55 protein-coding genes, 1 tRNA gene and 1 pseudogene are annotated in these 52724 nt (G+C 68.7%); 21 read left to right on the top strand and 36 right to left on the bottom strand.

What is annotated here, in order from left to right; genetic code table 11:
- Both Q0D75_RS13300 and Q0D75_RS13295 read right to left on the bottom strand, forming a co-directional pair.
- Window positions 1–376, bottom strand: a 376-nt coding sequence (locus tag Q0D75_RS13300) for an NUDIX domain-containing protein (RefSeq protein ID WP_291054185.1), incomplete at its 3' end; no start/stop codon positions are given.
- A gap of 26 nt (window positions 377–402) precedes the next feature.
- The gene (locus Q0D75_RS13295; protein ID WP_291054183.1) at window positions 403–1176 is read right to left on the bottom strand and encodes an SDR family oxidoreductase; all 774 of its coding nucleotides are present in this window, start codon (window positions 1174–1176) and stop codon (window positions 403–405) included.
- 134 nt (window positions 1177–1310) lie between these two features.
- Here Q0D75_RS13295 and Q0D75_RS13290 point away from each other — a divergent pair, with 134 nt between their 5' ends.
- The 4 genes from Q0D75_RS13290 (at window position 1311) to Q0D75_RS13275 (ending at window position 4004) form a co-directional block, all read left to right on the top strand.
- On the top strand, window positions 1311–1829 hold the full coding sequence (locus tag Q0D75_RS13290) for an NfeD family protein (RefSeq protein ID WP_291054181.1): 519 nt from the start codon (window positions 1311–1313) through the stop codon (window positions 1827–1829).
- A complete protein-coding gene (locus Q0D75_RS13285) occupies window positions 1826–2770 on the top strand; it encodes an SPFH domain-containing protein (protein ID WP_291054179.1) in 945 nt (314 codons plus the stop codon). The genes Q0D75_RS13290 and Q0D75_RS13285 overlap by 4 nt, the downstream gene beginning before the upstream one ends.
- A 40-nt stretch (window positions 2771–2810) precedes the next feature.
- Window positions 2811–3542, top strand: a complete 732-nt coding sequence (locus Q0D75_RS13280) for a glycerophosphodiester phosphodiesterase family protein (RefSeq protein ID WP_291054177.1) — start codon at window positions 2811–2813, stop codon at window positions 3540–3542.
- Between the two features lie 96 nt (window positions 3543–3638).
- The gene (locus tag Q0D75_RS13275; RefSeq protein ID WP_291054175.1) at window positions 3639–4004 is read left to right on the top strand and encodes an RNA polymerase-binding protein RbpA; all 366 of its coding nucleotides are present in this window, start codon (window positions 3639–3641) and stop codon (window positions 4002–4004) included.
- A gap of 39 nt (window positions 4005–4043) precedes the next feature.
- On the opposite strand, the gene lnt is transcribed toward Q0D75_RS13275, so the two are convergent.
- The 10 genes from lnt to Q0D75_RS13225 form a co-directional block, all read right to left on the bottom strand.
- Window positions 4044–5681: an apolipoprotein N-acyltransferase gene (gene lnt, locus Q0D75_RS13270; RefSeq protein WP_291054173.1), complete on the bottom strand. Its 1638-nt coding sequence runs from the start codon at window positions 5679–5681 to the stop codon at window positions 4044–4046.
- Between the two features lie 4 nt (window positions 5682–5685).
- Window positions 5686–8190, bottom strand: a complete 2505-nt coding sequence (locus Q0D75_RS13265; protein WP_291054171.1) for a DEAD/DEAH box helicase — start codon at window positions 8188–8190, stop codon at window positions 5686–5688.
- Window positions 8190–8942 (bottom strand): twin-arginine translocase subunit TatC, encoded by a 753-nt coding sequence (gene tatC, locus Q0D75_RS13260; protein ID WP_291054189.1) that lies wholly within the window; start codon window positions 8940–8942, stop codon window positions 8190–8192. The genes Q0D75_RS13265 and tatC overlap by 1 nt, the downstream gene beginning before the upstream one ends.
- Window positions 8943–8989: 47 nt before the next feature.
- On the bottom strand, window positions 8990–9301 hold the full coding sequence (gene tatA, locus Q0D75_RS13255) for a Sec-independent protein translocase subunit TatA (RefSeq protein ID WP_291054169.1): 312 nt from the start codon (window positions 9299–9301) through the stop codon (window positions 8990–8992).
- A 4-nt stretch (window positions 9302–9305) separates the two neighbouring features.
- On the bottom strand, window positions 9306–9644 hold the full coding sequence (locus Q0D75_RS13250; protein WP_291054167.1) for a hypothetical protein: 339 nt from the start codon (window positions 9642–9644) through the stop codon (window positions 9306–9308).
- 9 nt (window positions 9645–9653) lie between these two features.
- On the bottom strand, window positions 9654–10712 hold the full coding sequence (locus Q0D75_RS13245; protein ID WP_291054165.1) for a WYL domain-containing protein: 1059 nt from the start codon (window positions 10710–10712) through the stop codon (window positions 9654–9656).
- Window positions 10712–11743, bottom strand: coding sequence for a WYL domain-containing protein (locus tag Q0D75_RS13240; protein WP_291054163.1), 1032 nt, complete (start codon window positions 11741–11743; stop codon window positions 10712–10714). The genes Q0D75_RS13245 and Q0D75_RS13240 overlap by 1 nt, the downstream gene beginning before the upstream one ends.
- A gap of 45 nt (window positions 11744–11788) precedes the next feature.
- Complete coding sequence (locus tag Q0D75_RS13235) at window positions 11789–12703, bottom strand: hypothetical protein (RefSeq protein WP_291054161.1); 915 nt, start codon at window positions 12701–12703, stop codon at window positions 11789–11791.
- 93 nt (window positions 12704–12796) lie between these two features.
- Complete coding sequence (locus Q0D75_RS13230) at window positions 12797–13834, bottom strand: tRNA (adenine-N1)-methyltransferase (protein ID WP_291054159.1); 1038 nt, start codon at window positions 13832–13834, stop codon at window positions 12797–12799.
- Window positions 13831–14541, bottom strand: coding sequence for an HAD family phosphatase (locus Q0D75_RS13225; protein WP_291054157.1), 711 nt, complete (start codon window positions 14539–14541; stop codon window positions 13831–13833). Before Q0D75_RS13225 ends, Q0D75_RS13230 begins: the two co-directional genes overlap by 4 nt.
- Window positions 14542–14649: 108 nt before the next feature.
- Here Q0D75_RS13225 and Q0D75_RS13220 point away from each other — a divergent pair, with 108 nt between their 5' ends.
- Window positions 14650–15594: a PAC2 family protein gene (locus tag Q0D75_RS13220; protein WP_291054155.1), complete on the top strand. Its 945-nt coding sequence runs from the start codon at window positions 14650–14652 to the stop codon at window positions 15592–15594.
- Here Q0D75_RS13220 and mshC read toward each other — a convergent pair.
- The 3 genes from mshC to Q0D75_RS13205 form a co-directional block, all read right to left on the bottom strand.
- Window positions 15591–16901, bottom strand: coding sequence for a cysteine--1-D-myo-inosityl 2-amino-2-deoxy-alpha-D-glucopyranoside ligase (gene mshC, locus Q0D75_RS13215; protein ID WP_291054153.1), 1311 nt, complete (start codon window positions 16899–16901; stop codon window positions 15591–15593). The two genes, Q0D75_RS13220 and mshC, sit on opposite strands and share 4 nt — an antisense overlap.
- Window positions 16902–16959: 58 nt before the next feature.
- Window positions 16960–17787, bottom strand: a complete 828-nt coding sequence (locus Q0D75_RS13210; RefSeq protein WP_291054151.1) for an undecaprenyl-diphosphate phosphatase — start codon at window positions 17785–17787, stop codon at window positions 16960–16962.
- Between the two features lie 72 nt (window positions 17788–17859).
- A complete protein-coding gene (locus tag Q0D75_RS13205; RefSeq protein WP_291054149.1) occupies window positions 17860–19173 on the bottom strand; it encodes a M20/M25/M40 family metallo-hydrolase in 1314 nt (437 codons plus the stop codon).
- 105 nt (window positions 19174–19278) lie between these two features.
- On the opposite strand from Q0D75_RS13205, the gene Q0D75_RS13200 reads away from it, so the two are divergent.
- The 4 genes from Q0D75_RS13200 to Q0D75_RS13185 all read left to right on the top strand — a co-directional run bounded on the left by Q0D75_RS13200 (window position 19279) and on the right by Q0D75_RS13185 (window position 21385).
- Window positions 19279–19363 (top strand) — tRNA-Leu (locus Q0D75_RS13200).
- Window positions 19364–19511: 148 nt separating this feature from the next.
- Window positions 19512–20012, top strand: coding sequence for a DUF1269 domain-containing protein (locus tag Q0D75_RS13195; protein ID WP_291054147.1), 501 nt, complete (start codon window positions 19512–19514; stop codon window positions 20010–20012).
- A gap of 29 nt (window positions 20013–20041) precedes the next feature.
- Window positions 20042–20644 (top strand): molybdopterin-dependent oxidoreductase, encoded by a 603-nt coding sequence (locus Q0D75_RS13190; RefSeq protein WP_291054145.1) that lies wholly within the window; start codon window positions 20042–20044, stop codon window positions 20642–20644.
- A 6-nt stretch (window positions 20645–20650) separates the two neighbouring features.
- On the top strand, window positions 20651–21385 hold the full coding sequence (locus Q0D75_RS13185) for an FAD-binding oxidoreductase (protein WP_291054142.1): 735 nt from the start codon (window positions 20651–20653) through the stop codon (window positions 21383–21385).
- 8 nt (window positions 21386–21393) lie between these two features.
- Here Q0D75_RS13185 and Q0D75_RS13180 read toward each other — a convergent pair whose 3' ends face one another.
- The 4 genes from Q0D75_RS13180 to Q0D75_RS13165 all read right to left on the bottom strand — a co-directional run bounded on the left by Q0D75_RS13180 (window position 21394) and on the right by Q0D75_RS13165 (window position 25556).
- Complete coding sequence (locus tag Q0D75_RS13180; RefSeq protein ID WP_291054140.1) at window positions 21394–21681, bottom strand: hypothetical protein; 288 nt, start codon at window positions 21679–21681, stop codon at window positions 21394–21396.
- A gap of 3 nt (window positions 21682–21684) precedes the next feature.
- Window positions 21685–22041: a VOC family protein gene (locus Q0D75_RS13175; protein WP_291054138.1), complete on the bottom strand. Its 357-nt coding sequence runs from the start codon at window positions 22039–22041 to the stop codon at window positions 21685–21687.
- Window positions 22042–22045: 4 nt separating this feature from the next.
- Window positions 22046–23521 carry a peptide MFS transporter gene (locus tag Q0D75_RS13170; protein ID WP_291054136.1) on the bottom strand — a complete coding sequence of 492 codons (1476 nt, stop codon included), beginning with the start codon at window positions 23519–23521 and terminating at the stop codon, window positions 22046–22048.
- Between the two features lie 208 nt (window positions 23522–23729).
- A complete protein-coding gene (locus Q0D75_RS13165; protein WP_291054134.1) occupies window positions 23730–25556 on the bottom strand; it encodes a DEAD/DEAH box helicase in 1827 nt (608 codons plus the stop codon).
- A 127-nt stretch (window positions 25557–25683) separates the two neighbouring features.
- Here Q0D75_RS13165 and Q0D75_RS13160 point away from each other — a divergent pair, with 127 nt between their 5' ends.
- Window positions 25684–26478 (top strand): SGNH/GDSL hydrolase family protein, encoded by a 795-nt coding sequence (locus Q0D75_RS13160; protein ID WP_291054131.1) that lies wholly within the window; start codon window positions 25684–25686, stop codon window positions 26476–26478.
- 44 nt (window positions 26479–26522) lie between these two features.
- On the opposite strand, the gene Q0D75_RS13155 is transcribed toward Q0D75_RS13160, so the two are convergent.
- The 3 genes from Q0D75_RS13155 to Q0D75_RS13145 all read right to left on the bottom strand — a co-directional run bounded on the left by Q0D75_RS13155 (window position 26523) and on the right by Q0D75_RS13145 (window position 30502).
- Window positions 26523–27782 carry a D-alanyl-D-alanine carboxypeptidase gene (locus tag Q0D75_RS13155; RefSeq protein ID WP_291054129.1) on the bottom strand — a complete coding sequence of 420 codons (1260 nt, stop codon included), beginning with the start codon at window positions 27780–27782 and terminating at the stop codon, window positions 26523–26525.
- A 46-nt stretch (window positions 27783–27828) separates the two neighbouring features.
- A complete protein-coding gene (locus Q0D75_RS13150) occupies window positions 27829–29388 on the bottom strand; it encodes an APC family permease (protein WP_291054127.1) in 1560 nt (519 codons plus the stop codon).
- A gap of 157 nt (window positions 29389–29545) precedes the next feature.
- The gene (locus Q0D75_RS13145; RefSeq protein WP_291054125.1) at window positions 29546–30502 is read right to left on the bottom strand and encodes a manganese catalase family protein; all 957 of its coding nucleotides are present in this window, start codon (window positions 30500–30502) and stop codon (window positions 29546–29548) included.
- 98 nt (window positions 30503–30600) lie between these two features.
- On the opposite strand from Q0D75_RS13145, the pseudogene Q0D75_RS13140 reads away from it, so the two are divergent.
- Window positions 30601–30945, top strand: a pseudogene (locus tag Q0D75_RS13140) (cyclase).
- On the opposite strand, the gene Q0D75_RS13135 reads toward Q0D75_RS13140, so the two are convergent.
- Window positions 30927–31757 (bottom strand): RNA methyltransferase, encoded by an 831-nt coding sequence (locus tag Q0D75_RS13135; protein ID WP_291054188.1) that lies wholly within the window; start codon window positions 31755–31757, stop codon window positions 30927–30929. The pseudogene Q0D75_RS13140 and the gene Q0D75_RS13135 overlap by 19 nt on opposite strands.
- Window positions 31758–31880: 123 nt before the next feature.
- On the opposite strand from Q0D75_RS13135, the gene Q0D75_RS13130 reads away from it, so the two are divergent.
- Window positions 31881–32756: an NAD-dependent protein deacetylase gene (locus Q0D75_RS13130; RefSeq protein ID WP_291054123.1), complete on the top strand. Its 876-nt coding sequence runs from the start codon at window positions 31881–31883 to the stop codon at window positions 32754–32756.
- A 48-nt stretch (window positions 32757–32804) separates the two neighbouring features.
- Window positions 32805–33434 (top strand): histidine phosphatase family protein, encoded by a 630-nt coding sequence (locus Q0D75_RS13125; RefSeq protein WP_291054121.1) that lies wholly within the window; start codon window positions 32805–32807, stop codon window positions 33432–33434.
- On the opposite strand, the gene Q0D75_RS13120 is transcribed toward Q0D75_RS13125, so the two are convergent.
- A complete protein-coding gene (locus tag Q0D75_RS13120) occupies window positions 33373–34488 on the bottom strand; it encodes a glycosyltransferase family 1 protein (protein WP_291054119.1) in 1116 nt (371 codons plus the stop codon). The genes Q0D75_RS13125 and Q0D75_RS13120 overlap by 62 nt on opposite strands.
- The gene (locus Q0D75_RS13115; protein WP_291054117.1) at window positions 34485–35420 is read right to left on the bottom strand and encodes an alpha/beta fold hydrolase; all 936 of its coding nucleotides are present in this window, start codon (window positions 35418–35420) and stop codon (window positions 34485–34487) included. Before Q0D75_RS13115 ends, Q0D75_RS13120 begins: the two co-directional genes overlap by 4 nt.
- A 141-nt stretch (window positions 35421–35561) precedes the next feature.
- Here Q0D75_RS13115 and treS point away from each other — a divergent pair, with 141 nt between their 5' ends.
- Together treS and Q0D75_RS13105 are read left to right on the top strand one after the other, a co-directional pair.
- Window positions 35562–37286: a maltose alpha-D-glucosyltransferase gene (treS, locus tag Q0D75_RS13110; protein ID WP_291054115.1), complete on the top strand. Its 1725-nt coding sequence runs from the start codon at window positions 35562–35564 to the stop codon at window positions 37284–37286.
- 252 nt (window positions 37287–37538) lie between these two features.
- Window positions 37539–38285 carry an exonuclease domain-containing protein gene (locus tag Q0D75_RS13105; RefSeq protein ID WP_291054187.1) on the top strand — a complete coding sequence of 249 codons (747 nt, stop codon included), beginning with the start codon at window positions 37539–37541 and terminating at the stop codon, window positions 38283–38285.
- 36 nt (window positions 38286–38321) lie between these two features.
- Here the strand turns inward: Q0D75_RS13105 and Q0D75_RS13100 are convergent, their stop codons facing one another.
- From Q0D75_RS13100 to glgA, 4 genes are all read right to left on the bottom strand, one after another.
- A complete protein-coding gene (locus tag Q0D75_RS13100) occupies window positions 38322–39077 on the bottom strand; it encodes a HEAT repeat domain-containing protein (protein WP_291054113.1) in 756 nt (251 codons plus the stop codon).
- A gap of 115 nt (window positions 39078–39192) precedes the next feature.
- Window positions 39193–39453, bottom strand: coding sequence for a type B 50S ribosomal protein L31 (locus tag Q0D75_RS13095; protein ID WP_291054111.1), 261 nt, complete (start codon window positions 39451–39453; stop codon window positions 39193–39195).
- 114 nt (window positions 39454–39567) lie between these two features.
- Complete coding sequence (locus Q0D75_RS13090; protein ID WP_291054109.1) at window positions 39568–40350, bottom strand: ABC transporter ATP-binding protein; 783 nt, start codon at window positions 40348–40350, stop codon at window positions 39568–39570.
- A gap of 28 nt (window positions 40351–40378) precedes the next feature.
- Complete coding sequence (gene glgA / locus Q0D75_RS13085) at window positions 40379–41563, bottom strand: glycogen synthase (protein ID WP_291054107.1); 1185 nt, start codon at window positions 41561–41563, stop codon at window positions 40379–40381.
- A gap of 48 nt (window positions 41564–41611) precedes the next feature.
- On the opposite strand from glgA, the gene glgC reads away from it, so the two are divergent.
- The 3 genes from glgC (at window position 41612) to Q0D75_RS13070 (ending at window position 45061) form a co-directional block, all read left to right on the top strand.
- The gene (gene glgC, locus Q0D75_RS13080; RefSeq protein ID WP_291054105.1) at window positions 41612–42856 is read left to right on the top strand and encodes a glucose-1-phosphate adenylyltransferase; all 1245 of its coding nucleotides are present in this window, start codon (window positions 41612–41614) and stop codon (window positions 42854–42856) included.
- A 64-nt stretch (window positions 42857–42920) separates the two neighbouring features.
- Window positions 42921–43565, top strand: coding sequence for a phosphoserine phosphatase SerB (gene serB, locus Q0D75_RS13075; protein WP_291054103.1), 645 nt, complete (start codon window positions 42921–42923; stop codon window positions 43563–43565).
- Between the two features lie 98 nt (window positions 43566–43663).
- Window positions 43664–45061 carry an HNH endonuclease signature motif containing protein gene (locus Q0D75_RS13070; protein WP_291054101.1) on the top strand — a complete coding sequence of 466 codons (1398 nt, stop codon included), beginning with the start codon at window positions 43664–43666 and terminating at the stop codon, window positions 45059–45061.
- A 338-nt stretch (window positions 45062–45399) separates the two neighbouring features.
- On the opposite strand, the gene fabG is transcribed toward Q0D75_RS13070, so the two are convergent.
- On the bottom strand, window positions 45400–46119 hold the full coding sequence (gene fabG / locus Q0D75_RS13065; protein ID WP_291054099.1) for a 3-oxoacyl-ACP reductase FabG: 720 nt from the start codon (window positions 46117–46119) through the stop codon (window positions 45400–45402).
- Window positions 46120–46234: 115 nt separating this feature from the next.
- Here fabG and Q0D75_RS13060 point away from each other — a divergent pair, with 115 nt between their 5' ends.
- Genes Q0D75_RS13060 through Q0D75_RS13050 form a run of 3 tightly spaced genes read left to right on the top strand, consistent with a single transcriptional unit; the run spans window position 46235 to window position 47624 of the window.
- Window positions 46235–46564, top strand: coding sequence for a DUF3099 domain-containing protein (locus Q0D75_RS13060; protein WP_291054097.1), 330 nt, complete (start codon window positions 46235–46237; stop codon window positions 46562–46564).
- Window positions 46561–46785 (top strand): hypothetical protein, encoded by a 225-nt coding sequence (locus Q0D75_RS13055; RefSeq protein ID WP_291054095.1) that lies wholly within the window; start codon window positions 46561–46563, stop codon window positions 46783–46785. The genes Q0D75_RS13060 and Q0D75_RS13055 overlap by 4 nt, the downstream gene beginning before the upstream one ends.
- Window positions 46782–47624 carry an SURF1 family protein gene (locus Q0D75_RS13050; RefSeq protein WP_291054093.1) on the top strand — a complete coding sequence of 281 codons (843 nt, stop codon included), beginning with the start codon at window positions 46782–46784 and terminating at the stop codon, window positions 47622–47624. Before Q0D75_RS13055 ends, Q0D75_RS13050 begins: the two co-directional genes overlap by 4 nt.
- Before the next feature lie 48 nt (window positions 47625–47672).
- On the opposite strand, the gene Q0D75_RS13045 is transcribed toward Q0D75_RS13050, so the two are convergent.
- From Q0D75_RS13045 to Q0D75_RS13020, 6 genes are all read right to left on the bottom strand, one after another.
- Window positions 47673–49271, bottom strand: coding sequence for an ABC-F family ATP-binding cassette domain-containing protein (locus Q0D75_RS13045; RefSeq protein WP_291054091.1), 1599 nt, complete (start codon window positions 49269–49271; stop codon window positions 47673–47675).
- A 237-nt stretch (window positions 49272–49508) separates the two neighbouring features.
- Window positions 49509–49838: a metal-sulfur cluster assembly factor gene (locus Q0D75_RS13040; protein ID WP_291054089.1), complete on the bottom strand. Its 330-nt coding sequence runs from the start codon at window positions 49836–49838 to the stop codon at window positions 49509–49511.
- 4 nt (window positions 49839–49842) lie between these two features.
- Entirely contained in the window at window positions 49843–50607 is a 765-nt protein-coding gene (gene sufC / locus Q0D75_RS13035; protein ID WP_291054087.1) for a Fe-S cluster assembly ATPase SufC, read from the bottom strand.
- A gap of 1 nt (window position 50608) precedes the next feature.
- Window positions 50609–50935, bottom strand: coding sequence for a non-heme iron oxygenase ferredoxin subunit (locus Q0D75_RS13030; protein WP_291054085.1), 327 nt, complete (start codon window positions 50933–50935; stop codon window positions 50609–50611).
- 3 nt (window positions 50936–50938) lie between these two features.
- Window positions 50939–52144 carry a Fe-S cluster assembly protein SufD gene (sufD, locus tag Q0D75_RS13025; protein WP_291054083.1) on the bottom strand — a complete coding sequence of 402 codons (1206 nt, stop codon included), beginning with the start codon at window positions 52142–52144 and terminating at the stop codon, window positions 50939–50941.
- The coding region (locus tag Q0D75_RS13020; RefSeq protein ID WP_291054081.1) for a SufD family Fe-S cluster assembly protein at window positions 52145–52724 on the bottom strand (580 nt) is incomplete at its 5' end.

The raw sequence follows: 52724 nt of genomic DNA, 5'->3' as shown, positions 1-52724 counted from the left end.
CGACGTGCTCCTCGGGCGTCCACCCGGCGGACACCGGATCGAAGGCCGGCACCCTCAGCACGTACCACTCCTCGTGATAGTCCCGAAGCACCCCGTCGGCGGGCTCGGCCACGAAGTCCCGGCTCCAGAACGGCTCGCCGAACGCCTCGGGAGCGATGACGAGCCCGGTCTCCTCGAACAGCTCGCGCACCGCGCCGTCGAGGTGCGACTCGCCCGGCTCGAGGTGGCCGCCCGGCGTGAGCCACCTGGTGGGGTGGGTGGCCACGTCGGCGCGTGTGTAGAAGAGGAGGGTGCGGCCGGCCTGATCCAGCAGCAGCACCCGGGATTTCAGGATGACGCCGCCTTCCGGCGTCGCCGCATCCGCAGCCCCGCTCACGATCTCCTCCGCCCGCCCGCTCGGCCCTATTCGCCTTCGATGGCGCCGAAGTCGGAGATGTCGCCGACGTAGCGCGTGTGGTTCTCGGGCACCGGATCGACAGCCGCGGCGGCCACCTCGGCGGCGAACTCGCTCACGTTGTACAGGCGGCCGGCGGCCTCCTTGCGGGCTCCGATCGCTCCGGGGTTCGCGCGCTCGAGCAGCGTGGCCGTGATGGTGCCCTCGATCATGTCGCCCGACACCACGACGAAGCCGATGCCGGCCTCATCCAGCTGAGGGATCATCGCGCGCAGGGCGTCTTCGCCCGCCCGCTTGCTGAGCGCCACGGCCTCGTACTCGGGCATGGTCTCGGTGGTGCGGATGAAGTGCGCCTGGTGGCTGGTGACAAACACCACGCGGGAGCCGGGAGCGAGCAGCGGCAGGGCTGCCGTCAGCAGCTGCACCTGGGCGTCGCGGTTGAGGGCCATCGCGTAGTCCTCGGCCATCCCGCTCTCCATGCCGCCCGAGGCGTTCATGACGAGGATGTCGAGGCCGTCGAGCTCGGCCTGCACCTGGTCGAACATCGCGGCGACGGATGCGGGGTCGGTGAGGTCGGCACCCACCACGATCGCCGATCCGCCCGCCTCGCGGATGCTGTTCGCCAGCTTCGCGGCCCGTGCCTCTTTGTTGCGGTAGTTGATGACGACGGAGGCGCCCGCCTCGGCGAAGTAGCCGACCGTGTCGGCACCGATGCCGCGGGAGGAGCCGGTGACGAGGGCGCGCTTTCCGGTGAGCGAACCGGGGGCGAGTGGATTGGGCACGGAGAACTCCTCGTAGATCGAAACGACCTCCCGAGACTACCAAGTAGCCGTTACTCCGGTCGGTCGACACGGATCCCTGCTAGCGTCGAAGGCGTCAGGTCACACTGGCGATCAGCGCCGAGAGGAGACCACGGATGCTCGAATTCCTCGACTCCTACGCCTGGATCTTCTGGCTGGGCCTCATCCTGCTCTTCGTCGTGATCGAGATGCTCACGCTCGAGTTCACCTTCTTGATGATCGCCATCGGCAGCCTCGGGGGCCTCGTCGCCGGCGCGTTCGGCGCCCCCTGGTACATCCAGATCGTCGTGGCGGCCGTGGTGTCGCTGCTGCTCCTGCTCACGCTGCGTCCTCCCCTGCTCCGGCTGCTGAAGCGGGGCGGCGACCCGGCCCGGAGCAACGTCGACGCCCTCCTGGGTCTGGAGGGCCTCGTGCTCGACGGCGTCACGTCGTCGGCCGGGCACGTGAAGCTCTCCAACGGCGACACCTGGACGGCGCGTATCAGCACCCTCACCGAGCCACGTGAACTGCAGCGCGGTGAGCGCGTGCTCGTCACGGCCATCGACGGCGCCACCGCGATCGTGGTTCCCGCCGAACGGGCCCCATCGGTCGGCGAGCAGCAGACTCCCGTCGAACGAAAGGACTCCCCCGCATGAACGAGAACGTCGTGGGCCAGGTGATCCTGGTGGTCGTCATCGTCATCATCGTCATCTTCGTGCTGGTGGTGGTGGCCCGGTCGGTACGGATCATCCCGCAGGCCCGCGCCGGTGTGGTCGAGCGCCTCGGCCGCTACCACAAGACCCTCATGCCGGGCCTGAACATCCTGGTTCCATTCATCGACCGGCTGCGCCCGCTGATCGATCTCCGCGAGCAGGTCGTGTCGTTCCCGCCGCAGCCCGTCATCACCGAAGACAACCTGGTGGTCTCCATCGACACCGTGGTGTTCTTCCAGGTGACGGATGCTCGGGCCGCGACCTACGAGATCGCCAACTACCTCGGCGCCGTCGAGCAGCTCGCCACCACCACCCTTCGAAACGTGGTGGGTGGCCTGAACCTCGAAGAGGCGCTCACCAGCCGTGACGAGATCAACGGCCAGCTGCGCATCGTGCTCGACGAGGCCACCGGCAAGTGGGGCATCCGCGTGTCGCGCGTCGAGCTCAAGGCGATCGACCCGCCCCTGTCCATCCAGGACTCGATGGAGAAGCAGATGCGTGCCGAGCGGGAGCGCCGCGCGGTCATCCTGACGGCCGAGGGAACCAAGCAGTCCGCCATCCTGGAGGCCGAAGGCCATCGGCAGGGCGAGATCTTGCGGGCCGAGGGTGACGCCAAGGCCGCCGTGCTGCGCGCCCAAGGTGAGGCGGAGGCCATCACCACCGTCTTCAGCGCCATCCACAAGGGCGAACCCGACAACATGCTGCTCGCCTACCAGTACCTGCAGACCCTGCCGAAGCTGGCCGAGGGCAGCGCGAACAAGCTCTGGGTCATCCCGAGCGAGCTCACCGAAGCCCTCAAGGGCATCGGCCAGGCATTCGGCGAGCGAGGTGCCGCGGCGTCGAAGCCGGGAACGGCCGATGGTGCCGCACGCCAGGGCGAGTAGCACTCCGACGAAGCCCTACTTCGCGCCCCCAAAACCGCGCGTGCTCGCCCACCGTGGTCTGGCGATCGGCGTTCCCGAGAACACCCTCGCCTCCTTCGAGCGCGCCGTCGCGGCCGGTGCCACGTATGTCGAGACCGACGTCAACGCCTCGGCCGACGGTGTGGCCGTGGTCGTGCACGATCCCACCCTCGACCGTATCGTGGGGCGCGCCGATCGGGTGGCCGATCTGACGCTCGAGCAGTTGCGCTCGATCGATCTCGGTGGCGGCGTGCGATTCGTCACGCTCCAGGAGGCGCTCGAGGCGCTGCCGGGGACGCGGTTCAACATCGACATCAAGTCCGACGACGTCGCGGCCCCGGCGGCCGCCGCGATCGCAGCCGCGGGCGCGGTCGACCGGGTGCTGATCACCTCCTTCTCCGGGGCACGACGTCGGGCTGCGATCGCCGCCCTGGGAACGCGGGTGGCGGCCTCGGCCTCGGCCTCGGAGTTCGTGCCGGCGCTGCTGCTGGCCAAACTCGGCCTCACTCCCCTGGTGCGCTTCGCGCTGCGCCGGGTGGATGCCGTGCAGATCCCGATGCGCATCTTCGGACTGCACACCACCACACGCCGTACCATCGACCGCCTGCACGCCGCCGGCGTGGAGGTGCACGTCTGGACGATCAACGACGTGCCGGTGGCACGGGGCCTTCTGGAACGGGGCGTCGACGGCATCGTCAGCGATCGCGCCGACCTGATGCTGGCGCTCACGGCCCCCGAAGGGGGAATTGCCTAATTCGCTGAGAGAGTACTGGCAAAAGACGGCTTTGGAAAGGTTTGGCCGGGCTCTGAGGTTTATAAAGTTCGAAGCAATGCGAGAGGAGACCACACAATGGCAGATCGCAGTTTGCGCGGAATGCGTCTGGGCGCACAAAGCCTGCAGAGCGAAGAGGGCGTCGTATTTTCGCCCCGATCCAGCTACACGTATCGCTGTGCCACCTGCGGCCGTGACACCGACATGGTGTTCTCGGCCGAAGCCGAAGCCCCCGAGACCTGGGAGTGCAAGTACTGCTCCCACGAGGCCGTTCTGATGGTGGGCTCCGAGCCCATGACCATCGATCACGCCGACGCGAAGACTCCGCGGAGTCACTGGGACATGCTGCTCGAGCGCCGCACACGCGCCGAGCTCGAAGAGCTGCTCGAAGAGCGCCTGCAGTTCCTGCGCGCCCGTCGCGGCACTCAGAAGATCGGCGCCTAGCAGCCGATTGGCACCACACGACAAAGGCCGTGCCACCCGTCAGGGTCGGCGCGGCCTTTTCCTCGTGCGTGCTGACGCGCCGGCACCCGACGTCAGGGCCACCAGCAACCCGATGATGCCGAACCCGGCGAACAGCCATTCGAGCTGGAACCCGGCGACGGAGGCGGGGGTCGCCGCGGTCGCCAGCGGCACGTCCGCCACCATCGAGCCCGCCTCGTAGGCCGGGATGCTCGCGATGGTGCTGCCATCGGGAGCGATGATCTCGCTGTGGCCCACCGTCGAGATGTTCACCACGCTCGTGCCGAACTCCACAGCCCGCAGCCGCGCGATCGCGAGCTGCTGCAGGTTCTCGTCGGTCTGCCCGAAGTCGGCGTTGTTGGTCTGGGCGAGCACGACCTGGGCGCCTTCGGCGGACATCGCCCGCATCACCGCGTCGTCGGTGATGTCGAAGCAGATCGAGATGCCGGCAATCAGGCCGTTGATGTCGAAGGTGAGGTCGGTGTCGCCGAACTCGTAGTCGCGTGTCACCAGGTCGACGAGGTCGGGCGCCAGGGCCCGGAAGAACTCCCGGTTCGGCATCCATTCGGCGAAGGGCACGGGATGCCGCTTGTCGTAGAAGTCGGTGACGCCCCCGTTCTGCCACAGCAGCGAGGTGTTGTAGACCTTGTCGCCACGGGCCTGGATCGTGCCGACCACCAGCGGCACGTCGCCGAGTTCGGCACTGACGGCATCCAGGGTCTGGGACGCGTAGGTGAACTGGGTCGGATCGATGTCGGAGGAGTTCTCCGGCCACACCACCACGTCCATGTCCTGCCCGATCAGGCCGGCCGAGGCCGAGACGTGGTCGCTCAGGATGTCGCCACGCTCGTGCACGGCGAACAGTCCGGCGTTCGAGTTGCCCTGCACGGCGCCGATGCGGGCGGTTCCGGATGTGACGGCCGGCCAGGCGGGAACGGCCAGTGTGGCGGCGATCGCCACGCACGCTGCAAGCACGCGGGTCGACGAGCGCAGCCCGTCCTCGCGCACCAGCTGCACCAGGAACGCGACCAGCCACACCAGCACGAAGCTCAGCCCCGCCATCCCCACCCAGGCGATCAGGCCGGTGTACGGGCTCTCGGACTGCGACATCGCCACCCGGCCCCAGGAGAAGCCGCCGTAGGGCGCGATGGAGTTGATCCCTTCGCGCAGCACCCAGAGGCCGGCGACCACCAGCGGCAGCACCGTCAGGCGCCGCGCACGCGACGGCCAGGCCGCCTCCGCCCGGCGGTACACGAGCGCGATCAGCAGCGCGCCCAGAGCGAAGTAGCCGCCCTCGAAGATCGCGAGCCCGAGCCACGGCACCGGCCCGAGGTACAGGGTGAGCCAGAAGATGTGGACGCCCCAGAAGCTGACGCCGGCCACGAAACCGATCAGCAGGGCGCTTCCCCAGCGCCGGCCGATCAGCGCGGTGAGCACGATGGCCACACCCACCAACGTGAGCGGCCACCAGCCCTTGTCGGGGAAGCCGGCGTCGAGGGCGATACCGGCGCCGACCGCGCCCAGGAGAGCGAGCCAGAGGGGCATCACGGGCCGCGTGAACCCGGGCGCTTCGAGAGCCGGCAGATCGCGCCGCAGGGCAGGATCGGCCGGGCGCGCGGCCGCGGAGGACACCGGGGTACGGGAGACAGCAGTGCTCACGACGTCACGCCACCGAGGAGTAGGCGACGATGCCGCGGCGTACCGCGTCGATCGCCGAACGGGCGCTCGTGGCGAGCCGCGCATCCGGAGTGCCCTGCAGCTGGTCGAGCAGGTCGATGGTCTGCTTCGCCCAGCGCACGAAGTCGCCGGCGGCCATGTCGGCCTCGCTCAGCACCTCGTCGAGCGTGGCACCGCGAGCCCACTTGTGCATGGCCGTGCAGAGCCCGATCGCCACCGGGTCGCTGCCCGGCAGCTTGTGGTCGCGCTCGATGTCGTCGATCGTCGCCCAGAGCGTCTGCGTCTCGTCGAGCGCTTGGCGAAATGATCCGCGAGGCAGGTAGCGCTCGGCGTTCTCGCTCTCGTCGCGCCGCGGCTGGTAGACCAGCGCACACGCGATCGAGGCGAGCGAGGCCGGGTCGAGGTCTTTCCACACACCGCGACGGATGCACTCCGCCACCAGCAGGTCGCGTTCGCCGTAGATGCGCTTGAGCGTGTGCCCCTGAGCGGTGATCACGGTCTGCCCGTGCTCGTCGGTGGTGAGGTAGCCGAGCCCGAGCAGCACATCCGTCACCCGGTCGAAGACCTTCGCGATGACGTTGGTGCGGGTCTGGATCTGCTGGGTGAGGCGATCCGTCTCCTTCTTCAGGGTGAAGTAGCGCTCTGCCCAGCGCGCGTGCGCCTCGCGGTCTTTGCAGCCGTGCACCGGATGCGCGCGCAGCTGTTTGCGCAGCGACGCGATGTGCCGCTGCCGCTTCTCCCGATCGGCGTGCGGGCGGTGCGAGTCGCCCTTGCCGGCGCTGGAGCGCTCGAGGTCGGTGAGCTCGCGGCGGATCTCCGCGTACTCCCGGAAGTCGCCGAGATGGCAGGTCATCGCCTTGTCGAAGCCGGCCAGCGACTCCTCCTGCTGCCGAACCTTACGGGCGAGGTCGACCACGGCGCGGTCGGCCTGGAACTGGGCGAACGACGACTCCAGGATCTCGCGGGTGCGCGGCCGGCCGAACTGATCGATCAGGTTCACGGCCATGTTGTAGGTGGGCCGGAAGCTCGAGTTGAGCGGGTAGGTGCGCCGCGAGGCGAGCGAGGCAACCTCTTGCGGGTCGAGCCCCTCCCGCCACTGGATGACCGAGTGGCCCTCCACGTCGATTCCCCGACGCCCCGCACGGCCGGTGAGCTGCGTGTACTCCCCCGCCGTGATGGGCACACGCGCCTCGCCGTTGAACTTCTCGAGCTTCTCGAGCACCACGGTGCGCGCCGGCATGTTGATGCCGAGCGCCAGCGTCTCGGTGGCGAAGACGACCTTGACGAGCTTCTTCTGGTAGAGCTCCTCCACCACCTCTTTGAAGGCGGGCAGCATGCCGGCGTGGTGAGCCGCGACACCGCGCTGCAGGCCCTCGGTCCACTCCCAGTAGCCGAGCACGGCGAGGTCTTCGTCGCGCAGGGTGCGGCAGCGCTCGTCGACGATCTTGCGGATCTCGTCGCGCTCCTCGGTGGTGGTGAGTCGCACGCCGGCGCGGAGCACCTGCTTCACGGCCTGGTCGCAGCCGATTCGGCTGAACACGAAGAAGATGGCGGGCAACAGCCGGTGCTCATCGAGCAGGCGCACCACCTCGGGCCGGTCCATCCGCTCGAACCCGCCACGGTTGTGCGGGCCGCCGTTCCCGGTGCCGTAGCCGCCGCGGCCGCCTCCGCGCCCGTTGCGGTTGTGCCCACCGCGTCCCCGCCCCCCGCGGTCGGCGGCCAGCGAAGCACCTCCACGCACCAGTTGGGCGAGCTCGGGATTGACCCGGTTCGTGGCCGCCCGGCCCGTCGAGTCGAACAGGTCGAGCAGCTTGGTCTTCACGAGCGCGTGCTGGTCGAGCGGAACGGGCCGTTCCTCCGACACGATCACCTCGGTGTCGCCGCGTACGGCCTGCAGCCAGTCGCCGAATTCCTCGGCGTTCGAGACGGTCGCCGAGAGCGAGACCAGCTTCACCGACTGCGGGAGATGGATGATCACCTCTTCCCAGACGGCGCCGCGGAAACGGTCGGCCAGGTAGTGCACCTCGTCCATCACCACGAACCGCAGGTTCTTCAGCAGGTTCGAGTCGGCGTAGAGCATGTTGCGCAAGACCTCGGTGGTCATCACCACGATCCGCGCATCCGCGTTGATGTTGGTGTCACCGGTGAGCAGGCCCACCTCGTCGGGCCCGTACTCGGTCACGAACTCGTTGAACTTCTGGTTCGACAGCGCCTTCATCGGCGCCGTGTAGAACACCTTGTCGCGCACCGACTGCATCGCCAGGTGCACCGCGAACTCCGCGACCACGGTCTTGCCCGCACCGGTGGGGGCGGCCACGAGAACGCTGCGGCCGTCTTCGAGCGCACCGGCGGCCTCGATCTGGAACGGGTCGAGATCGAAGCCGATTCCCGCACGGAACACCTCGACCTGCGGATGCCCCGCCCGCTTGCGACTGGCGGCGAACCGCTCGGAGGGACTCAGCAGCTCGGCCGGATCCGCGGCCTTCGCCATCAGACGGCCAGCTCGATGTCGAGGTTCGACAGCTGTTTCTTCTTGCGCCGGTCGTGCAGGAACGCGATGCCGGCCGCACCGAAGTACAGCAGCAGCATCGGGATGGCGAGCAGGAACATCGACATCACGTCGGCCGCCGGTGTGGCGATGGCCGTGAAGAGCGTGATGGCCAGGATGGCGATGCGCCACGACTTGAGGATCGTGACCGCGCTCAGCACCCCGGCGAAGTTCAGGATGACCAGGAACACCGGCAGCACGAATGCGATGCCGATGACCAGCACCAGCTTCAGCACGAAGTCGTAATAGGACCGTGCGGTGAGAAGCGCCGTCGTGCCCTCAGGCGCGAAACCGGTGAGCAGCACCACCATATGGGGCAGCACGAACCAGCCGGCCACGGTGCCCGCGAAGAACAGCGGCACAGCGGCCAGCACGAAGCCGATAGCGAAGCGCTTCTCGTTGCGCTTGAGCCCCGGCATCACGAACGCGAAGATCTGGTACAGCCACACCGGCGCCGACAGCACAACGCCCACGGTGAAGGCGATCTGGATGCGCAGGTCGAACGCCGACGAGACGTCGGTGAAGTTCAGGCTCGCCTCACGCCCCTGCTGGGCCGCGATGTCGGCGATCGGCTGGGTCAGCGCCACCAGCACGAAGTCGGACAGGATGAACCCGACGACCATGCCCACCACGATCGCAAGGGCCGCGATGAACAGCCGCTTCCGGAGTTCGACCAGGTGGGAGCCCAGCGACATCCGGCCGTCGCGGTTGCGCTGCCGCGAAGACTTGACGGCCACGGAGCCTACGGCTTCGGGTGCTCGGAGGTGGTGCTCTCCGGAGCGACTGCGGGCGCCGGGGCAGGAGCGACCGGCGGAGCGGGAGCGGCGGCAGCCGGCGGAGCGGGAGCAGCGGCGGCCGGCGGAACGGTCTCGGTGGCGACCGGTGCAACCGGCGTCTCGCCGTTCTCCTCTTTCATGGCCTTCGTCTCACTGCGGAAGATGCGCATCGACTGGCCGAGGCTCTTCGAGAGAGCCGGCAGCCGGGTCGCGCCGAACAGCAGGAGGATGACGACGAGGATGATGACCAGGTGCCACCCGTTGAGGTTTCCGAGCATTGGTCTACTTCCTTAGGGTCGGAACGATTTCAGGATTGACGAGCAGTTTACCCCGAGCCAGCCGGGCATCCCTGCGGGACTGCCGCAATTCATCCCGCAGCCGGTTGTGGTCTTCCCGGCGCCGGGCGACTTCGGCATACCCCAGCGTAATGGCCCGTTCGGTCGGTTCGGGAGCGAGTTCCTCCACGACGTCGCTCAGACGTGCTACCTGGTCCGTCAGTTCACCCAGGGCGTCGAGCGCCCCACGGAACTTGCGGTAGAGCCGGTAGCCGAGGCCCGCCAGGGTCGCCAGCAGGCCCAGGACGAGAACCGTCCAGATGATCAGCCATGCCCACCACGCCATGCCGCAAGCCTAGGCGAGTCCGGGACCGGCGGTGTTCCCGCCGGCATCCTGCACCGTGTCGAGCGGCTGGCGGTACCGGGCCAGCGCCTCCTCGGCCCAGTCCACGACCGCCGCGCGCGCCTCGGCGGGCTCGATCACGGTGACCGTCCAGGAGAGGGAGGTGACCAGACGCTTCAGACCGTGCAGATGGGCGACCCGGATGCGCACGCGCACGCGCCCCGACGAGCCGGCGGGAGCATCCGGACCGGCGTCGAGCCGCCGCGGATCGACGCTCGCAACGAACTCGCCGAGCATCGACAGGGCGGTCGCATCCAGCTCGAGCGTCACGACGAGATCGTCGTCGCCGCCCTGGAACAGGCTGTCGCCGATCGGCAGCTCGCCGTGCGCGTCGACGGGCTCGTCGGTGACGCGCAGCCCGGTCATCCGGTCGAGCCGGAAGGTGCGCACGGCACCGCGAACGCGGTCCCAGGCGCGCAGGTACCAGTTCTCGTCGTCGGAGTCGATGCGCAGCGGATCGACCAGCCGGCGCTCCTGCGAGCCGCGGGAGGAGAGGTAGTCGAACTCGAGTCGACGGCCGCGCGCCACCGCGTCGCGTACCTCGGCGAGCGATCCGGTGGTCTCGGAGCGGGCGACGGCGACCTGGCTGGGCCGCTCGGATGCACCGCGGGCCAGCTTGTCCATCAGAGAGGAGTAGACGCCGCCGTCGACGTTCTCGGGCAGCGACTGCAGGTACTGCAGGCCCGCGATCAGGGCCGCGGCCTCACGCGCCGAGAATCGCGGTGAGTCGTCCAGCGCCACCTTGTGCGTGATCACGATCTCGTCGCGCTCGTCGAAGTCGTCCCAGGAGATGTCGAAGAGGTCGCCGTGCTGGTACTGGGTGGTCTCCCCCGGCACGCCGGACACGGCGATCAGGCTCACGGCGTCACGGATCTGCTTCTCGGTCACCTGGAAGTGCGCGGCCGCATCCGTCACCGACACCCGCCCGATGTCGAGCAGGTACGGCACGAGCGCGAGCAGGAAGGTCAGTTTGTCTTGCGCGTAGGTGAACGGGGTCGCCTCGGCGGCCATCAGCGTGCCTCTCCGGCTGGAGCGGAGACGGGGTCGCCGTGGCGGCGGATGGCGGCCTCCAGGCGCTGCACGACCGCGTCGACCAGCGTGCCGGGCCCGATCACCCGCACCTCGGGGCCGAACCCGGCGAGCTCGTCGGCCAGCAGATTGGCGTCGGTGAAGTGCAGCAGGATGCGATCGCCGGGCTCGACGCTGGCCCCGCGCCGGCGGGAGAGCCGCACCGCGGCATCCGTTCCCGGGCGCACCTGGATCTCGGCGACATTGCCCTCCCAGATGCGATCGAGCTCCTCCAGCGCGGAGGCGGCGTAGCTGCCGGTGTCGGCGGGCAGCGGCAGCCGGCCGAGCTTCACCGCACCCGTGATGCGCGAGAGCAGGAAGGTGCGCTGCTGCTTCACAGCCTGATCGATCGCCTTGAGGTGCCAGCGGCCCTGGTGCTGCACCAGCGCGAGCGGCTCCACGGTGCGGTAGCGCGCCGCCGGGTCACCCGGCTTGAGATACGAGAAGGATGCCGTGACGCGCTTGGAGAGGGCATCCGACAGCGGGCCGAATGCGGCGTCCCGGGTGCGGATGCGCGGTGCATAGCCGAGCACCGGGTCGCTCGTCTCCACGCCGATCGAGCGCAGCTTGAGCAGCGCACGCCGCGATTCCCGGGAGAGCGAACCCTCCTGCCAGGCCATCGCGGCGAGGTTCAGCAGGGCCGTCTCGGCGGGAGAGAAGGTGATGTCGGCGGGCAGTTCGTACGCCGTGCGCGGGATGCGATAGCGCAACGACTGGTTGTTGCCCGGCTCCCCCGGCGTGTCGATCGTCTCCAGAGGAACGCCGAGTTCGCGGATGTCGTCCTTGTCGCGCTCGAACTGCCGCTCGAGGGTGGTGTTCTCACCCGAGGGCTCGTAGCGCTGGCGGTAGCCCTGCACGGTCGAGAGGATCTCGGCCTTCGTCAGCCCCGCCTCGGTGGCGAGCAGCGCCAGCACGAGGCTGAACAGCCGCTCCTCCACCGGAACCGGCGCGGATGATCGATTCTCGGAGGACACCCCAGAATTCTACTGGGCCGGGCCGGGCCACCGAGCCGGGCCGAATTACTGAGCCGGGATGATCCCGAGGATGTCGACCACGTAGGCGGTGGCCGCGGTGCCGGCATCCGTGTCGCCGGGAATCAGCACGATGACCTCGGAACCGACGGTCTGGCCCACCAGCTCGCTCACGATGCCGGCCGGCTGGGTGGAGCCGGAGGTGGCGGTCGCGTCGTCGGACATCAGCCAGATCACCGGCTTGCCGTCGGCCCAGGTGCTGCTGGTGACCTTCTTGGTGTCGAACGACACCGCGGTCGACTGCAGGATGAGGGAGTCGCCCTCGGCCACGGTGGCGCCCTCGCCCTTGATCAGCACGGCGCTCTTCACCTCGTCGGGAGCGGTGGTGGAACCGATCGAGATGCCGGGACGGCCGTCTTCGCCGTGCACCACACCCGGGAAACCGGAGGGCGTGATCTGCGCAACGCCCTTGGCGGCGGCCGGATAGGCGTCGAGCACGTCGATCACCATCACGAGCGAGCCGGGCGCGCCGGGAACGATCTGGGTCGCGGCGTCGTTGGGCAGCACGACCGACACGCGTCCGCCGGCCGGGGTGCAGGCCAGCACGTCGCCGAGCCCGCCGGGCAGGCTGTCGGAGGCGATGATCAGGCCGGCGCTCGGCGCGCCGCCGGAGGCTCCGGTCGAGCCGTCGTAGAGCGTGTAGCTGGCGTTGACGATGCCGCCGACGCCCGCGGGAGCGCCGTCGCCGGCGATCTCGACCGTGGCCTCGGTGTTGTCGGCCACCAGGGGGTAGGGGAACGTCGAGGTGGTGGTGCTGCCGAGATCGCCCGTGGTGCTCACGAGTGCACTGGCGTCACCCGAGGGCACGCCCGAGGAGCAGTCGGCCGCCGAGCTCGAGGCGCTGCACGCCGAGAGGGCGAGCAGCAGTCCGGCCGACAGAGTGAGCGCGAGAGACTTGCGCACGGATCCTCTTTTCTTGCATCACAGGTTTGTGGCATCACGAGCAGCATTCGGCGAGCCGACGGCCCGGTGAGCGAAACTATCCTATTTCATCGCTCAGGAGCTGGGATCCACCTGGTCGGCGGGCGCCTCGGAGGCGGCATCCGCCCCTTCCCGCGCCTCGCGGGCCAGGGCCGCGTCGGCGGTCGCCGTGGCGGCACGCACGCGTTTGCGCAGGCTCTTGGCACTGATGCCGCGTTCGCCGAGGGCTCCGGGGGTCCAGGCCTCCATGTCCTCGTCGCTGAAGTCGCTCTTAGAGGCACGGCGCTTGAGCTCGGGCAGCACCGCGCCGGGGGCGAGGCGGCGTGCCGTCACCAGGAAGCCGGTGTGGCCGATCATCCGGTGGTCGGGGCGCACCGCGAGACCCTCGACGTGCCAGCCGCGCACCATCGTCTCGCTCGGAACCGGGTTGGTGAAGCATCCGGAGTCGCGGAAGGCCTCGACCACGCGGGAGAGCTGGGTGACGGTGGCCACGTAGCAGAGCACCACTCCGCCGGGCTTGAGGGCGTCGGCCACGACGTCGACGCACTCCCATGGGGCGAGCATGTCGAGCACCACGCGGTCGACGGTGTGCTCCGGATGCGCGGCCGGCAGTGCCTCGACGAGGTCGCCGACCGTCACGGTCCACGACGCGGGCGTGTGGCCGAAGTACGCGGCCACGTTCGCGCGGGCGACGTCGGAGAACTCCTCGCGACGCTCGAAGCTGCTGAGGCGGCCCTCGGGACCGATGGCGCGCAGCAGCCAGAGCGAGAGCGCACCGGAGCCCACGCCGGCCTCCACGACGGTGGCACCGGGGAAGACGTCGGCCTGCGCCAGGATCTGCGCGGCATCCTTCGGGTAGATGATGGCGGCGCCTCGGGGCATCGACATCACGAAATCGGTGAGCAGCGGCCGGAGGGCGAGGTGCTCGACGCCGACGGAGTTCTGGATGACGGAGCCGTCGGGCAGACCGATCAGCGTGTCGTGCTCGATCGCACCTCGGTGGGTGTGGAAGACCTTGCCGGCTTCCAGCGTGATGCTGTTGAGCTTGCCCTTGGGGCCGGTGAGCTGCACGCGGTCGCCCTCGCGGAACGGCCCGCTGAACGCGGCGGTCACGAGCGCGCTCCGGTCGTCGCCTCGGCGGTTCGGGCCGTTCTCGCGGCCTGCACCTCGGCGAAGACGGCGTTCAGGTCGGCGACCGATCGGCCGCCGAGCGTGGGCCAGACCCGGTCGGCGCCGGTGTCGTCGAGGTTGAGCAGGTGCTCGACGCCGATCACCACGGCTCCGGATGCCACGGCGGAGGCGACCCCGGTGGGCGAGTCCTCGATCGCGAGCGTCTGGGTGATGTCCACGCCGAGGATCCCGGCCGCGGTGAGGTACGCCTCCGGATGCGGCTTGCTCTGCGTGACCGTGTCGGCCGACACGATGGTGCCGAACACGCCCTCGGGGCCGAAGCCGGCCACGTGGCGCGCCATCCGGTCGATCGACATCGTGACCAGCGCCTGGGGGATGCCGGCCTGCTGCAGCGCGGTGAGCATCTCGACGGCGCCGGGCCGCCAGGGCACCTTGCGGGTGATCTCGTCCATCACCTGACTGGTGAGCCGCTCGATGATCTCGCGGATCGGCAGTTCGACGCCGAATTCCTGCAGGATGCGGGCGCTGCGGTCCAGGCCCGAGCCGATCAGGGTCATCGCGTCGTCGTGCGTCCAGCTGCCGCCGAAGGAGGCGACGAGCTCTCCCTCGGCCTGCATCCAATAGGGCTCGGTGTCGACGATCGTGCCGTCCATGTCCCAGAGGACGGCGGCGGGAGTGGTTTCGGTCACGGGCGTCAAGTCTACGGCCCTCGGCCCGGCCGGTCGGCCGAGCGCCTATCCTTGATGCACGGCAGCCGCAGCTCGCGGAGGTCTTGAAAGGCAGTTGAGGCTCTCACGGTGACAGACAACGGATTCCTGAGCGGGCGGCTGCTCCTGGTCGCCTTCGAAGGCTGGAACGATGCGGGCGAGGCTGCGACCGGCGCGCTGCAGGTGCTCAGGGGCCAGCTCGACGTCGTGCCGATCAGCGAGGTCGACACCGAGGAGTACTTCGACTTCCAGTTCAACCGGCCCTCGGTCGAGGTCGACGACGAAGGCCGGCGCGTGCTGGTGTGGCCGGGCGCCACCGTCTACGGCCCCGACAGCGATGCTCCCGCCGATGCGATCTCGACGCTCGAGGGCCCGGGCACCTCCCTCTACCTGCTGATCGGCGCCGAGCCGTCGCGCAATTGGCGCAAGTTCACCGCCGAGATCATCGCCACCGCCCTGGCCGAAGACATCGGCGGCATCGTGCTGCTCGGCGCGATGCTGGCGGACGTGCCGCACACCCGGCCGATCTCCATCTTCGCCACGAGCGAGAACCCGCTCGTGCGCAGCGAGTACGAGCTCGAGCGCAGCTCCTACGAGGGGCCCGTGGGCATCCTGAGCGTGCTCTCCGACGCGGCGGAGGCCGCCGGCATCCCGAGTGTGGCGATCTGGGCATCCGTGCCCCACTACGTGCACAACGCGCCCTCGCCCAAGGCGACGCTCGCGCTGATCGAGAAGCTCGAGGAGCTGATCGACATCACGGTCGAGCGCGGCGCGCTGGCCGACGAGTCTGCCGCCTGGGAGACGGGCATCGATGCCTTGGCCGGCGACGACGAAGACATGGCCGCCTACATCCAGCAGCTGGAGCAGGCGCGCGACACGGTCGACTCCCCCGAGGCCACGGGCGACGCGATCGCGCAGGAGTTCGAGCGCTACCTCCGCAAGCGCGGCCCGGGAGGCCCAGGCGACGGCCGCGCCGGTGGCCCGTCCGGCCCGGCCGGCTCGGGTGGCCCCGACGAGCCCTGGCGCCGCGACTAGAGGCGGATGCCCAGGAGGGCGTCGAGGGCGCGGGCGGCCAGAGCGGTGGCCGCGGGGGCGTGCGGGGCGTCGAACCAGGCGTCGAAGAGCGCGAGAGCTCCGGGGGTGTCGAGGTCGTCGTGCAGACGGGTTCGCACCTGCTCGAGCAGGTCGAGCGCCTCGGACTCGCCCTCACCGTTCGGGAGGTCGAAAGCGGAGGCCGCATTCGCTGACCCGTCAGCCACCACCGCGACACCGGCCGCAGCGCGCCAGCCGGCCAGGCGCTCCGCGGCGCGCTGCTCATCGCCGCGGTGCCACTCCCAGTCGTCGCGATACGGATGCGACAGGATCGCCAGACGGATGGCCGCCGGCTCGACGCCCGCGGCGCGCAACTGCGACACCAGCACCAGGTTGCCGAGCGATTTGCTCATCTTCTCGCCGTCGAAGGCCACCAGGCCGCCGTGGGCGTTCACCCGGGCGAAACGCTCCCCGGTGAGCGCGGTCGCGTGCGCCGCACTGAACTCGTGGTGCGGGAAGACCAGGTCTCCCCCGCCGCCCTGCACGCAGATCGTGTCGCCCAAGGTGTCCCGGGCGATCACCGAGCACTCGATGTGCCAGCCGGGGCGCCCGCGGCCCATCAGTGAGTCCCAGGCGGGCTCGCCGGTGCGCTCGGCGCGCCAGAGCAGCGGATCCAGCGGGTCGCGTTTTCCCTCACGCCCCGGGTCGCCGCCGCGCTCGGCGAACAGCGTACTCATCGTGGCGCGGTCCAGGCCGCTCTCCGAACCGAGCACCCACGGGGTGGCGGCCTCGGCGGCCGCGATGTCGAAGTACCAGTCCTCGCCGCCGGTCACGGCCGCATCCGGAGTCGGCACCGGATAGGCGATGCCCTTCGTGCGCAGCGCATCGACGGCCGCGGCGATCTCGTCGATCGTCTCGGTGACGCCCAGATACGAGGCGGGAGGCACGACCCCGAGGGCCGCCATGTCGGTGCGGAAGAGCTCGATCTGGCTCGCGGCGAGCTCCCGCCAGTCGACGCCCGTGGCGGTCGCGCGTTCCAGCAGGGGGTCGTCGACGTCGGTGACGTTCTGCGTGTAGACCACGTCGATGCCGGCATCCAGCCAGCTGCGCACCAGCGTGTCGAACGCGAGGTAGGTGGCCGCATGCCCGATGTGCGTGGCGTCATAGGGCGTGATGCCGCACACGTACAGGGTGGCTTCGGCACCCGCCTCGGCCGACTCGAGGAAGTGCCCGCTGGAGTCGTCGTGCAGCCGTGGAGCACGGCCGCTTCCGGGAAGGGCGGGGATGTCGGGTCGGGGCCAGGATCGCACCGCACAAGCCTAGTTCGCTTCCGCCGCCCGAACGCACGCGGGCGGTGCCGAAACGGCGCTAGGCGGCGATGGTGTTCGTGGCGAGCAGCACGATCAGCACGCCGCCGAGCGCGATGCGGTAGATCACGAACGGCAGGAAGCTGCGCTTGGAGATGTAGCTCATGAAGAACGCGATCACCACGAGGCCCACGATGAACGCGATGACCGTGGCCACGATGGTCTCGCCGGCCCCGTAGGCACCGCCGGTCTCGCCGATGCTCTTGTAGACCTGGTAGAGGCCCGAGCCGAACACCGCCGGGATCGCCAGCAGGAACGAGTAGCGGGCCGCGGCGCGCCGCTCGTAGCCCATGAACAGCCCCGCGGTGATGGTGCCGCCCGAGCGCGAGACGCCCGGGATGAGCGCCAGCGCCTGGGCGAAGCCGAAGATGATGCCGTGCGGCACGGTGAGGTCTTTCAGCCGCCGGCGCTTGGCCCCCACGACGTCGGCGATGCCGAGCAGGATGCCGAAGCCGATCAGCGTGGCCGCCACGATCCAGAGCGAGCGGAACGTGGTCTCGATCGCATCCTGGAACAGCAGGCCCAGGATGATGATCGGGATCGAGCCGATGATGATCAGCCAGCCCATCCGGGCATCCGGATCATTGCGCGGCACCTTGCCCACGAGCGACTTCGCCCAGCGGCTGACGATCTTCACGATGTCGCGCCAGAAGAACACCACCACGGCGGTCTCGGTGCCGAGCTGGGTGATGGCGGTGAACGCCGCTCCGGGGTCTTTGGCGCCGGGCAGGAGCTCGCCGATGATGCGCAGGTGAGCGCTCGAGGAGATCGGCAGAAATTCGGTCAGCCCCTGCACGAAACCGAGGATGACGGCGTTCAGAAAGTCCATGTCTCCCTTTGGAGTGAATTCGGGTGGGCCCTCGCCATGAGGATGGGACGCTGCCGGTGGCGGCGCGTGCGGTCAGTAGCGCAGCAGCAGGTCGGTCAGAACATCTGAGCCAAACCCTAGCGCGGAAAGCGGCACACGCTCATCGACGCCGTGGAACATCGCGGGGAAGTCCAGGTCGGCCGGCAGTTTGAGCGGTGCGAAGCCGAATCCGCGGATGCCGAGCAGGCTCAGCGCCTTGTTGTCGGTGCCGCCCGACAGAAGGTGCGGCAGCACCTCCGCGCCCGGATCGAAGCGCTGCAGGCTGCCCACCATCGCGTCGACGAGGGCGCCGTCGAAGGTGGTCTCGAGCCCGATGTCCTGGTGCGAAATGACGATCTCGATGTCGTCGCCGACCATCTCGCGGATCTCGGCCAGCACGGCCTCCTCGTGCCCCGGCAGCACGCGCACGTCGAGCATCGCCTCGGCCCGATCCGGGATCACGTTGTGCTTGTACCCGGCGGTCAGCCCGGTGGGGTTCGTGGTGGTGCGCAGGGTCGCCGAGATGAAGCGCGAGGCGGTGCCGGTGGAGATCGCGATCTCGTCGGGGCTCAGTTGCGTCGCATCCTGGCCCAGGAGGGCGGCGACCCGGTCGAGCAGCTGACGGGTGGTCGCCGTGAGGTGCACGGGCCACTCGCGGCTGCCGATCGCGGCCACGGCGCGCGCCAGGCGGGTGACGGCGTTGTCGCGGTTGATCTGCGAACCGTGGCCCGCGGTGCCGCGCGCCACGAGCTTCATCCAGATGAGAGCCTTCTCGCCGGTCTGCACGAGGTAGGCGCGTTTGCCCGCCAGGTCGACCGAGTAGCCGCCGACCTCGCTGATGGCCTCGGTGGCCCCGGCGAAGAGCTCCGGATGCTCGTGCACGAGGTAGTGCGAACCCCGCACTCCCCCGGCCTCCTCGTCGGCGAAGAAGGCCACCACCAGATCGCGTTCGGGCTGCTGACCCGAACTCAGGATGCGGTCCAGCGCGGTGACGATCATGGCGTCCATGTTCTTCATGTCCACCGCACCGCGGCCCCAGAGCATGCCGTCTTTGATGACGCCGCCGAAGGGATCGACCGACCAGTCCTCCGCGATCGCGGGCACCACGTCCGTGTGGCCGTGCACCACGAGGGCCGGTTTGCTCGAATCGCGACCGGGAACACGGGTGACGATGCTCGTGCGCCGCGGCTCCGAATCGAACGACTGCACCGTGAGGCCGAGACGTTCGAGATGTGCTGCGAGGTACTCCGCCGCCTCCGTCTCACCGTTGGACCTGCCCTCGCCGTAGTTCGAGGTGTCGAACCGGATGAGGTCACGCGCGATGCGCGTGGTGAGGTCGATTTCGGCGTTCTCCGCTGCTGACGTCATGGTGCAACGCTACCGGGAGCCGGACCGGGGCGCCGTGGATTTACGCACTCCGCATCCGTGCTATTGTCTTTCCTTGGCGCCAGAGAGATCGGGCGCCGACATCCACTCCGGGTGGCGGAAATGGCAGACGCGCTAGCTTGAGGTGCTAGTGCCCGTATAGGGCGTGGGGGTTCAAGTCCCCCCTCGGAGACGAATCCACTTCGGTGGAGTCGATTACTGGTTGAGACAGTAGAGAAGGCCCGGCATTACGCCCGGGTCTTCTGTCGTTAACGCCTTTCCCCTACGCTCGCAGGAGGGACCGGTTCGCGTCCCGTCCGTCGTGAAAGGAACGTGCCGCAATGGCCGATTTGATCGTCATCGCTTTCGACAATGAGACAGACGCCGAGGGCGCCTACGAGAAGGTTCAGGAGCTCCAGGGCGACCTGATCGTGCAGCTCGCCGGTCTCGCCCTCGTGAAGGTCGACGCCGAGGGCAAGACCCATGTCGACCACCCGGGCGGAGCGGGCAACATCGGTCTCGGCGCCGCGGGTGGAGCCCTGTTCGGCACCCTCATCGGCATCCTCTTCTTCGTGCCGTTCTTCGGTCTCGTGTTCGGCGGTCTCCTCGGCGCCCTGTTCGCCGGCATCGACAAGACGGGACTCAACAGCGAGTTCCGCTCGCAGGTGAAAGACGCCGTCTCGGCCGGCAAGTCGGCCGTGGTCATCTACACGACCAAGATCACTGAGGACAAATTCGCCGCAGCGCTCGCGCCGTTCAACGGCACGATCATCAAGACCTCGCTCAGCGCCGAGGACGAGAAGGCCCTCATCCACGACCTGTCGGACCAGCCCCAGGCCTGAAGCGGATCATCGGGCGGGAGGAGCACATCATGGGTATCGTGACACCGGGATTCGTCGGGAAGCGCCGCGACGCCGATCCGCGCCTCCCGCCCGGGCAGTACGAGACGAAGGACTTCCCGGTTCTCTCCGTGGGGCCGACCCCCAACATCCACGCGGGCGAGTGGCAGTTCTCCATCACCACCGAGCACGGCGAGACGCGCCGCTGGTCGTGGGAGGAGTTCCGGGCGCTGCCCGTCGAAGACGTGCACACCGACATCCACTGCGTCACCCGCTGGTCGAAGTTCGGAACACTCTGGCGCGGCGTGTCGCTCGACACGCTGTTCGAGGGCCTGCAGACCGACGCGGGCTACGTGATGGAGCACGCCTACGGCGGCTACACCACCAACGTGCCCCTGGCCGAACTCCGCGGCGGCAAGGCATGGCTGGTGTTCGAGTACGACGGTGAGCCGCTCGACCCCGAGCACGGCGGCCCCGTGCGGCTGCTGGTGCCGCACCTGTATTTCTGGAAGAGCGCGAAGTGGGTCACCGGGCTGACCCTGCACACCACCGAGGAGCTGGGCTTCTGGGAGGTCAACGGCTACCACGCCCATGGCGACCCGTGGAAGGAACAGCGCTATTACTACGACTCCTGAGCTCTCATGGCCGGCGTGAAGTGGGTCGTCGCCGAGGTCGTCGGCATCCGCGACGAGACGGCGACGGCACGCACGCTGCTGCTCCGCATCCCGCGCTGGACGGGGCATCTGGCCGGTCAGCACATCGACGTGCGGCTCACCGCCGCCGACGGCTACCAGGCCGCCCGCTCGTACTCGCTGTCCTCGGCGGGCGATGACGAATTCGCCGCCATCAGCGTCGAACGGATGCCCGACGGCGAAGTCTCGCCGTACCTGGTCGACGGCGTCGTCGTCGGTACGCAGCTCGAAGTCCTCGGCCCGCTGGGCGGCTGGTTCGTCTGGCGGCCGACGCAGGCCGAGCCCATCCGGATGATCGGCGGGGGCTCGGGAATCGCCCCGCTGGTGTCGATCCTGCGAACGCACCTGCATTCCGGCAGCGACGCCCCCGTGCAGCTGCTGTACTCCGTGCGCTCGCCGGAGTTCGTGTACTTCAAAGACGAGCTGGCCGAGCTCACGGCGGCGGCCCGGGCCGATGTCAGCATCCGCTACACCCGGTCCGCGCCGGAGGGCTGGAGCGGCCCCGTCGGGCGGCTGAGTGCCGCCGACGTGCAGGCCTGGGCTGCGCGCACTCCCGCCTCGTCGTTGCCCGCCTCGAGCTACATCTGCGGCCCCACCCGTTTCGTCGAGCTGATGGCCGACGCACTCGTGGCCGGCGGAACGGATCCGCTCACCGTGCGCACGGAGCGTTTCGGCGGCGCCTGAGGCGGCGATCAGCTCTCGCCGTGCCACCACAGAGCGGCCTTGGCACTGAAGAAGGCGGCGAAGCACGCCACCGAGAACGCGGCGAACCCGGCCGTGATCATCGTCAGAGCCGGTGACTGCCTCGCCTCGGCAGACGCCAGGTCGGCGAGTGCCAGCCCAAGCGGCCACACCGCGCAGCACGCAATGCCGCGAACGGCATAGCGACGCACCCGTCGCCAGGTCGGAACGGGAGTGCGCTGGGCCTGCGCGACATACTGCTGAGGCGGGACGGGCGGCGTGATCACAACGCTGAGCATACCTCAGCTCTGTGCGCTGCGCACCACGCACCATTCGTTGCCCTCGGGGTCGAGCAGCACCTGGAAGGTGCCCACCGAGTCGCTGTGCAGCTCACCACTCAGCACGGCGCCCAGCGTCACGGCCGCCCGTGCCGCGGCGGGCACGTCGTCGACGGCGACGTCGAGGTGCACCCGGTTCTTCGCCGACTTGCCCTCGGGAACGCGCTGGAACGCGATCCGCAGCCCTCCGGCCGAGTCGAAATACGACCAGTCGGGGCTGCGATGCGTGGGGGGATCGCCGCCGAGCACCGCGTGCCAGAACGCCGACAGCACCACCGGGTCGGCGCAGTCGATGACGATCTCGTCGAGTGTGCCGAGCATCCGGTCAGCGCACCCCGCTCATCAGCTTGCGCACCCACGGGGTGATGGAGATCAGCGCACCGCCCACCAGGATCGCCACGAGGCCCGAGATGCCGAAGTAGGGCACCTCGTTGTTCTCGTTGTAGAAGCCGGCGAGGATGCCCGAGAGGGCGGTGCCGAGGGCGATCGAGAGGAAGAACAGGGCCACCATCTGGGTCTGGAAGGCCTGCGGCGCGAGCTTGGTCGACAGCGAGAGCCCCACGGGCGAGAGCAGCAGCTCGGCGATGGTGAACACGAACAGGATGCCCACCAGTGCGAGCAACGGCGTGCCGTGCGCCCCCGTGCCGGAGAAGGGGATGAACAACAGGAACGCGATGCCCATCACGATCGCCGCCGTCGCGAACTTGTAGGGGGTGGCCGGTTGCTTGGCACCCCATTTGGTCCAGATGGCGGCGAAGACGCCGGAGAGGATGATGATGAAGATCGGGTTGATCGACTGCACCCAGGCCACCGGCATGTCCCAGCCGAAGAGGTTGAGGTCGAGGCGATCGTTGGCGTAGAGCGTCACCACGGTGAACTGCTGCTGGTACAGCGCCCAGAAGGCCACGCTCGTGATGAACATCGGGATGAACGAGAGCACCCGGCTGCGCTCGACCCCCTGGAGCTTCTTGCTCGACAGGATGATAAGGAAGAGCGCGATCGAGGCGGCCAGCGTCACGAGCGCCACCGCGTCGGCCAGGTTGTCGGAGTTCAGCACGCCGACCAGCACGAGCACCACGACCAGCACGATCGCGGCCGCGCCGATCAGGGCCATCCGGATGCGGTGCGAACGAGGCAGCGGGTTCGGCACCTCCTTGGCCTTCTCGGGCAAGCTGCGCCGGCCGAACGAGTACTGCGTCAGCCCGATCGCCATGCCGACGGCGGCGAGCCCGAAGCCCCAGTGGAAGCCGACGGTGCTCTGCAGCAGACCGGTGAGCAGCGGCCCGAAGAAGGCGCCGAGGTTGATGCCCAGGTAGAAGATCGAGAACCCGGCGTCGCGACGGACGTCTTTCTCGCCGTACAGGGTGCCGACCACGCTCGTGGCGTTCGCCTTCACGCCGCCCGACCCGAGGGCGATCAGGATCAGACCCGCGCCGAGCCCGAACAGCCCCGGCAGCAGCGACAGCGCCACGTGCCCGGCCATCACGACGATGGCGCTGAAGAACAGGGTGCGCTCGGCGCCCAGCACGCGGTCGGCGAGCCACGCGCCCAGGATCGTCGCGAGATACACCGATCCGCCGTACGCCCCGATGATCCCCACCGCGACCGGCTTCGGGATGCCGAGGCCGCCCTCGGCCGCCGAGTAGAACATGTACAGCAGCAGGATGCCCTGCATGCCGTAGAAGGAGAACCGCTCCCACATCTCCACCCCGAAGATGTGCACCAGCGAGAACGGCTGCCCGAAGAAGGTGCGCTCCTTCTTCTCCGGTGTGCCGGCCCCCATGACGGTCTCAGTACTCATCCCCAAATAGTGCCACGCCCCATCACCCCCGCACCCGAAAGTCGTACCCCCCTTTAGCGGTGCAGAGGGGTGGGGGTGGGGGATTTCGGCGGGGTGTGGTGGGGGTCGGGGGATTTCCCCCTCCGCCTAGGGGTTGAGCGGAGCTCAAAGGCGGCGGAGGCGAAAATCCCCCGACCCCCACCACGGGTTCGCGACGTTGGTGGACAGATCAGTGCTGCGCAGCACCCATCCATTTGCGCACGGTTACGATGCGCGACTGGAGCTGGGTGACGCTGGCCTGGGCCACCGCGGGGCCGCCGCAGATACGGCGGAGTTCGGCGTGGATGAGGCCGTGCGGCTCGTTGGAGGTCTTCGACCAGATGCCTACGAGGCTGTTGAGCAGGGTGCGCTGCTCTTTGAGCGTGCGGTAGAGCGGCGCAGGGACCTCGCCGGGCCCGGGAGTGTCGAGCGGGCCGGGCTTCTTCACGGTGGAGGCGTGCTTCTGCTGGCGGGCCTGTCGGTGCTGCAGCAGGTCGCGCACCTGCTCCGGTTCGAGCAGGCCCGGGAGCCCCAGGAAGTCGAGCTCCTCTTCGCTGCCGACCACGGCTTCGAAGCCGAACTCGCCGCCGTCGTAGACGACCCGGTCGAAGGTGGCCTCCGAGCCGATCGCCACGAACGAGAACTCTTCGAGCAGGCCCTCGGAGGCGCGGTCTTCTTTGTTGGCAGCCGCCACCATGGCGTCTTCGGGGTTGTAGAAGTCGCCCTCGGGGTTCGAGCCGTCGTCGCGCTTGTCGAGCGCGTGATCGCGTTCGAGCTCGAGCTTCTCGGCCAGCGCCATCAGCGAGGGCACGTTCGGAAGGAAGACGGATGCGGTCTCGCCGCGGCGCCTCGCCCGCACGAAACGGCCGATCGCCTGCGCGAAGAACAGCGGCGTGGAGGCGCTCGTGGCGTACACGCCCACGGCGAGCCGGGGCACGTCGACGCCCTCCGACACCATCCGCACCGCCACCATCCAGCGCTTGGACGAGTTCGAGAACGCGTCGATGCGGTCGGAGGCCTCCTTCTCGTCGGAGAGCACCACGGTGACGGGCTCGCCGGAGATCTGCTCGAGGATGGCCGCATACGCGCGCGCGACCGTCTGGTCGGTGGCGATCACCAGGCCGCCGGCATCCGGAATCGCCTGACGTACCTCGGAGAGGCGTTTGTCGGCGGCCCCCAGCACCTGCGGGATCCACTCGCCCGCCGGGTCGAGCGCCGTGCGCCAGGCCTGCGAGGTGATGTCTTTGGTGTTGCCCTCCCCGAGCCGGGCCTCCATCTCGTCACCGGTCTTGGTGCGCCAGCGCATGTGGCCGGCGTAGACCATGAAGATGACGGGGCGCACGACGCCGTCTTTGAGGGCACGGCCGTAGCCGTAGCTGTAGTCGCTGCGGGAGACACGGATGCCGTGCTCATCCGGCGCGTACTCCACGAACGGGATGGGCGAGGTGTCGGAGCGGAACGGCGTTCCCGTCAGCGAGAGCCGGCGGGTGGCCGGCTCGAAGGCCTCACGCACGGCGTCGCCCCAGCTCAGGGCGTCGCCGCCGTGGTGCACCTCGTCGAGGATGACCAGGGTCTGCGCGCCCTGGGTGAGCTCGCGGTGCAGCTCGGGGCGGGCCGCGACCTGGGCGTAGGTGAGCGCCACACCGTGGAAGTGCCGGCCGAAGCGCGACTCGCTGTTGCGGAAGCCCGGGTTCAGCTTGATGCCTGCGCGGTCGGCGGCATCCGCCCACTGCCGTTTGAGGTGTTCGGTGGGCGCCACCACGATCACCCGGTCGACGGTGCGCCGGTGCAGCAGCTCGGAGGCGAGGCGCAGGGCGAAGGTGGTCTTGCCGGCGCCGGGGGTGGCGGCGGCGAGGAAATCGCGCGGCTCCCTCTCGAAATAGGCGGTGAGGGCCTCCTCCTGCCAGGCCCGAAGGCGGCCGGCGGTGCCCCACGGGGCCCGGGCCGGGAAGCTCGGCGAGAGGTGACCGGCCGCGCTCGTTCCGGGGGCCGGTTCGAAGGCGGGGAGTTGGGTCACGATGATCGAGGATACCCCGCTCCGCCGACACCGGAGGGCGCATCGGGAGCATCCTGAGGGCGCGCTCCGAGCATCCCGGGCGCGTCGGAGTTACGCTTGTCGGGCAGTGCGAAAGGAGCATCCTCAGATGACTCAACCTCACCCCTGGCGGCGGTATGTGGCCCTCGGCGATTCGTTCACCGAGGGCATCGGAGACCCGGAGCCCGACAGCCCCGGAGGCTACCGCGGCTGGGCCGACCGGGTGGCCGACGTGCTGGCGTACGAGGCCGACGGCGAGTTCTCGTACGCGAACCTCGCCATCCGGGGGCGCCTGCTGCAGCAGATCGTCGACGAGCAGGTCGAGCCGGCGCTCGCGCTGCGACCCGACCTGATCACCATCTCGGCGGGTGGGAACGACGTCATCCGCCCGGGCACCGATCCCGATGACATCGCGGCGCGCTTCGAGGTGGGTATCCGGCGGCTGCGTCAGGATGACGCCACCGTGGTGATCTTCACGGGCGTCGACACCTCGTTCACCCCCGTGTTCCGGGGCATCCGCGGCAAGGTCGCGATCTACAACGAGAACCTGCGCGTGATCGCCGACCGTTACGACTGCATCGTGGCCGATCAGTGGGGGCTGAAGGAGATCCAGGACAGCCGGATGTGGGCCGACGACCGCCTGCATCTGAACCCGCTCGGCCACCACGAAGTGGCCCGGCAGGTGCTGCGGGCGCTGAACGTCGACAACGACCTGCAGGCGGGCTCCCCCGAGCCGCTGCCCGGCCGCACCTGGCGGAAGGCCCGGGCCGAAGACTTCGTCTGGGCGCGCGTGCACCTCGTGCCGTGGGTCGTGCGGCGCATCACGCACCGCTCGAGCGGCGACGGCGTGGCGCCCAAGCGCCCCATCCCCGAGCCCGTCTACACCACGAAAGACGCCGACTGAGCTGAGAGCCGGCCTCGGAACCGGTCAGGACGGGGCAGGTCGGGTCAGCCGAAGAGACGGCCTGGGTTGGCGAGCTTCCAGCCGGCATCCGGGCCTTCGAGCTCGGTGGCGAGCGTCAGCGGAACCGTGAGCTCGGGTCCGTCCAGCGCGAGGCCGGTGACCGTGAAGCGGGCCGTGCCCACCTCGGTGCCGGCCGGCGCCGTCGTGAGCGACAGCACCTCGCTGGACTCCGCGATGGTGGCGCCCGACCAGACCGTCGTCGTGAGCGACTCCCCCGCCACGATGTCGGCGCTCGAACCCCACGGCGTCGAGTAGCTGCCGAGCACCTGGCCGGCCGTCACCACGTCGACCGTGCGGAAGCCGGCCTGCGCGCTCTGCAGCAGGGCCAGCACGGCGGCGTGCAGTTCGTCCTCCGAGGCGGCGCCGAGCACCACGCCGACGAGCGGGATGCTCTGCCCGGCCACCTCGAAATCGGCCGAGAAGAGCAGGCAGAGGCCCGCCTCGTCCGTGGTGCCGGTCTTGATGCCGTCGATGCCCGACGAGCCGAGCAGGGTGTTGGTGTTCTCGATCTCGCCCAGCTGCGGCAGCTGATCCGAGGCGGTGCCCACGATGGCCGCGAGCGTCGGATCGGCGAGAACCAGGCCGGCGATCGTCAGCAGGTCGGCCGTGGTGCTCCTGCTGCCGGGATCGAGGCCGCTCGTGTCCACCACGGTGGTGCCGCTCAGGCCGTGGTCGGCGATCCAGGCATCGGCGGCCGCCAGGTACGCCGGCACCGACCCGAACGCCCAGTTCGCCAGCGTCAGGCTGTAGTTGTTGGCCGATTCGAGCATCATGATCTCGATCACCTGCCGCTCACTGAGCACCTGGCCGGGGAAGACGCTCGCCCAGGATCCGCCGACCGCGATGGTGTCGGCGAGGTACTGCGCATCCGTGTCGGTGATCGTGATGTCGGGGCCCTGGCCACCGTCGGGGATCGGCATCGCGTCGAGCACGACGAGCGCGGTGATCGACTTGGTGATGCTCGCGATGGGCAGCGGATCGGCGCTGCCGCTGGTGCCGAGGGTCGTGCCGGCCAGCACGGAGCCCGTGCTGCCGATGCCGATCGCGCTGGACCCGGCGGCCGGAGTCGCCAGGGCGACGGCCTCGATCGACTGCTCGGGCGCATCCGGGATCGTGGCCGAGGCGGCCGGTACCGGAGCCAGCAGCGCGACCGGAAGATAGCTGCCGAGCAGGGCGATGACTACCAGGGCACCCAGCACCACGATCCTGCGACGCCGGTAGACGGCACGGCTGGCAGGACTCACCCGGCCATCCTAGAGCGAGCCGGCTGAGCATCCGTGCAGCGAGCCGCTACATCAGCCCGCCGTCGACCGAGCGCGGGATCAGCTGCTCGTCCTCGGGCGCCAGCACCTCGGTGTCGCGGTTGAGGCTCTCGCCGCGGAAGAACGGCTTCGACTGGGCGAAGAAGAACCACACCAGCATGAGTACCACCCCCACGAGGAGCGACCCGACGCCGATCACGAACACCCCGCCGATGCCGAAGATGACCGTGTAGCCGTACTCGGGGTCGTACATGTCGATGGCCGACTGGATGAACGCGGCCGTGAGCATGAGCCCGCCGATCAGCGGGAACAGTCCTTTGAAGAGGAAGTTGCGCACCGTGGTGAAGATCTCTTTGCGGAAATACCACACGCAGGCGTAGCTCGTGATGGCGTAGTAGAACGCGATCGCGAGCCCGATCGACAGGATGGTGTCGGAGAGCACGTTCTCGCTCACCAGCGTCATGCCCACGTAGAAGGTGATCGCCACCACGCTCATGAAGATCGTGGCGAAGCGCGGGGTCTTGAAGGCCGGGTTGATGCGGCCGAAACGCTCCGGCAGCGCGCGGTAGGTGGCCATCGCCAGGGTGCCGCGGGCGGTCGGGAGGATGGTGGTCTGGGTCGAGGAGATCGCCGAGACGCAGACGGCGATCACGAGCAGCCAGGCCCAGGGACCGAAGATCGCGTCCTTGAGGGCCAGGAAGACGTCGCCCGAGTTCTCCTCGTTGCCGAGGCCGAGACCGGAGTCGCCGAGGCCGGCGAACGACATCGCCGCCACGGTGACCGAGACGTAGGTGACCAGCAGGATGACCGTCGAGAGCACGGCGGCGCGCCCGGGGGTGCGCTCCGGGTCCTTCGTCTCCTCGTTCAGCGCCAGGCAGGTGTCCCAGCCCCAGTAGATGAACAGGCACAGCAGGATGGCCTCGGTGAAGCCCGAGAGCGAGGTGAAGGCGAAGGGGTTGAACCAGTCGGCCTGCGGCAGGGTCGCCCCTTCGGGAGCGGTGCCGGTGAAGACGGCCCAGAGGGCCAGGATCACGAACAGGATGAGGGCGACGTACTGCACGCCGAGCAGCACGTTCTGCAGCCGTTCGCCGATCTGCAGGCCGCGGATGCTGATGAACGTCATCAGGGCGATGAACACCACGCCCGTGGCCGTGACCAGGAACACGTTGTCGTACAGGTCGGGATTGTTCGTCAGCAGCCAGAGGTACTTGCTGCCGATCTGGGCGAGGTTCGCCAGCACGATGATGCCGGCCACGGCCACGCCCCAGCCGGCCATCCAGCCCACCCACGGACCGAAGGCCTTGGTGCCCCAGGTGAAGGCGGTGCCGCAGTCGGGCACGGCGCGGTTCAGCTCGCGGTAGGCGTAGGCCGTGAGGAACATCGGGATGAATGCCAGGATCATCGCGATCGGCGCTTGGGCACCGACTGCGAGCACCACGAAGCCGACGGTCGCGGCCAGCGAATAGACCGGAGCGGTCGAGGCCAGGCCGATGACGGTGGAGCCGAACAGGCCCAGCGTGCCGGCCGCGAGCCCCTTGCTGCCGGTGGGTGTGGGGTCGACTGCGGGAGCAGAGCGCTTCTCGGACACCAAATGCCTCCTCGGATCAGGTAGAGGAAGCATATAGCGACCGGCGACCCCCGAATACGCCACTCTGTCGCGGGAGCACCGTCCGTGTGCCGACTCGTCCCGCCGGACGAGATGGACGGGTGCTACCGGGGGTGATGGCCGAGAAGCGGCCCGAAGCTCAGGAGGCGGTGGCCGGGCCGTACTCCCCCGTCACCTCGGCGAGTTCCATCTCCGCAGTGGTCTGGATGAGCTTCAGCAGATCGGCGTCCAGCCCCGGCGAGAACTCCTCGAGCCGCTCCGGCGCGATGAACGACGGCACACCCTTGGGCGCTTGCTCCGAGGCATCCAACTCGGTGCCGTCATTGCTCGGCGATGCTCCCTGGAAGATGCGGCCCGCCTCCGACTCGCCCTTGAGGTCGAACGAGAACTGCTTGCTCTGCAGCCCGAGGTCGACGAGCTTCCTCACCTCGGGGAACTTCTCGGCATTGGTCTTCGGAATCGGAAGGGTCTTCTTCCAGTCGATGCCGAGCGTCTCGAGCGCCTTGGCATAGGCGTTCTCGTGAGCCTGATCGCGCACGATCAGATAGGCGACCGTCGAGCGCGCCGTCTTGTTCGCGGTCATCTCGTAGATGCGGCACTTCTGCAGCCGCCCGGTCGACTCCAGCATGAGGTTGTAGAGCAGGTCGAGCACGAGGTTGCCCGAGTTGTAGACGTAGCTGCCCATCCACGGGTTGCCGGCGGAGTCGACCGGCAGGGCGCCCTGGGCGCCGACCAGGTAGTGGTGGATGTTGCCCGTGTCCAGCGCGATGCTCAGCGGGGTGGCTCCCCCGGCACCCGGGGTGTCGAGCTTGTCGGTCTTCCGGCCGTGGTAGTCGGGCGCGCCGTCCAGGAGCCGCGAGATGGTGGTGCCGATCAGCTCGACGTGGCTGATCTCCTCGGTGCCGACGCCCTGGATCAGGTCGCGGTACGGCTTGGCGGCCGGCCCGCGGAAGTTCACCGCCTGGAAGAGGTACTGCATCATCGTGCGCATCTCGCCGAACTGCCCGCCGAGGCCTTCCTGCAGGGCGTTCGCGGCGGCCGGATCCGGCTCGTCCTCGGCGATGTCGTTGATCCATTCCTGTGCGTGGAAATACATGCGGCGCCTCCGATGGCCCTCGGCGGCGCGGTGCCGCCCTGTGCCCACCCTGCGCCGCATCCGGATATCCCGGGCCCCCTTGCGCCCGGCCCTCCGCCGTGACGAGCGGTCAGCTCTCCAGCGAGAAGAGCTCGGCGGGGCGCACTGTGGAGGAGCTGTTCGATCTGGCGCGGGACATCGATTCGCATCTCGGGTCACAGGCCGACTCAGAGGAGCGGGCAGTGGCCGGGGTTACCAGCGGCCTGATCGGGCTCGGCGAAGAAGTGACCTGGTAGGCGCGGCATCTCGGCGTCCGGTTCACGATGACGAGCCGGGTGACGGCATTCGACCGGCCGCACCGCTTCGTCGACGAGCAGGTGCGCGGGCCGTTCCGCTCGCTCGTGCTCGACCGTTATCTGCGCCGCCTTGTCAGGGAGCGGGGGCGCTACCTCGCGGAGCGCTGAGACGCGAAGCGGAGGGCGTAGAGGGCAACGGCGCTCGCCGAGGCCACGTTCAGCGAGTCGACGCCGTGCAGCATCGGGATCTCGACCCGCACGTCGGCGGCCGCCAGGGCGCGGCGGCTGAGGCCGTCGCCCTCCGTGCCGAGCACGATCGCCACGCGCTCCGGGAGGGAGGCGGTGAACTCCGGCAGCGGGATCGAGTCGTCGCCGAGTGCCAGCGCGGCGATCGTGAAGCCCGCCTCGTGCAGCGCCGGCACGGCCTCCTTCCACTCCCCGATGCGCGTCCACGGCACCTGCAGCACCGTGCCCATGCTCACCCGCACGCTCCGCCGGTAGAGCGGATCGGCGCACCGCGGGCTGATCAGCACCGCATCCGCCCCCAGCCCCGCCGCCGAGCGGAAGGCCGCGCCCACGTTGGTGTGGTCGACGATGTCCTCGAGCACCACCACGGTGTGGGCATCCGTCAGCAACGACGACAACGACGGCAGCTCCGGCCGATGCATCGACGCCAGCGCACCACGGTGCATCTGGAAGCCGGTCAGCTGCTCGAGCTGCGCATCCGAAGCCACGTAGATCGGGACGTCCGGGAACCGCTCCCCCACCCAGGCCAGGTCGGGCAGCCACTTCTCTTGCAGCAGCACCGAGCGCGGGCGGTGGCCGGCCTCGACGGCGCGCGCGATCACCTTGCTCGACTCGGCCAGGTACAGGCCGCCGGCCGGCTCCAGGATGCGGCGCAGCGCGACATCCGTCAGATCGGCGTAGTCGGCGAGCCCGGGGTGCTCGAGTCGGGCGTCGTCGAGGGCGGCGATGGGGATGACGGGCACGAGGGCCTCTCTGGTCGGCGAATTCACCCCCAACTCTGCCAGGCCGGAAACATTCCGGAAAACTTCGCTGTTTAGACTGCAAGAGCCGGGCCCCATCGCCGGCGTGGAGGTGTCATGGTTCCGCTCGTGTCGTCCGCTCCGGATGCGCCGGTTTCGCCGGCTGTCCCGACGGCCCTCGACGAAGCCGTCCGCGAGGCGGCGCAGATCCTGGCCGGCAAGCGCGTCGTCGTACTCACCGGCGCCGGCGTCAGCACCGATTCGGGCATCCCCGACTACCGCGGCGAAGGCGCTCCGCCGCGCAACCCGATGACCTTCGACCAGTTCCTGGCGAGCCCTTCCTACCGCAAGCGCTACTGGGCGGGCAGCCACCTGGGCTGGCGGATGTTCGATGCCGCAGCCCCCAACGACACCCACCGCATCCTCGCCGAGCTCGAAGACGCCGGCGTGGTGAACGGCGTCGTCACGCAGAACGTCGACGGCCTGCACGCCCGGGCCGGCACCCGGCACCTGGTCGATCTGCACGGCTCGATGGACCGCGTGAACTGCCTCAGCTGCGGCCAGACCTTCGCCCGCGCCTCGATCGCCGAGCGGATCAGCACGGCCAACCCGTGGCTGACCGAACCCGAGCTGGTGCGGATGGCGCCCGACGGCGACGCCGACGTGGCCGAGTACGAGGCGTTCGAGGTTCCCGCCTGCACCGTCTGCGGCGGCGTGCTGAAGCCCGACGTGGTGTTCTTCGGCGAGTTCGTGCCGACCGAGAAGTTCGCCGAAGCCGCCTCGATGGTGGCGTCGTCCGACGCCATGCTGATCGCCGGATCGTCGCTCGTGGTCAACTCCGGCATCCGCCTGCTCGAGCAGGCCCGCCGGCGCAAGCTGCCGATCGTGATCATCAACCGCGGCGTCACCAAGGGCGACAACCGCGCCACCCTCAAGATCGACGCCGGCGCCGCTGAGACCCTCACCCCCCTCGCCGCCCACCTCCTCCCCTGACCGGCTCGGCCCCTTCCCCGTCTCGTCGGGCCCCGTAGACTGGCGGGGATGACTACCTTCACCTTCGTGCGGCACGGGCAGACCGACTGGAACTTCCAGAAGCGCATCCAGGGCAGCACCGACGTGCCGCTGAACGAGACCGGCCGCGAGCAGGCCCGTGAGACCGGCCGTGTGCTGGCCGAACGGCGCTGGGACGGCATCGTGGCGAGTCCGCTCAGCCGGGCCCGCGAGACCGCCGAGATCATCGCCGCCGAGCTCGGCATCGACGAGGTCGAGCTCGTGCCGGAGCTGGTCGAGCGCAGCTACGGCGAGGTCGAGGGCCTGAACGCCGAGCAGATCGCCGAGCGCTTCCCCGGGCATCCGATGAACGTCGTGCCCGGCCGCGAACGCCGCTCCGACGTGGTGGCCCGTGTGCTGCCCGCACTCGAGGCGCTGGCCGAGGAGCACCCCGGCGATTCACTGATCGTGGTCTCCCACGGCGGCGTGATCGGCTCCCTCATCCGCTACGTCACCGACCGGGCCCTGCCTCAGCAGGGGCAGATGATCCCGAACGGATCGGCGCACGACTTCGTGGTCGACGACGGCCACCTGTCGATCGCCGAGTTCAACGGCGAGGCTATCCCCGAAGAGATCCGGTCGCGAGCTCCGCTAGCGCTCGAGCTGACGCTTCCCAGCTGAACGTCTCCGCCTGCGCGCGCGAGGCGAGCGAGCGGGCACGCCACTCCCCGGCGTCTTCGAGCGAGCGGATGGCGCGCGCGAACGCGTGCGGGTCGCGCGCCGGCGCGTAGCGGGCTGCGGATGCCCCGATCTCGCGGAACACCGGGATCTCGCTGACCACCACCGGCGTGCCGAACCCCATCGACTCCACGAGCGGGATGCCGAAGCCCTCGTCGAGCGAGGCCGTCACGAGCGCCGTCGCCTGCTGAAGCAAGGCGTGGTACTCCTCGTCGCTGACGCCGTCGTGGAATTCGAGAAGCGCCTCCGGGTCGATCGCCCGCAGCCGGGCCTTGTCGGCATCCGTCGCCCGGCTCAGCAGGTGCAGCGTGTAGCCGGGCAGTTCCGCCACGGCACGCACGAGCGTCTCGACGTTCTTGTAGGGCATGAACGAGCCCATGTAGAGCACCGACCGGGCTGTGGATCGGGCCGCCGCGTCGTCGGCCGCCTCGGCCGCCCGCTCGGCAGGAGGCAGATCGGCGGCGTTCCGCGCCACGACCGCCGGCCGCTTGGTGAGACGGTGCGAGGCGATCAGGCCGCGGGTGGTCTCGGAAACCGTCACCACAGCATCCGCGCGGTTCAGCAGCAGCCGCTGCGGCCACCAGGCCTTGTGATAGAGCCGCCAGAGCACGCGCACGAAGCCCGGGAGGTCGTGCGGGGGCTCGGGGTTGGAGTAATAGATGAGGTCGTGCACCGTGAGCGCGAGCCGGTACCGGCGGCCGAGCGTGCCCATCGTCTGCATGGGGCTGAACACGACGTCGGGCCGCAGCGCGTTCACCTGCAGGGCGACGAGCGGCTCGCGCACGCTCGTGGGGCCCGAGACCTTCTGCCAGGGCAGATCGGGCAGCATGGCGAGCTGGCGCTCGTCGCTGATGACCATGGCCAGCTCGACACCGGCCACCGCCGGGTCGTTCGCGTCGATCAAGGCCTTCAGCGCTGTCACGACCCCCGCGGTGTAGCGGCTGATGCCGTCGTGGCGGCCGATCCGCGTGTACCGGCAGTCGACGACGAGCTTCACGAGGCGGGCTCGAGGAACGCGTCGATCGCCGCCGCCGCCTCGATCGGGCGCTCGTAGTGGATGAGGTGCCCGACGTCGTCGAGCACCACCAGGCGCGCGTCGGGCATGGCCTCCTGGAGGCGGTGCTGGGCGGCGAGGGGCGTGATGTCGTCCTTGTCTGCCGCGATCAGCAGGGTCGGCGCGGTGATGCGCTCCGCGTACTCGCTGACGTCGTTGCTGACCGAGGCTCGGAAGGCGTCGAGCACCACGGTGCGGTTCGCGAACGCGCTGAAGTAGCGGTGGTGCTGGTCGTGGATCCAGCGGCGCAGCGGCCGGTTCTTCGTCTTGGCCATCGTGACGCTGATCACCTGCACCATCACGGGGCTCGACAGCAGAACGTGGCCGAGTTTCTCGGGCACGGCGGCGCCGAGCTGGTAGTAGCCGATGGCGATCCGGGTCATGACGCCGCGCGGGCCCTTGAGCGCGGGGGCGGCGATGGGGTTGATCAACACGGCCGCGTCGACGGGGATGCCGGAGGGCCCGGCGATCGAGGCCGCCACCACGATCGAGCCGAACGAGTGGCCGACGATCACCACCCGCGCATCCGGTGACTCGGCCCGCACCAGCTCGGCGAATGCCCGCAACCAGTCGACGTACCCGTCGAGATCGTGCACGGCGTCCAGCGGGGTCGACACGCCGAAGCCCGGGAGGTCGGGTGCGACGATCCGGTAGCCGGGCCGGTTCAGCTGGGCGATCACGGGCTCGAGCCCGTGGTGGTCGCCGCGGTAGCCGTGCACCACGATCACGAGCGTGCCGGCCTCGCGACGGGCCTCGTCGTCGAGCCCGCCGGATCCGTATTCCCAGACGTGCGTGTCGCTCCCTCGCACGGGCAGAACCCGCGTGGTGACGGGCATCCGGGCGAGTTCGGGGGCGTAGGGCGAGGCGACGGTCATCCGCTCCAGCATAGACGGGGCTGCTGCGATCGGGCCGGGCCGACGCGCCCGCCGGGCCGCACCCCTGGCGGTGTCGGTGACCTGGGCTATCGTGAACCCAGGTATGCACGAGCCGGCCGATCGTCATCCGAAAGGATCCCTGTGAACTACACCGCACCCATCCAGACTCCGGGCCTCACTCTCGACCCGCAGTGGTACAGGCGATCGGTGTTCTACGAGGTGATGATCCGCTCGTTCGTCGACTCGAACGGCGACGGCTTCGGCGACATCGCCGGGCTCATCTCCAAGCTCGACTACCTGCAGTGGCTCGGGATCGACGCGCTCTGGCTGCCCCCGTTCTTCCAGTCGCCGCTGCGCGACGGCGGCTACGACGTCTCCGACTTCACCTCGGTGCTCTCCGAGTACGGCACGGTCGACGAATTCCGCGACCTGGTCACGAAGGCCCACGAGCGCAACATGCGCATCATCATGGACTTCCCGCTCAACCACACCTCGGATGCGCACGAGTGGTTCCAGCAGTCCCGCGCCGACCCCGAGGGCCCCTACGGCGACTTCTACGTCTGGAGCGACACCGACGAGAAGTACGAGAACATCCGCATCATCTTCGTCGACACCGAGGAATCGAACTGGACGTTCGACCCCGTGCGCCGGCAGTTCTTCTGGCACCGTTTCTTCTCGCACCAGCCCGACCTCAACTTCGAGAACCCCGCCGTGCAGGAGGCCATCTTCGACGTCTGCCGGTTCTGGCTCGACATGGGCGTCGACGGGCTGCGGCTGGATGCCATCCCCTACCTGTTCGAGTCCGACGAGGGCAACGGCGAGGGCGAGCCGAAGACGCACGACTACATCGTGCGGCTGCGCGAGATGATCGACACCGAGTACCCGGGGCGGATGCTGGTGGCCGAAGCCAACCAGTGGCCCCGCGAGGTGGCGGCCTTCTTCGGTACCGACGAAGAGCCGGAATGCCACATGGCGTTCGACTTCCCGGTGATGCCGCGGATCTACTACTCGCTCCGCTCTCAGAAGGCCGACGAGCTGATCCGGGTGCTCTCGGAGACCACCGACATCCCCGAGGGCGCCGCCTGGGGCGTGTTCCTGCGCAACCACGACGAGCTGACCCTGGAGATGGTGTCGGAGGAATACCGGCAGGCGATGTACGGCTGGTACGCCTACGACCCGCGGATGCGCTCGAACATCGGCATCCGGCGCCGCCTGGCACCGCTGCTCGACAACTCGCGCGCCGAGCTCGAGCTGGCGCACGCCCTGCTCTTCGCCCTGCCCGGCTCGCCCTTCCTGTACTACGGCGACGAGATCGGGATGGGCGACAACATCTGGCTGCCCGACCGCGACTCCTCCCGCACGCCCATGCAGTGGACGCCCGACCGCAACGCCGGGTTCTCCACCGCCGACCCCGGCAAGCTGTTCCTGCCGGTGGTGCAGTCGCTGGTGTACAACTACAACCTGGTGAACGTGGAGTCGCAACTGGCGCAGTCGCGCTCGCTGCTGCACTGGGTGCGCAACGTCATCCACGTGCGGAAGGCCCATCCCACCTTCGGCCTCGGCAGCATGGAGGTGCTGAAGAGCGACCACGAGTCGGTGCTCGCCTTCGTGCGCTCGTACGAGGGCTCCGGCGCGTACTTCGGCGACGGACCGGAAGACGTGCTCTGCGTCTTCAGCTTCGCGCACAACCCGGTGTCGGCGACGATCACGGCTCCCCAGTTCGCCGGCCGCAGGCTGTTCGACCTCTTCGGGCACGCGGAGTTCCCGTCGTTCGACGAGAACGGCAGCGTCACGCTCACCTTCGGCACCCAGGCCTTCTATTGGCTGCACGTCGGCCAGCGCACCGAGCAGGAGCAGGGGCGCTAAGGAGTGGCCGACAGCGACATCCCGGTTCCTCTGTTCGACCTGCCCGAGGAGAGCCTCGGCGGCGAGGCCATCGGCCTGCACCGCCACCGCGGCAAGCACGCCGCTCCCCCGGCGCCCGAAGTGGTCGAGCGCTCGGTCACGGTCGAACGCTCCGTCACGATGTCGCTGACGGTCACCGAGAAGGTCACCCGCACGCACGGGACGGTGCCGCCGGAGGCCCCGCCGTACGACCCCGCGTTCGACGACGAGCCGATGGCCTTCGACGGCGAGTCCGGCCATCCGGAAGCCCCCGTCTACGTGCCGGCCTGGGCGTCGCGGCTCGCGGTCTTCGACCTCGAGACCACGGGCATCGACGTCGAGACCAGTCGCGTGGTCACCGCCAACATCTCGCTGCTGGATGCCGCGGGCCGCACGGTGCGGCGCCGCGACTGGCTGGCCGATCCAGGGGTCGAGATCCCCGAGCAGGCCACGGCGGTGCACGGTGTCACCACCGAGCGCGCGCGGGCCGAGGGGCGGCCGGCCGCCGAGGTGGTGGGCGAGATCGTCGACGAGCTGCGGCGGGCCTTCGCCGACGGCTACGCGCTCGTGGTGTACAACGCGCCGTACGACCTCACGTTGCTGAACCGGGAGTCCGTACGGCACGGCATCGCGCCGCTGGAATCGCCATCACCCGTGGTAGACCCCCTGGTGATCGACAAGCAGGTCGACCGCTATCGCAAGGGCAAGCGCACGCTCGAGGCGGCCGCCGGCAACTACGGTGTGTCGCTCACCGATGCGCACGACGCCGGAGCCGACGCCATCGCCGCGGGCCGGGTGGCGCAGGCGCTGGCCACGAAATTCCCGATCGAGCTCGACCTCACTCCACGTGCCCTGCACGAGGCCCAGATCGGTTGGCACGAGGCCCAGTGCGACTCCTTCGAAGAGTACATGCGCCGCACCAAAGACCCCGCTTTCACCTCCCGCCGAGGATGGCCCGAGGCCATCCCCCGTCCCGCCTGAACGCCTCTCAGAACGTCGTCTCAGAGCGTCCCGACGTCAGGAGGCGCCGATGGTCGCCACCCGGACGGGATCGACCCGCCGCAGACGCGTCTTGGTGAGGTTCACGCGCACGATCTGCGCGGCTGCGGGGTCGCCGCTCCGAGCCCAGCGCTCAAGCGCGTCGAAGCCCGGCCCGGGCGCGCCAGGCACGACGACGCTCCAGCAGTACCCGAGCGCTTTCTGCAGCACCCGGAAGCCCTCCGACCGGCGCTCCCCGATCGGTACCGCCACCAGCAGCTCCATGATGCGGTTCAGGATGTTCTGCCCGGCCAGGGCCGCTGCTTCGCCCTTCACCAGTCGAGGCTCGGCCACGCCGGCCGCCACCGCCCGCAGCGTCAGGAGCGAGGCTGCATCCGTCGCCGTCGCCGTCGCCGTCTCCTGCTTCAGCCATCGGTCGGCGAGGTCGAACAGAGCCGACGGATCGCGGTCACCCAGCGTCTGCAGCGCCATCGCGACGCCCTCTCGCACCCGCCACCGCGCATCCGCCGCCCGTGCCCGCAGGAAGGACTCGATCCGCCCGTCGTCCTCCCCCAGGAGCCGCCCGAGTGCTGCGGTTCCGCAGAGCGCCAGGTACTCATCCGGTCTGCCGGCGTATTCGATGACCGTTGCCGCCTCCGCGACGTCACCGAACGCCTGCACGAGGGTGAGATTCGCGCGCGGCCCCGGCAGCCCCGAATGCGCGGCGAGGTACACCGGCCACTCGTCGATCTCGAGGGCTCCGAGATCCGCGGCCAGGACTGCACGATCATTCACGCCCACATCCTCCCGCAGCGCCCGATCGATCTCCACCGGCCGCGTCTCCTGCAGACACGAAGAACCCCGCCGGCCTGAGCCGACGGGGTTCTTCGTGCGTGTGATTGCGGAAAGACTACTTGGTGCCGCCGCCGAAGCCCTTGTAGCGGGTGTTGAACTTCTCGACGCGGCCGGCGGAGTCGAGGATGCGCTGCTTGCCGGTGTAGAACGGGTGCGACTCCGACGAGATCTCGACATCGATCACCGGGTAGGTGTTGCCGTCTTCCCACTCGATCGTCTTGGCGGAGCCGACGGTCGAACGGGTGAGGAAGGTGGCGCCCGACGCGAGGTCGCGGAAGACGACTGCTTCGTACTTGGGGTGGATGTCAGTCTTCATAGTGGTGTCCTAGTTTCACAGCATGGGGGTCGGAAATCTTTGGTCTGACGAGGCTGACCAAGGGAAGAGCCTACCAGATAGCCGGGCAGGCTTCCAGAGCGGATGCTCGGCGTGTCAGGCCGCGCGGGCGGTGTAGCGGCCGTCCTCCGCCGAGAGGGCGATCGGCAGCCCGAACGTCGTCTCGAGGTTCTCGGAGGTGAGGATCTCGCCGAGCGGCCCGCTGGCCACGATGCCGTCCTTGTTCAGCAGCAGCGCGTGCGTGAAGCCGACGGGGATCTCCTCGACGTGGTGGGTCACCATCACGATCGCGGGCGCCTCGGGAGCACTGGCGTAGCCGCCGAGCAGCTGCAGCAGCTCCTCGCGGGCGCCCAGGTCGAGCGAAGCGGCCGGCTCGTCGAGCAGCAGCAGTTCGGGGTCGGTCATCACCGAGCGTGCGATCTGCACGCGCTTCTGCTCGCCGTCGCTGAGCGAGCCGAAGAGCCGCTCGGCGAGGTGGTCGAGGTTCCACTCGTTCAGAACCCGCTGCGCACGGCGCAGGTCGATCTCCTCGTACTGCTCGTTCCAGCGGCCGGTCACCGAGTAGGCCGCTGTCAGCACGACGTTCAGCACGGTCTCGTTCGGCGGGAAGCGCCGCGCCATCGCACTGGAGGCGAAGCCCACACGCGGACGCAGTTCGAACAGGTCGACCTCGCCGAGCTTGCCGTCGAGCACGTGCACCGTGCCGCCGGACGGATGGTTCATCGCCGCCGCGATCTGCAGCAGGGTGGTCTTGCCGGCGCCGTTGGGCCCGAGCACCACCCAGCGCTGATCGCCGTCGACCTTCCAGTTCACACCGCTCAGGATGGGGTTGCCATCCCGCACAACAGAAACGTCTTCAAGGTCGAGCACATTGGGCATGAGGCAAGCCTAACGAACCCGTTGCCGACTATCGCACCAGCGCGCGGTAGATGTCGGCGGTTTGTGAGGCGATCGCTCCCCAGCTGAACTCGGCCTCGGCGCGAGCACGGCCCGCGATGCCCATCTGCGCGGCGCGCTCGGGATCCGACACCACCTCGGTGAGGGCTCGGGCCAGGTCGCTCACGAAGCGATCGGGGTCGGTCGGCGTGCCCGTGCCATCCTGCAGCTGGTCGATCGGCACGAGCAGCCCGGTGACGCCGTCGTCGACGACCTCGGGGATGCCTCCGGTCGCGGTGCCCACGACGGGGAGGCCGCAGGCCATCGCCTCCAGGTTCACGATGCCGAGGGGTTCGTACACCGAAGGGCAGACGAACACGGTCGCGGCCGTCAGAACCGCGGCCAGCTGCGGCTGGGGCAGCATCTCCTCGATCCAGACGATTCCGCCGCGGGTCTGCTGCAGGGTGCGCACCGCGCTCGACACCTCCTCGAGGATCGCGGGCGTGTCGGGCGCACCCGCACACAGCACCACCTGCACGTCGGTGGGCAGCTGGGCGATGGCACGCAGGAAGTAGGGCAAGCCCTTCTGGCGCGTGATCCGGCCGACGAAGACCACGGTGGGCCGATCCTTCTCGATGCCGAGGCGGTCGAGCACAGCGTCGTCGTGCGTGGGCTTCCACGTGACCAGATCGATGCCGTTGTAGACGGTGACGAGCTTCGACTCGTCCAGAGCCGGGTACGAGCGCAGGATGTCGCGTGCCATTCCGTTGCTCACGGCGATCACCTGATCGGCGTTCTCGAACGCATCCTTCTCGATCTGCGACGAGATGCGGTAGCCGCCCCCGAGCTGCTCGGCCTTCCACGGGCGCAGCGGCTCGAGCGAGTGCGCGGTCACCACGTGCGGCACGTCGTGCAGCAGCGACGCGAGACGGCCGGCCGCGTTGGCGTACCAGGTGTGCGAGTGCACCAAGGATGTCCCGGCCACCGCCTCGGCGATCTGCAGGTCCACGCCCAGCGTGGTCAGGCTCGGGTTGGCCCCGGCGAGCTCGGCGGGCACGCCGTAGGCGAAGACGCCCTCCTCGGTGCGGGGAGCGCCGAAGCACCGCACCGCCACATCCAGATGCTCGCGCAGGCCCTTCACGAGCTCGGCGACATGCACGCCGGCGCCTCCGTAGACCTCGGGCGGATATTCACGGGTAATCACGTCGACTCGCATAGTTGAACGGTAGTACCACCGGGGCGAAACCTCATTAGGGTGGGGGCTATGGCTGCATCAAAGAAGATCTTCGGCATCGTTCTGGCCGGAGGTGAGGGCAAACGACTCATGCCTCTCACGGCTGACCGGGCTAAACCCGGCGTGCCCTTCGGAGGCGGGTACCGCCTCATCGACTTCGCGCTCTCCAACCTCGTCAACTCGGGGCTGCGGCAGATCGTGGTGCTCACGCAGTACAAGTCGCACAGCCTCGACCGCCATGTCTCGCAGACCTGGCACCTCGACGGCCTGCTCAACTCGTACGTGGCATCCGTGCCCGCGCAGCAGCGCCTCGGCAAGCGCTGGTTCAGCGGATCGGCCGACGCCATCCTGCAGAGCCTCAATCTCATCCGCGACGAGAACCCCGACATCGTCGTCGTGGTCGGCGCCGACCACGTGTACCGGATGGACTTCGACCAGATGATCCAGGCGCACATCGAGTCGGGGCGCGGCGCCACGGTCGCCGCCATCCGCCAGCCGATCAGCCTGGCCGATCAGTTCGGTGTGATCCAGACGGATGCCGACGACCCCACGCTGATCTCCGAGTTCCTCGAGAAGCCCAAGAACCCGCAGGGTCTCGTCGACTCCCCTCACGAGGTGCTCGCCTCGATGGGCAACTACATCTTCGACGCCGACCAGCTGATCGACGCGGTCATCCGCGACGGCGAGAAGCCGGAGTCCAGCCACGACATGGGTGGCGACATCATCCCCGACTTCGTGGCGCGCGGGAACGCGGCGGTCTACGACCTCAACCGCAACGACGTGCCCGGGTCGACCGATCGCGACCGTTACTACTGGCGCGATGTGGGAACCATCGACTCGTTCTACGACGCCCACCAAGACCTCATCTCGGCCCTGCCGGTGTTCAACCTCTACAACGAGAAGTGGCCGATCTACACCCAGCAGCTCAACTCGCCGCCCGCCAAGTTCGTGCGCGACAGCAAGGGCAACCCGGGGGTCACGGTCGAGTCGATCGTGTCGCTCGGATGCCTCATCTCCGGTGCTCGCGTCGAAGGCAGCGTCGTCGGCCCGTGGACGACGGTCGACTCCGGCGCGCTGGTGCAGCAGTCGGTGCTCTTCGACCGGGTGCACATCGAACCCGACGCCGTGGTGCACCGGGCCATCCTCGACAAGAACGTCGTCGTGTCGGCCGGGGCCCAGGTGGGAATCGACGCCGATCGTGACCGGGAGCGCGGCTTCACGGTCACCGACTCGGGCATCACCGTCGTCGGCAAGGGAGTCCGCGTCGTTCCCTGACGCGTCGGTCGTCCAGCGCGTCGGGCGTTCCTTGGGAGCGTCGTTCGTTCAGTAACCTGGCTGCATGCCTGATCCCCGCTTTCTCGTCGTGCTCGACGTCGATTCGACGCTGATCGAGAACGAGGTGATCGAGATGCTCGGCAACCTCGCCGGGCGGCACGCCGAGGTCGCGGCGATCACCGAGCGCGCGATGAGTGGCGAGATCGACTTCGCCGAGAGCCTGCGTGAACGTGTGGCCACCCTGGCGGGGCTTCCGGTGTCGTGCTTCGACGAGGTACGCGGTCAGATCGAGGTGACCCTCGGAGTGCCCGAGATGATCGCGACGTTGCACAAGCACGGGAGCGTCGTGGGAGTCGTCTCCGGCGGTTTCCACGAGATCCTCGATCCGCTGGCCGAGTCGCTGGGGCTCGACTACTGGCGGGCGAACCGGCTCGGCGTCGCCGACGGCCACCTCACCGGCACCGTCAGCGGCCCGATCATCGACCCGCAGAGCAAAGCGGATGCTCTGCTCGAGTGGGCGGGCGCTCACGGCATCCCCGCGGCGCATACCGTCGCGGTCGGCGACGGTGCCAACGACCTGCGCATGATGGAGGTCGCGGGCCTCTCGGTCGCGTTCGACGCACGCCCGGTGGTACGTGCCCAGGCCGACCTCGTGATGAACCGCCGCGACCTCAGCCAGCTGCTCCCCCTGCTGGGCCTGCGAGGCTGACACCTCGTCGGCTGCAACGGGATTGCGGGCCGTCCTGCGGCGCCTGTGAGCAGGAAATTAATCGAGCTTTCATCAGGTGTTTCTGATAGAATCTCAGTATGCAAATAGCCGCTCGATTCCAGGCGATCGCCGCCGATCTCCGTAGTGACGCGGGCGAGATCAACGCCGCGATGGCAGGGCTCGGTGACGAGGATGTTCTCGAGGTCATGGCCGCGATTGAGGCGGCCGGGCGGGCGCTCTCGGCCTGGCAGATTCGGGTCGCTGGGGAGGTCGGGGTGCGGTCCCGCAGCGAACTCGGTGACGAAGGCTTGAGCAGGTCGCAGAACTTCACCAGCCCGGTCAAGCTCGTCTCAACCGTCACCGGCACGTCGGCGCGGGAGAGCAAGACACGCCTCGAGATCGGGCGCAGGCTTCGCGGTGCGGTGCTACTGGGTGGCGGTGAAGGGCCTGCCCCGTTCCCGGTCGTCGGCCGGGCCCTTGATGAGGGTGTCCTCGCGGTTGAGACGGCATCGATCATCGTCGCCCGGTGCACCGAACTCACCGAGCGCGGATGCTCCCCCGAGGTGGTCGCTAGCGCCGAGCAGACCCTCGTCGACGAGACCCTCACGAAGCACCTGACTGCGGATCAGGCCTCCCGGCTCGCCATTCATCTTCGTGAGGTCATCGACCCGGATGGTGCTGAGCCTCGGGATGAGCGACTCCAGCAGCAGCGCTCGCTCACCATCGGCCAGGCCAGTGACGGGATGATCCGCGGCCGGTTCGCCCTCACCCCCGAACAAGGCAGCGTGTGGCTGGCGAGCATCCAGGCCATGCAAAGCCCCCGCATCTCAGGATCGCCCTCCAGTGGGCCGCGGTTCCTGACCGAAGACGAATACGTGGCACAGACCGCCACCGCGGACATTCGCACTCAGGCGCAGAAGAACGCCGACACCGTCACCGAACTCATCGCCCGCGCCGCCGGCGCCCCCGACATGCCCCGCCTCAACGGCGCCACCACCACCCTCAACGTCCACACCACTCTCGACAACCTCGAAACCGGGCGCGGGGTCGGCTGGATCGACGGCATCGACGAGCCCGTTCCCGCCTCCACCATCGCGCAACTGCGCTGCACCTCCCCCACCGCCGTGACACTGTTCAACGACCGCGGTGCGGTGCTCTACCACGGCAAGACAGAACGCCTCTTCACTCCGGCCCAGAACCGGGCCCTCGCGGCTCGAGATGGGGGATGTGTCTGGCCCGACTGCGACCGGCCACCGTCGTTCTGTGAAACACATCATGCAGATGAATGGGTTTCGGCCGATCATCCACCGGGTCGTACCGATATCGACAATGGTGTGCTGCTGTGCCATTTCCATCACTCGCATCTGCACAAGTCGTCCTGGAAACTGACCATGCATTCGGGTGTGCCCCACCTCATCCCACCCCGGTGGATCGACATCGAGCAGACGCCGATCCCGACCACCCGGCGACGCACCACCCACCGCCCAGCCGCCTAACCACGTATGCCCACCTCCCAAAACCGGGCACGGTCATCGAGGGCAAGCGCGAAGCGCGCGGCAGCACATCACCAGGCCAACCATCCAGGTACCGAACCGTACGAGGCTGCCGCGCGCTTCGCGCTTGCCGACGATGATCATGGCTGGGACGGCAAAAGCCTGATCGCACGCTGGGTAGTCGAAGTTCACCAAAGTTCGATGAAGTCGGCTACGAAACACGCGATTTCATCGAACGCAACCTTGCCGCCGTCACGCAACGGCAAACTCGCATACACCTACCGACGAGGCGCCATCCTCCGAACCATCACCATCTGGGCCCGAGCATTTGGAGAAACGGCCTAGTGGCCCATGCCGAGGCCGCCGTCGACCGGGATGACCGCGCCGGTGATGTAGGCGGCATCGTCGGAGGCGAGCCAGGCCACGGCCTTGGCGACCTCGGCGGCCTGGCCATAGCGGCCGGCGGGGATGCTCTTCTTGTACTCGGCCTGCTGCGCTTCGGGCAGTTCGGCGGTCATGTCCGTCTCGATGAAGCCGGGTGCCACGACGTTCGCGGTGATGCCGCGGGCCCCGAGCTCGCGGGACACCGAGCGAGCGAGACCGACTAGGGCGCTCTTCGAGGCGCTGTAGTTGACCTGGCCGGCCGATCCGTAGAGCCCCACCACGCTCGAGATCAGCACGATCCGGCCAAAGCGGGCCTTGAGCATCCCCTTCGAGGCACGCTTCACCACGCGGAACGCCCCGGTGAGGTTCGTGTCGATCACGCTGGTGAAGTCGTCCTCCGCCATGCGCATCAGAAGCATGTCGCGGGTGATGCCGGCGTTGGCCACGACGACCTCGACCGGGCCCAGCTTCTGCTCCACCTCGGTGAAGGCGGCGTCGATGGATGCTCCGTCGGTCACATCCGCGATCACGGTCAGCGTGCCCTCAGGGCCCGAACCGGACCGCGCGGTCACGGCCACGCGGTGCCCCTGGGCCACGAACTCCTCGGCGAGGGCGTAGCCGATGCCGCGGTTTCCGCCGGTGATGAGCACGGTGCGAGGTGTGGTCGAGGTGGTCACGGTGCGGAGGTCCTAACGTCGTGGGGCGGGTGGCGCCCTACCAGCTTAGGAGTTGCCCAGCGTCGGGGCCGGCCGACTCGGCAGGGCCTTCCGAAGCGTAGGCTTAGAGCGAATCATGAAGAGCGCCCAGCAGTCCCTCACGAGCCTTCCGCCCTCGCCCGACGACGAGCGGCGCAAGCGCATGATCAAATACCTGATCACCATGGGCATCCGCATCGTCTGCCTCGTGCTGATGCTCTTCGTGAAGGGCTGGTGGCTGGCTGTGGTCGCCGCCGGCGCCATCCTGCTCCCCTACTTTGCCGTGGTGCTCGGCAATGTGGGCACGTCGAACATGCGGCGTCATGAGAAGCCGAGCGAGATCGAGCTGTACCGCCCTGTTGTTCCCCCTGTCGTGCCGCCGGCTGAACCTGCTGCGGCGGGTCCGGATGCGGGACCGCGGGCATGATCGGAATCGGTCTCGAGCCCTCTGCCGAAGAGTGCTCGCGTGCGAGTTGCCGCGCCGACGCCGCGTGGCGGATCGAGTGGCGCAACCCCAAGATCCACACCGAGGATCGCCGCAAGATCTGGCTGGCCTGCGACGAGCACGTCGACTACCTGCGCGAATTCCTCGCCGCGCGCGACTTCCCGCTCGAGGTGTTGCCGATGAACGGGGCGGTGAGCACATGAGCGGCGGCTGGCGCTTCCTGCTGAGCCGGCGGTGGGCGGGGTACCTCGCGCTCACGGTGGTGTTCGCGATCGTCTGCGTGATGCTCGCCATGTGGCAGCTCGCCCGACGTGACGAGGCGGTCGCCGAGATCAACCGGGTCGCCGAGAACTTCGACGCCGACCCTGCTCCGCTCGCCGACGTGCTCCCCGAGTTGGACTCGTACGACGTCTCCCAGGAATGGCTCACCGTGTCGATGACCGGTCGCTACCTCGTCGACGACCAGACCCTCGTGCGCAACCGCCCGCTCGGCGGTGACGTCGGCTTCGACGTGCTGGTGCCCTTCCAGCTGGCGAACGGCGACGTGTTCATCGTCGACCGCGGCTGGGTGCCGACCGGCCAGAAGCAAGACGTTCCGGATGCCATCCCGGCAGCACCCACGGGCGAGATCACGGTCGTCGCCCGGTTGAAGGCCGGCGAGCCGCACCTCGACAACCGCGGGGCGGTGGCGGGTCAGATCGCAACGATCGAGCTGCCGGTGCTCGCCGACCAGGTCGGCCAGCCCACCTACACGGGCGCGTATGGCCTTCTGGCATCCGAGGATCCAGCCCCGGCCGAGCGGCCCATGGCGACGCCTAAGCCCACACCCGACGAGGGCGCGCACCTGTCGTACACGTTCCAGTGGTTCTGCTTCGGGCTGCTCGGGTTCGTCGGGCTCGGCTACATCATCCGGCAGGAGTTCCGTCGGGTGAATGAAGACGATCCGGAAGAGCAGGAGCGCGCCGCCGAGCGCGAGCGCAAGCGCCTGGCGAAGAAGAGCGATGCCCAAATCGAGGACGAGATCCTCGACAGCCGGAACTGAGACCGGCCGCGACGTGCCCCCGCTAGCGCTACGGCTGCGCGAGCGAGATCAGGCCAACGAGATCAGGTCGGCGTAGTCCTTGTTCCAGTGGTCTTCCACACCGTCGGGCAGGATGAGCACGCGCTCGGGGTTGAGCGCCTCGACCGCGCCCTCGTCGTGGCTGACCAGCACGACCGCGCCCTCGTAGTGGGCCAGAGCATCCAGAATCTCGTCGCGGCTGGCCGGGTCGAGGTTGTTCGTGGGCTCGTCGAGCAGCAGCACGTTGGCACCCGAGACCACGATCATCGCCAATGCGAGTCGGGTCTTCTCACCGCCCGAGAGGACGCCGGCGGGCTTGTGCCCGTCGTCGCCGGTGAACAGGAACGAGCCGAGCACGCGTCGCGCCTCAGTCTCGGTGAGGTTCGGTGAAGCGGAGACCATGTTCTCCAGCACCGAACGGTTCACGTCGATGGTCTCGTGCTCCTGGGCGTAGTAGCCGATCCGCAGGCCGTGGCCGGGCTCGATCTGCCCGGTGTCGGGCGTGTCGGCCCCGCCCAGGATGCGCAGCAGCGTGGTCTTGCCCGCACCGTTCAGCCCCAGGATGACCACCTTCGAGCCGCGGTCGATGGCCAGGTCGACGGCGGTGAAGATCTCGAGCGAGCCGTAGCTCTTCGAGAGGTTCGACGCCATCAGCGGCGTGCGGCCGCAGGCGACCGGGGTCGGGAAGCGCAGCTTGGCCACGCGATCGACCTCGCGCACCTCTTCGAGCACGGAGAGCATCTTCTCGGCGCGCGCCACCATCTGGTGGGCGGCGGCGGCCTTCGAGGCCTTGGCGCCGAAGCGGGCGGCCTGCATCTGCAGCTGGCCGGCCTTCTTCTCGACGTTGACGCGCTCCTTCTTGCGGCGCTCCTCGTCGGCGGCTCGCTGCCGCAGGTAGTTGCGCCAGTTCATGTTGTAGATGTCGATGACCTGGCGGTTGGCGTCGAGGTAGAACACGCGGTTCACCGTCTCGCCCACGAGCTCGATGTCGTGCGAGATAACGATGAAGCCGCCGTTGTAGCTCTTCAGGAACTCGCGCAGCCACACCACGGAGTCGGCGTCGAGGTGGTTGGTCGGCTCATCCAGAATGAGGGTCTCCGCGTCGGAGAACAGGATGCGCGCGAGCTCGATGCGGCGTCGCTGACCACCCGAGAGCGTCTTCAGCGGCTGGTCGAGGATGCGGTCGGGCAGGCTCAGGTTGCTGGCGATCGAGGCCGCCTCCGCCTCGGCGGCGTATCCGCCCAGCGCGTCGAAGCGCTCGGTGAGGTTGCCGTACTTCTTCATGGCGGCGGCGCTGACCTTGGGGTCGTCGGAGGCCATGGCCAGGGACGACTCGGTCATCCCCTCCAGCAGCGATCCGAGGCCGCGGGCGTTCAGGATGCGCGTGCGGGCCAGCTCCTCAGGGTCGCCCGAACGGGGATCCTGAGGCAGGTAGCCGAGCTCGCCGCTGCGATGCACGTCTCCCGCGGCGGGCTGCAGGTCGCCTGCGAGCACTTTCGTGAGGGTGGTCTTGCCGGCACCGTTGCGGCCTACGAGGCCGACTTTCTCGCCGGGGCCGACTCGGAAGGACACGTCCTCCATGAGGGTTCGTGCGCCGACCCGGATCGCCAGGTCTGAAACGCTGAGCACAGAGTTGTCCTAATCTTCTCGGAGGGGGGAACCAACCAAGTTTACGCCCTCCGCAGCGTCTCTCGGTCCGTCCCCTCCGCTACCGGGCTCGCCGACCCGGACGGCGCCGTCCGTGCGCCCGTCGCGCCACGGAATCGCTCTGGAGTTCTGCAGACAAAAAGGCCACCACACCCCTCTAAGGGTCCGGTGACCGTTTCGTTCGGAGAAGTCCGGGCTGCAGAGCGGCCGGGACACGCCTCAGATGGAGAAGCCGAGCGCCCGCATCATGTCGCGGCCGTCGTCGGTGATCTTGTCGGGGCCCCACGGCGGCATCCACACCCAGTTGATGCGGAACTGCTCGACGACGCCGTCGAGCGCCTCGGCGGTCTGCTCTTCAAGCACATCCGTCAGCGGGCAGCCGGCCGAGGTGAGCGTCATGTTGATGACCAGAGCGTCTTGCTCGTCGTCCCAGCCCAGGTCGTAGATGAGGCCGAGGTCGACGATGTTCACGCCGAGCTCGGGATCCATCACGTCTTTGAGCGCTTCTTCGATCTGATCGAAGCGCTGCGGTTCTAGTGTCGTGACCATTTCGTTATTCTACGGTCGCGCCGGTGAGAAAGCGATCGTAGCCCTCGTTCTCGAGGCGCACGGCGAGCTCGGGGCCACCCTGCTCCGCCACCTTGCCGGCCACGAACACGTGCACGAAGTCGGGCTTCACGTAGCGCAGGATGCGGTTGTAGTGCGTGATCAGCAGGATGCCGAGGCCGGTGTTCTCCTTGGCCCGGTTCACGCCCTCCGACACGATCTTCAGCGCGTCGACGTCGAGACCGGAGTCGGTCTCGTCGAGCACGGCGAACTTCGGCTTCAACAGTTCCAGCTGCAGGATCTCGTTGCGCTTCTTCTCGCCGCCCGAGAAGCCCTCGTTGACGTTGCGCTCGCGGAACGACTTGTCCATCCGCAGCGCCTTCATCGAGGAGTCGAGGTCTTTGATCCAGCCACGGATGGCCGGTGCCTCGCCGTCGATCGCGGTCTTCGCGGTGCGCAGGAAGTTCGACACCGAGACGCCGGGGATCTCCACTGGGTACTGCATCGCGAGGAAGAGGCCGGCGCGGGCGCGCTCGTCGACCGTCTTGTCGAGCATCTCCTCGCCGTCGAGCTTCACCGAGCCGCCCTCGACGTGGTACTTGGGGTGGCCGGCGATCGCGTAGGCGAGCGTGGACTTGCCCGATCCGTTGGGACCCATGATGGCGTGGGTCTCGCCCTCGCCGATCGACAGGTCGACACCGCGCAGGATGTGCTTGGTCCCCTGCTCGGTCTCGACGCTCACCTGGAGGTCTTCGATGGTCAGAACAGACATGCTAGTCAATCACTTTCGTCACGGTCGGGTCGATGTAGATGTCCCCGTCGATCACCTGGATCTCGAACACGGGGACGGGCTCGTAGGCCGGCAGCGTCAGAGGCTTGCCGGTCTCGAGCGAGAACTTGGAGCCGTGCGCCCAGCATTCGAGCGTGTCGTCCTCCACGAAGCCCTCGGCGAGCGAAATGTCGCCGTGGGTGCAGGTGTCGCCGATGGCGTGGCACTCCCCCGCACTGTCTTTCACGAGCGCGATGGCCACCCCGTCGACGACCACGCGCAGCGCCTGGTTCACGGGCACGTCATCGAACGCGCACACCTTCTCCGCCACGGCTCAGCGCACCGCCTGGGAACGCACCAGCTCGGCCTCGACGGCCTCGGAGAGTCGCGCTTCGAGTGCGGGCGATCCGATCTGCTGGATGATCTCGGCCAGGAAGCCGCGCACGACGAGTCGGCGCGCCTCTTCTTCGCTGATTCCCCGCGACTGCAGGTAGAACAACTGCTCGTCGTCGAAGCGCCCCGTCGAGGAGGCGTGACCGGCGCCCTGGATGTTCCCGGTCTCGATCTCGAGGTTCGGGATGCTGTCGGCGCGCGTGCCCTCGGACAGCACCAGGTTGCGGTTCTGCTCGTAGCTGTCGGTGCCGTCGGCGTGCGGGCCGATGAGAACATCGCCCACCCAGACCGTGTGCGCCTTCTCGCCCTGCAGTGCGCCCTTGTAGTTGACCCGGCTGCGCGTGTTGGCGGCGACGTGGTCGATGTAGGGGCGCTGCTCGAAGTACTGACCGGCGTCGGCGAAGTAGAGGCCGAAGGAGTCGATCGACGCACCCTGCTCCACCAGGTGGATGGAGGGGTTCACCCGCACGACCGAGCCGCCGAGCGACACGATGACGTGCCGCAGATTGGCGTCGCGGCCGACCCGGGCGAAGTGCGAGGAGAGGTGCAGAGCGCTGTCGTCCCACTCCTGCACCGTCACGACCGTGAGCTGGGCGTTGTCGCCCACCACGATCTCGACGTTCTCGGAGAGGTTCGCCGATCCCGAGTTCTCCAGGATGACGACGCCCTTGCTGTTCGGCACCGCCTCGATCACCACGTGCGCGGCGCGCGCCGATCCGTCGAACCGGTCGCGCCGGATGACGGTCTCTTCGCCCGCCTCGCCGGTCACCTTCACGTGCAGCGCCTTCTCGAAGCGCGTCCAGGCGTTGGCCGAGGCGCGCTCCTCGGGAGCGCCCGCCGAGCCGATCAGCGCATCGCTGCGGTCGATCCAGTCGACCGTGGCGCCGCCTGACTCGACGTAGCTGAACGCCGTGGGCGATCCGTCGAGGTCATCGGTGGTGAGGTGCTTGATCGTCGCGAACGGAGTGAATTTCCATTCGAACTCGAGCCCCGTGACCTGGGCGAAGTCGTCCACCGAGGTCGAGGTGAACCGCTCGGATCGAGTCTGGACCGGCACGAAGGCCGATCCGCCGTCGGAGTGGGCGACCAGGCCGTGCTGGCCGGGCTCGCTCTGGGCAGGTGCTGTGACAGTTGTTTCGGCGGCCATCTAGCCTACGGAGCCTTCCATGCCCATCTCGATGAGCTTGTTGAGTTCGAGTGCGTATTCCATCGGCAGCTCGCGGGCGATCGGTTCGATGAAGCCGCGCACGATCATCGCCATCGCCTCGTCTTCCGGAAGACCGCGCGACATCAGGTAGAACAGCTGCTCTTCGGAGACCTTCGAGACGGTGGCCTCGTGACCGAGCTGCACGTCGTCGACCCGGATGTCGATGGCCGGGTAGGTGTCGGAGCGCGAGATCGTGTCGACCAGCAGAGCATCGCAGCGAACCGTGTTCGCCGAGTGGTGCGCGTTCTCCGACATCCGGATCTCGCCCCGGTACCCGGCTCGACCACCGCCGCGCGCGATCGACTTGGAGACGATCGAGCTCTGCGTGTACGGCGCCATGTGGATCATCTTCGCGCCGGCATCCTGGTGCTGGCCGGGACCAGCGAAGGCCACCGAGAGCGTCTCGCCCTTGGCGTGCTCGCCGACCAGGTAGATCGACGGGTACTTCATGGTGACCTTGGAGCCGATGTTGCCGTCGATCCACTCCATCGTCGCGCCCTCGTGCGCGATCGCGCGCTTG

Origin of the sequence: Herbiconiux sp., from assembly GCF_023264855.1 — a bacterium.
Classification (GTDB): Bacteria; Actinomycetota; Actinomycetes; order Actinomycetales; family Microbacteriaceae; genus Herbiconiux.
Note: the sequence above shows the minus strand (reverse complement) of the source record. Positions and strands in the feature narration are given on the sequence as shown.

What these genes read in the sequence shown, in the direction of transcription:
- Q0D75_RS13115 (WP_291054117.1), bottom strand. Translation starts at nt 35,420, where the DNA reads ATGACCGTCGCCTCGCCCTACGCCCCCGAACTCGCCCGGATGCCCGTC.
- Q0D75_RS13290 (WP_291054181.1), top strand. Translation starts at nt 1,311, where the DNA reads ATGCTCGAATTCCTCGACTCCTACGCCTGGATCTTCTGGCTGGGCCTC.
- Q0D75_RS13195 (WP_291054147.1), top strand. Translation starts at nt 19,512, where the DNA reads ATGGCCGATTTGATCGTCATCGCTTTCGACAATGAGACAGACGCCGAG.
- Q0D75_RS13170 (WP_291054136.1), bottom strand. Translation starts at nt 23,521, where the DNA reads ATGAGTACTGAGACCGTCATGGGGGCCGGCACACCGGAGAAGAAGGAG.
- Q0D75_RS13245 (WP_291054165.1), bottom strand. Translation starts at nt 10,712, where the DNA reads ATGGCCGCCGAGGCGACCCCGTTCACCTACGCGCAAGACAAACTGACC.
- Q0D75_RS13265 (WP_291054171.1), bottom strand. Translation starts at nt 8,190, where the DNA reads ATGGCGAAGGCCGCGGATCCGGCCGAGCTGCTGAGTCCCTCCGAGCGG.
- Q0D75_RS13205 (WP_291054149.1), bottom strand. Translation starts at nt 19,173, where the DNA reads ATGACGTCAGCAGCGGAGAACGCCGAAATCGACCTCACCACGCGCATC.
- tatC (WP_291054189.1), bottom strand. Translation starts at nt 8,942, where the DNA reads ATGTCGCTGGGCTCCCACCTGGTCGAACTCCGGAAGCGGCTGTTCATC.
- Q0D75_RS13190 (WP_291054145.1), top strand. Translation starts at nt 20,042, where the DNA reads ATGGGTATCGTGACACCGGGATTCGTCGGGAAGCGCCGCGACGCCGAT.
- sufC (WP_291054087.1), bottom strand. Translation starts at nt 50,607, where the DNA reads ATGTCTGTTCTGACCATCGAAGACCTCCAGGTGAGCGTCGAGACCGAG.
- Q0D75_RS13125 (WP_291054121.1), top strand. Translation starts at nt 32,805, where the DNA reads ATGACTACCTTCACCTTCGTGCGGCACGGGCAGACCGACTGGAACTTC.
- Q0D75_RS13060 (WP_291054097.1), top strand. Translation starts at nt 46,235, where the DNA reads ATGAAGAGCGCCCAGCAGTCCCTCACGAGCCTTCCGCCCTCGCCCGAC.
- serB (WP_291054103.1), top strand. Translation starts at nt 42,921, where the DNA reads ATGCCTGATCCCCGCTTTCTCGTCGTGCTCGACGTCGATTCGACGCTG.
- glgA (WP_291054107.1), bottom strand. Translation starts at nt 41,563, where the DNA reads ATGCGAGTCGACGTGATTACCCGTGAATATCCGCCCGAGGTCTACGGA.
- Q0D75_RS13175 (WP_291054138.1), bottom strand. Translation starts at nt 22,041, where the DNA reads ATGCTCGGCACACTCGACGAGATCGTCATCGACTGCGCCGACCCGGTG.
- Q0D75_RS13130 (WP_291054123.1), top strand. Translation starts at nt 31,881, where the DNA reads ATGGTTCCGCTCGTGTCGTCCGCTCCGGATGCGCCGGTTTCGCCGGCT.
- glgC (WP_291054105.1), top strand. Translation starts at nt 41,612, where the DNA reads ATGGCTGCATCAAAGAAGATCTTCGGCATCGTTCTGGCCGGAGGTGAG.
- Q0D75_RS13285 (WP_291054179.1), top strand. Translation starts at nt 1,826, where the DNA reads ATGAACGAGAACGTCGTGGGCCAGGTGATCCTGGTGGTCGTCATCGTC.
- Q0D75_RS13090 (WP_291054109.1), bottom strand. Translation starts at nt 40,350, where the DNA reads ATGCCCAATGTGCTCGACCTTGAAGACGTTTCTGTTGTGCGGGATGGC.
- Q0D75_RS13105 (WP_291054187.1), top strand. Translation starts at nt 37,539, where the DNA reads ATGGCCTTCGACGGCGAGTCCGGCCATCCGGAAGCCCCCGTCTACGTG.
- Q0D75_RS13055 (WP_291054095.1), top strand. Translation starts at nt 46,561, where the DNA reads ATGATCGGAATCGGTCTCGAGCCCTCTGCCGAAGAGTGCTCGCGTGCG.
- Q0D75_RS13050 (WP_291054093.1), top strand. Translation starts at nt 46,782, where the DNA reads ATGAGCGGCGGCTGGCGCTTCCTGCTGAGCCGGCGGTGGGCGGGGTAC.
- Q0D75_RS13160 (WP_291054131.1), top strand. Translation starts at nt 25,684, where the DNA reads ATGACTCAACCTCACCCCTGGCGGCGGTATGTGGCCCTCGGCGATTCG.
- Q0D75_RS13070 (WP_291054101.1), top strand. Translation starts at nt 43,664, where the DNA reads ATGCAAATAGCCGCTCGATTCCAGGCGATCGCCGCCGATCTCCGTAGT.
- Q0D75_RS13250 (WP_291054167.1), bottom strand. Translation starts at nt 9,644, where the DNA reads ATGGCGTGGTGGGCATGGCTGATCATCTGGACGGTTCTCGTCCTGGGC.
- Q0D75_RS13040 (WP_291054089.1), bottom strand. Translation starts at nt 49,838, where the DNA reads ATGGTCACGACACTAGAACCGCAGCGCTTCGATCAGATCGAAGAAGCG.
- tatA (WP_291054169.1), bottom strand. Translation starts at nt 9,301, where the DNA reads ATGCTCGGAAACCTCAACGGGTGGCACCTGGTCATCATCCTCGTCGTC.
- Q0D75_RS13145 (WP_291054125.1), bottom strand. Translation starts at nt 30,502, where the DNA reads ATGTATTTCCACGCACAGGAATGGATCAACGACATCGCCGAGGACGAG.
- Q0D75_RS13180 (WP_291054140.1), bottom strand. Translation starts at nt 21,681, where the DNA reads ATGCTCAGCGTTGTGATCACGCCGCCCGTCCCGCCTCAGCAGTATGTC.
- sufD (WP_291054083.1), bottom strand. Translation starts at nt 52,144, where the DNA reads ATGGCCGCCGAAACAACTGTCACAGCACCTGCCCAGAGCGAGCCCGGC.
- Q0D75_RS13095 (WP_291054111.1), bottom strand. Translation starts at nt 39,453, where the DNA reads ATGAAGACTGACATCCACCCCAAGTACGAAGCAGTCGTCTTCCGCGAC.
- Q0D75_RS13185 (WP_291054142.1), top strand. Translation starts at nt 20,651, where the DNA reads ATGGCCGGCGTGAAGTGGGTCGTCGCCGAGGTCGTCGGCATCCGCGAC.
- Q0D75_RS13275 (WP_291054175.1), top strand. Translation starts at nt 3,639, where the DNA reads ATGGCAGATCGCAGTTTGCGCGGAATGCGTCTGGGCGCACAAAGCCTG.
- Q0D75_RS13210 (WP_291054151.1), bottom strand. Translation starts at nt 17,787, where the DNA reads ATGGACTTTCTGAACGCCGTCATCCTCGGTTTCGTGCAGGGGCTGACC.